The organism is Pseudomonas sp. WT-JTC, assembly GCF_056711565.1.
In genome coordinates this window covers 807,059-864,729 of record NZ_CM160042.1, presented here as the reverse complement: position 1 = coordinate 864,729, position 57,671 = coordinate 807,059, and the positions used below count along the sequence as shown (strand labels likewise).

The 57,671-nt window shown below is 58.8% G+C and carries 48 protein-coding genes, 3 tRNA genes and 2 pseudogenes (2 of these 53 running past the window's edge); 16 read left to right on the top strand and 37 right to left on the bottom strand.

Annotated elements, in window-relative coordinates:
• From AC06G5_RS03775 to AC06G5_RS03755, 5 genes are all read left to right on the top strand, one after another.
• Positions 1-1,249: the 3' portion of an ABC transporter substrate-binding protein gene (locus AC06G5_RS03775; RefSeq protein WP_480458997.1), read on the top strand. 347 nt of this gene lie to the left of the window's left edge; only the last 1,249 of its 1,596 coding nucleotides appear in the window; its start codon lies beyond the left edge, outside the window; its stop codon occupies positions 1,247-1,249.
• A 73-nt stretch (positions 1,250-1,322) separates the two neighbouring features.
• The gene (locus AC06G5_RS03770) at positions 1,323-2,333 is read left to right on the top strand and encodes an ABC transporter permease subunit (protein WP_413426910.1); all 1,011 of its coding nucleotides are present in this window, start codon (positions 1,323-1,325) and stop codon (positions 2,331-2,333) included.
• A 10-nt stretch (positions 2,334-2,343) separates the two neighbouring features.
• Positions 2,344-3,255, top strand: a complete 912-nt coding sequence (locus AC06G5_RS03765) for an ABC transporter permease subunit (protein WP_008018749.1) — start codon at positions 2,344-2,346, stop codon at positions 3,253-3,255.
• A 10-nt stretch (positions 3,256-3,265) separates the two neighbouring features.
• Positions 3,266-4,234, top strand: a complete 969-nt coding sequence (locus tag AC06G5_RS03760) for an ABC transporter ATP-binding protein (RefSeq protein ID WP_413426913.1) — start codon at positions 3,266-3,268, stop codon at positions 4,232-4,234.
• On the top strand, positions 4,234-5,214 hold the full coding sequence (locus AC06G5_RS03755; RefSeq protein WP_008018751.1) for a peptide ABC transporter ATP-binding protein: 981 nt from the start codon (positions 4,234-4,236) through the stop codon (positions 5,212-5,214). The genes AC06G5_RS03760 and AC06G5_RS03755 overlap by 1 nt, the downstream gene beginning before the upstream one ends.
• A 120-nt stretch (positions 5,215-5,334) precedes the next feature.
• On the opposite strand, the gene AC06G5_RS03750 is transcribed toward AC06G5_RS03755, so the two are convergent.
• From AC06G5_RS03750 to AC06G5_RS03740, 3 genes are all read right to left on the bottom strand, one after another.
• A complete protein-coding gene (locus AC06G5_RS03750) occupies positions 5,335-5,595 on the bottom strand; it encodes a hypothetical protein (protein WP_413426915.1) in 261 nt (86 codons plus the stop codon).
• 155 nt (positions 5,596-5,750) lie between these two features.
• The gene (locus AC06G5_RS03745; RefSeq protein WP_480458996.1) at positions 5,751-6,998 is read right to left on the bottom strand and encodes an MFS transporter; all 1,248 of its coding nucleotides are present in this window, start codon (positions 6,996-6,998) and stop codon (positions 5,751-5,753) included.
• A 205-nt stretch (positions 6,999-7,203) separates the two neighbouring features.
• Positions 7,204-8,787, bottom strand: a complete 1,584-nt coding sequence (locus AC06G5_RS03740; RefSeq protein ID WP_008018754.1) for a peptide chain release factor 3 — start codon at positions 8,785-8,787, stop codon at positions 7,204-7,206.
• A 410-nt stretch (positions 8,788-9,197) separates the two neighbouring features.
• On the opposite strand from AC06G5_RS03740, the pseudogene AC06G5_RS03735 reads away from it, so the two are divergent.
• The 3 genes and pseudogenes from AC06G5_RS03735 to AC06G5_RS03725 form a co-directional block, all read left to right on the top strand.
• A pseudogene (locus tag AC06G5_RS03735) lies at positions 9,198-9,472 on the top strand (CBS domain-containing protein); the annotation flags it as partial.
• Positions 9,473-9,698: 226 nt separating this feature from the next.
• Positions 9,699-10,076 (top strand): hypothetical protein, encoded by a 378-nt coding sequence (locus AC06G5_RS03730; RefSeq protein WP_413426919.1) that lies wholly within the window; start codon positions 9,699-9,701, stop codon positions 10,074-10,076.
• Positions 10,077-10,921: 845 nt separating this feature from the next.
• Positions 10,922-12,085: a type III PLP-dependent enzyme gene (locus tag AC06G5_RS03725; protein WP_007973066.1), complete on the top strand. Its 1,164-nt coding sequence runs from the start codon at positions 10,922-10,924 to the stop codon at positions 12,083-12,085.
• A 116-nt stretch (positions 12,086-12,201) separates the two neighbouring features.
• On the opposite strand, the gene AC06G5_RS03720 is transcribed toward AC06G5_RS03725, so the two are convergent.
• Entirely contained in the window at positions 12,202-12,903 is a 702-nt protein-coding gene (locus tag AC06G5_RS03720; RefSeq protein WP_413426933.1) for a tetratricopeptide repeat protein, read from the bottom strand.
• A 57-nt stretch (positions 12,904-12,960) separates the two neighbouring features.
• Positions 12,961-13,641, bottom strand: a complete 681-nt coding sequence (locus AC06G5_RS03715; RefSeq protein WP_413426921.1) for a Fe2+-dependent dioxygenase — start codon at positions 13,639-13,641, stop codon at positions 12,961-12,963.
• A gap of 207 nt (positions 13,642-13,848) precedes the next feature.
• Between AC06G5_RS03715 and AC06G5_RS03710 the strand changes: the two genes are divergently transcribed.
• Both AC06G5_RS03710 and AC06G5_RS03705 read left to right on the top strand, forming a co-directional pair.
• Entirely contained in the window at positions 13,849-16,173 is a 2,325-nt protein-coding gene (locus AC06G5_RS03710; protein ID WP_413426923.1) for a TonB-dependent receptor, read from the top strand.
• Positions 16,174-16,428: 255 nt separating this feature from the next.
• Positions 16,429-18,957: a PepSY domain-containing protein gene (locus AC06G5_RS03705; RefSeq protein ID WP_480458995.1), complete on the top strand. Its 2,529-nt coding sequence runs from the start codon at positions 16,429-16,431 to the stop codon at positions 18,955-18,957.
• Positions 18,958-18,996: 39 nt separating this feature from the next.
• On the opposite strand, the gene AC06G5_RS03700 is transcribed toward AC06G5_RS03705, so the two are convergent.
• From AC06G5_RS03700 to ptsP, 6 genes are all read right to left on the bottom strand, one after another.
• Positions 18,997-19,902, bottom strand: a complete 906-nt coding sequence (locus tag AC06G5_RS03700; protein ID WP_413421567.1) for a hypothetical protein — start codon at positions 19,900-19,902, stop codon at positions 18,997-18,999.
• A 105-nt stretch (positions 19,903-20,007) separates the two neighbouring features.
• Positions 20,008-22,254 carry an alpha-xenorhabdolysin family binary toxin subunit A gene (locus AC06G5_RS03695; RefSeq protein ID WP_413703596.1) on the bottom strand — a complete coding sequence of 749 codons (2,247 nt, stop codon included), beginning with the start codon at positions 22,252-22,254 and terminating at the stop codon, positions 20,008-20,010.
• A gap of 284 nt (positions 22,255-22,538) precedes the next feature.
• Complete coding sequence (locus tag AC06G5_RS03690; RefSeq protein ID WP_480458994.1) at positions 22,539-24,128, bottom strand: alkaline phosphatase D family protein; 1,590 nt, start codon at positions 24,126-24,128, stop codon at positions 22,539-22,541.
• Positions 24,129-24,305: 177 nt separating this feature from the next.
• Positions 24,306-26,045 (bottom strand): PTS fructose-like transporter subunit IIB, encoded by a 1,740-nt coding sequence (locus AC06G5_RS03685; RefSeq protein WP_480458993.1) that lies wholly within the window; start codon positions 26,043-26,045, stop codon positions 24,306-24,308.
• 11 nt (positions 26,046-26,056) lie between these two features.
• The gene (gene pfkB, locus AC06G5_RS03680; protein ID WP_413421575.1) at positions 26,057-26,998 is read right to left on the bottom strand and encodes a 1-phosphofructokinase; all 942 of its coding nucleotides are present in this window, start codon (positions 26,996-26,998) and stop codon (positions 26,057-26,059) included.
• Positions 26,998-29,859, bottom strand: a complete 2,862-nt coding sequence (ptsP, locus tag AC06G5_RS03675) for a phosphoenolpyruvate--protein phosphotransferase (protein WP_413421577.1) — start codon at positions 29,857-29,859, stop codon at positions 26,998-27,000. Before ptsP ends, pfkB begins: the two co-directional genes overlap by 1 nt.
• A gap of 290 nt (positions 29,860-30,149) precedes the next feature.
• Between ptsP and cra the strand changes: the two genes are divergently transcribed.
• Both cra and AC06G5_RS03665 read left to right on the top strand, forming a co-directional pair.
• Entirely contained in the window at positions 30,150-31,145 is a 996-nt protein-coding gene (gene cra / locus AC06G5_RS03670; RefSeq protein WP_413421579.1) for a catabolite repressor/activator, read from the top strand.
• A 3-nt stretch (positions 31,146-31,148) separates the two neighbouring features.
• Entirely contained in the window at positions 31,149-31,925 is a 777-nt protein-coding gene (locus tag AC06G5_RS03665) for a TatD family hydrolase (protein WP_413703598.1), read from the top strand.
• On the opposite strand, the gene AC06G5_RS03660 is transcribed toward AC06G5_RS03665, so the two are convergent.
• The 4 genes from AC06G5_RS03660 to ampD form a co-directional block, all read right to left on the bottom strand.
• Complete coding sequence (locus AC06G5_RS03660) at positions 31,926-32,315, bottom strand: hypothetical protein (protein WP_413421583.1); 390 nt, start codon at positions 32,313-32,315, stop codon at positions 31,926-31,928.
• A 258-nt stretch (positions 32,316-32,573) separates the two neighbouring features.
• Positions 32,574-33,278 (bottom strand): methyl-accepting chemotaxis protein, encoded by a 705-nt coding sequence (locus tag AC06G5_RS03655; protein ID WP_480459853.1) that lies wholly within the window; start codon positions 33,276-33,278, stop codon positions 32,574-32,576.
• Positions 33,279-34,795: 1,517 nt separating this feature from the next.
• Positions 34,796-35,632: a regulatory signaling modulator protein AmpE gene (gene ampE, locus AC06G5_RS03650; protein WP_413421585.1), complete on the bottom strand. Its 837-nt coding sequence runs from the start codon at positions 35,630-35,632 to the stop codon at positions 34,796-34,798.
• Complete coding sequence (gene ampD / locus AC06G5_RS03645; protein ID WP_413421587.1) at positions 35,629-36,189, bottom strand: 1,6-anhydro-N-acetylmuramyl-L-alanine amidase AmpD; 561 nt, start codon at positions 36,187-36,189, stop codon at positions 35,629-35,631. The genes ampE and ampD overlap by 4 nt, the downstream gene beginning before the upstream one ends.
• A 252-nt stretch (positions 36,190-36,441) precedes the next feature.
• On the opposite strand from ampD, the gene nadC reads away from it, so the two are divergent.
• Positions 36,442-37,290: a carboxylating nicotinate-nucleotide diphosphorylase gene (gene nadC, locus AC06G5_RS03640; RefSeq protein WP_413703599.1), complete on the top strand. Its 849-nt coding sequence runs from the start codon at positions 36,442-36,444 to the stop codon at positions 37,288-37,290.
• 130 nt (positions 37,291-37,420) lie between these two features.
• Here the strand turns inward: nadC and AC06G5_RS03635 are convergent, their stop codons facing one another.
• A complete protein-coding gene (locus tag AC06G5_RS03635) occupies positions 37,421-37,726 on the bottom strand; it encodes a DUF6388 family protein (RefSeq protein WP_413703600.1) in 306 nt (101 codons plus the stop codon).
• Between the two features lie 302 nt (positions 37,727-38,028).
• On the opposite strand from AC06G5_RS03635, the gene AC06G5_RS03630 reads away from it, so the two are divergent.
• Both AC06G5_RS03630 and AC06G5_RS03625 read left to right on the top strand, forming a co-directional pair.
• Positions 38,029-38,535, top strand: coding sequence for a hypothetical protein (locus tag AC06G5_RS03630; RefSeq protein WP_413703601.1), 507 nt, complete (start codon positions 38,029-38,031; stop codon positions 38,533-38,535).
• A 613-nt stretch (positions 38,536-39,148) separates the two neighbouring features.
• On the top strand, positions 39,149-39,916 hold the full coding sequence (locus AC06G5_RS03625) for a sterol desaturase family protein (protein WP_480458992.1): 768 nt from the start codon (positions 39,149-39,151) through the stop codon (positions 39,914-39,916).
• Between the two features lie 338 nt (positions 39,917-40,254).
• Here the strand turns inward: AC06G5_RS03625 and AC06G5_RS03620 are convergent.
• The 19 genes and pseudogenes from AC06G5_RS03620 to rlmE all read right to left on the bottom strand — a co-directional run.
• A pseudogene (locus AC06G5_RS03620) lies at positions 40,255-40,491 on the bottom strand (integrase); the annotation flags it as partial.
• Positions 40,460-40,678: a hypothetical protein gene (locus AC06G5_RS03615; protein WP_413421743.1), complete on the bottom strand. Its 219-nt coding sequence runs from the start codon at positions 40,676-40,678 to the stop codon at positions 40,460-40,462. The gene AC06G5_RS03615 and the pseudogene AC06G5_RS03620, both read right to left, overlap by 32 nt.
• Positions 40,653-40,853: an Arm DNA-binding domain-containing protein gene (locus tag AC06G5_RS03610; RefSeq protein WP_413421597.1), complete on the bottom strand. Its 201-nt coding sequence runs from the start codon at positions 40,851-40,853 to the stop codon at positions 40,653-40,655. Before AC06G5_RS03610 ends, AC06G5_RS03615 begins: the two co-directional genes overlap by 26 nt.
• Positions 40,854-41,035: 182 nt before the next feature.
• A tRNA-Thr gene (locus AC06G5_RS03605) sits at positions 41,036-41,111 on the bottom strand.
• Positions 41,112-41,251: 140 nt separating this feature from the next.
• Entirely contained in the window at positions 41,252-43,357 is a 2,106-nt protein-coding gene (gene pnp / locus AC06G5_RS03600; protein ID WP_008018779.1) for a polyribonucleotide nucleotidyltransferase, read from the bottom strand.
• A 209-nt stretch (positions 43,358-43,566) separates the two neighbouring features.
• On the bottom strand, positions 43,567-43,836 hold the full coding sequence (gene rpsO / locus AC06G5_RS03595; protein ID WP_011332409.1) for a 30S ribosomal protein S15: 270 nt from the start codon (positions 43,834-43,836) through the stop codon (positions 43,567-43,569).
• Between the two features lie 142 nt (positions 43,837-43,978).
• Positions 43,979-44,896 (bottom strand): tRNA pseudouridine(55) synthase TruB, encoded by a 918-nt coding sequence (gene truB / locus AC06G5_RS03590; protein WP_008018780.1) that lies wholly within the window; start codon positions 44,894-44,896, stop codon positions 43,979-43,981.
• 3 nt (positions 44,897-44,899) lie between these two features.
• Entirely contained in the window at positions 44,900-45,301 is a 402-nt protein-coding gene (gene rbfA, locus AC06G5_RS03585) for a 30S ribosome-binding factor RbfA (RefSeq protein ID WP_007973108.1), read from the bottom strand.
• 159 nt (positions 45,302-45,460) lie between these two features.
• Positions 45,461-47,986 carry a translation initiation factor IF-2 gene (gene infB, locus AC06G5_RS03580; protein ID WP_413421600.1) on the bottom strand — a complete coding sequence of 842 codons (2,526 nt, stop codon included), beginning with the start codon at positions 47,984-47,986 and terminating at the stop codon, positions 45,461-45,463.
• Between the two features lie 27 nt (positions 47,987-48,013).
• The gene (nusA, locus tag AC06G5_RS03575; RefSeq protein WP_007988680.1) at positions 48,014-49,495 is read right to left on the bottom strand and encodes a transcription termination factor NusA; all 1,482 of its coding nucleotides are present in this window, start codon (positions 49,493-49,495) and stop codon (positions 48,014-48,016) included.
• Positions 49,496-49,554: 59 nt separating this feature from the next.
• Positions 49,555-50,013: a ribosome maturation factor RimP gene (gene rimP / locus AC06G5_RS03570; RefSeq protein ID WP_007973115.1), complete on the bottom strand. Its 459-nt coding sequence runs from the start codon at positions 50,011-50,013 to the stop codon at positions 49,555-49,557.
• A gap of 138 nt (positions 50,014-50,151) precedes the next feature.
• Positions 50,152-50,228: transfer RNA gene (locus tag AC06G5_RS03565), tRNA-Met, on the bottom strand.
• 97 nt (positions 50,229-50,325) lie between these two features.
• Positions 50,326-50,411, bottom strand: a tRNA-Leu gene (locus AC06G5_RS03560).
• Between the two features lie 22 nt (positions 50,412-50,433).
• A complete protein-coding gene (secG, locus tag AC06G5_RS03555; RefSeq protein WP_057398830.1) occupies positions 50,434-50,817 on the bottom strand; it encodes a preprotein translocase subunit SecG in 384 nt (127 codons plus the stop codon).
• Between the two features lie 4 nt (positions 50,818-50,821).
• On the bottom strand, positions 50,822-51,577 hold the full coding sequence (gene tpiA / locus AC06G5_RS03550; RefSeq protein ID WP_008018782.1) for a triose-phosphate isomerase: 756 nt from the start codon (positions 51,575-51,577) through the stop codon (positions 50,822-50,824).
• A gap of 66 nt (positions 51,578-51,643) precedes the next feature.
• Positions 51,644-52,981, bottom strand: a complete 1,338-nt coding sequence (gene glmM / locus AC06G5_RS03545; protein ID WP_413703602.1) for a phosphoglucosamine mutase — start codon at positions 52,979-52,981, stop codon at positions 51,644-51,646.
• A gap of 16 nt (positions 52,982-52,997) precedes the next feature.
• Entirely contained in the window at positions 52,998-53,849 is an 852-nt protein-coding gene (folP, locus tag AC06G5_RS03540) for a dihydropteroate synthase (RefSeq protein ID WP_413421605.1), read from the bottom strand.
• An 8-nt stretch (positions 53,850-53,857) separates the two neighbouring features.
• On the bottom strand, positions 53,858-55,768 hold the full coding sequence (gene ftsH / locus AC06G5_RS03535; RefSeq protein ID WP_033047686.1) for an ATP-dependent zinc metalloprotease FtsH: 1,911 nt from the start codon (positions 55,766-55,768) through the stop codon (positions 53,858-53,860).
• A 199-nt stretch (positions 55,769-55,967) separates the two neighbouring features.
• The gene (gene rlmE / locus AC06G5_RS03530) at positions 55,968-56,600 is read right to left on the bottom strand and encodes a 23S rRNA (uridine(2552)-2'-O)-methyltransferase RlmE (protein WP_413421608.1); all 633 of its coding nucleotides are present in this window, start codon (positions 56,598-56,600) and stop codon (positions 55,968-55,970) included.
• A 105-nt stretch (positions 56,601-56,705) separates the two neighbouring features.
• On the opposite strand from rlmE, the gene AC06G5_RS03525 reads away from it, so the two are divergent.
• Entirely contained in the window at positions 56,706-57,014 is a 309-nt protein-coding gene (locus AC06G5_RS03525) for a YhbY family RNA-binding protein (protein WP_007942889.1), read from the top strand.
• A 9-nt stretch (positions 57,015-57,023) separates the two neighbouring features.
• Here the strand turns inward: AC06G5_RS03525 and AC06G5_RS03520 are convergent, their stop codons facing one another.
• Both AC06G5_RS03520 and greA read right to left on the bottom strand, forming a co-directional pair.
• Positions 57,024-57,428, bottom strand: coding sequence for an MFS transporter (locus AC06G5_RS03520; RefSeq protein ID WP_480458991.1), 405 nt, complete (start codon positions 57,426-57,428; stop codon positions 57,024-57,026).
• 28 nt (positions 57,429-57,456) lie between these two features.
• Positions 57,457-57,671, bottom strand: the 3' portion of a protein-coding gene (greA, locus tag AC06G5_RS03515) for a transcription elongation factor GreA (protein ID WP_413421737.1). The gene runs 262 nt beyond the window's last position; only the last 215 of its 477 coding nucleotides appear in the window; its start codon lies beyond the right edge, outside the window; the stop codon is at positions 57,457-57,459.

Below are 57,671 nucleotides of genomic sequence, written 5' to 3'. Positions count from 1 at the left end.
CTTCCAGCGTCAGCTGGACCCAAACCACCCATGGCACAAGCTGTCGAGCGTAGGCTTCCCGTACTTTGAGAGCATGGGCTTCAAGGAACTGCTGAAAAACGTCGAGAAAGTCGACGACAACACGGTCAAGTTCACCCTGACCCGTCGCGAAGCGCCGTTCCTGGCCGACATCGCCATGGCGTTTTCTTCGATCTACTCCGCCGAATACGCCGACCAGTTGCTCAAGGCCGGCAAGACCGGCGATCTGAACAACAAGCCGGTCGGCACCGGTCCGTTCGTCTTCCAGCGCTACAACAAGGATGCCCAGGTTCGTTTCAAGGCCAACCCGGACTACTTCCGTGGCAAGGCACCGGCTGACTCATTGATCTTCGCCATCGCCACCGACAACAACGTGCGCCTGCAGAAGCTCAAGGCCAACGAATGTCAGGTCGCGCTGTACCCGAAACCGGACGACATCCCGAGCATCAGGAAAGACACCAAGCTCAAAGTCGACGAGCTGAACGCGATGACCGTTGCGTACATCGCCATCAACACCACGCACAAATACCTGAGCGACGTGCGTGTGCGTAAAGCCATCGACATCGCCTTCGACAAGGAAGCGGCCGTCAACGCGCTGTTCGGCAAAGGCAATGCGACCGCGGCGGTCAACCCGTTCCCGGACACTCTGCTGGGCTACAACCACGACCTGAAGAACCCGCCCCGCGACCTGGACAAGGCCCGCGCCCTGCTCAAGGAAGCCGGCGTACCGGAAGGCACGGTATTCACCCTGTTCACCCGTAACGGCGGTGGCGCCACCAACCCGAACCCGATGCTCGGCGCGCAGATGATGCAGGCCGACCTGGCCAAGATCGGGATCAAGATCGACATTCGCGTGATGGAATGGGGCGAAATGCTCAAACGCGCGAAAAACGGCGAGCACGACATGGTTTCCGCCGGATGGGCGGGCGATAACGGCGATCCGGATAACTTCCTGACGCCTATGCTCAGTTGTGAAGCGGCCAGGAACGGCGAAAACTATGCACGCTGGTGCAATGACAAGTTCCAGGCGCTGATCGACAAGGCCCGGGAAAAAACCGATCCGGCCGAACGTGCAGCACTGTACGAACAGGCCCAGGTTATTTTCAACCAGGACCAGCCATGGATCAGCCTGGCGCACACTAGAATGTTTACTGCAATGCGCAACAACGTAGAGGGCTACCACATTAGCCCACTCACCACGAATAACTTCGCCACCACCCAGGTGAAGTAGATAAGAAAACTCCCGGCATGCCTGACCCAGGCATGCCGGGCACGCCTAACCGGCTGATGAGGTACACCTTACGATGTTTAGTTTTATTGCCCGCCGACTGGGGTTACTGATCCCCACGTTTTTCGGCATCACCTTGCTGACATTCGCGTTGATTCGCATGATCCCAGGCGACCCCGTGGAAGTCATGATGGGCGAACGCAGAGTCGACCCGGAAATGCACGCTCAGGCAATGGAACGCCTAGGTCTGAACAAACCCCTGTATGCCCAGTACCTGGATTACATCGGCAAACTGGCCCACGGCGACCTCGGTGAATCCCTGCGAACCCGTGAAAGCGTCTGGAGCGAGTTCAGCTCTCTATTTCCCGCGACCCTGGAACTGGCCACGGCCGCCATGTTGTTCGCCGGCATCCTGGGCCTTCTGGCCGGGGTGATCGCGGCACTCAAGCGAGGGTCCCTGTTCGACCATGGGGTAATGGGGGTCTCCCTGGCGGGATACTCGATGCCGATCTTCTGGTGGGGCCTGATCCTGATCATGTTCTTCTCGGTGAGTCTGGGCTGGACCCCGGTGTCCGGGCGGATCGACCTGCTTTACGACATCGAGCCACGCACAGGCTTCATGCTGATCGATACGCTGCTGGCCGATGACGTCAGCGCGTTCCTCGATGCCCTGCACCACCTGATCCTGCCGGCCATCGTGCTCGGCACCATCCCGCTGGCGGTGATCGCGCGGATGACCCGTTCTTCGATGCTCGAAGTGCTGCGTGAAGACTACATTCGCACCGCCAAGGCCAAGGGCCTGTCGCCGTCGCGCGTGGTGTTCGTACACGGTCTGCGTAACGCGCTGATTCCGGTACTGACAGTGGTCGGCCTGCAAGTCGGCACCCTGCTGGCCGGTGCGGTCCTGACCGAAACCATCTTCTCGTGGCCCGGCATCGGCAAATGGCTGATCGAAGCCATTGGCGCCAGAGACTATCCCGTCGTGCAAAACGGCATCCTGTTAATCGCCTGCCTGGTGATTCTGGTCAACTTCGTAGTGGACATCCTCTACGGCTTTGCCAACCCACGCATCCGTCATCAGCGCTGAGATCATGACCATGACCACTCCAATTCCATCGGTAGCAGTCGATCAAAGCCTGCTGTACCCATCGCCATACAAAGAATTCTGGCAAGCATTCTCCAAGAACAAAGGTGCCGTCGCCGGCCTGATGTTCATGCTGCTGGTGATTTTCTGCGCCATTTTCGCGCCGTGGGTTGCACCCCACAACCCGAGCGAGCAATACCGTGACTTCCTGCTGACCCCGCCAGCCTGGCTGGAAGGTGGGCAGATCCAGTTCCTGCTCGGCACCGACGAACTGGGTCGCGACCTGCTGTCGCGCCTGATCACTGGCTCGCGCCTGTCCTTGATGATCGGCTTGTCGTCGGTTGTCATGTCGCTGATCCCGGGGATCCTGCTGGGTCTGTTCGCCGGGTTCTTCCCGCGCGTGGTCGGCCCGACCATCATGCGTCTGATGGACATCATGCTGGCCCTGCCGTCCCTGCTGCTGGCCGTGGCGATCGTCGCCATCCTCGGCCCAGGCCTGATCAACACCGTGATCGCCATCGCCGTGGTGTCCCTGCCGTCCTACGTTCGCCTGACCCGTGCTGCGGTAATGGGTGAGCTGAACCGCGACTACGTGACCGCCGCGCGCCTGGCCGGTGCCGGCCTGCCACGCCTGATGTTCGTCACCGTGCTGCCGAACTGCATGGCGCCGCTGATCGTCCAGGCCACCCTGAGCTTCTCTTCGGCGATCCTCGATGCCGCCGCACTGGGCTTCCTCGGCCTTGGCGTACAACCGCCAACCCCTGAGTGGGGCACCATGCTGGCTTCGGCCCGCGACTACATCGAACGCGCCTGGTGGGTGGTGAGCCTGCCTGGTTTGACCATTTTGCTCAGCGTGCTGGCAATCAACTTGATGGGTGACGGCCTGCGCGATGCGCTGGACCCGAAACTCAAGAACGCCGCCTGAGGAGATTCCCATGTCACTGTTAGAAATCAAGAATCTCAACGTTCGCTTCGGCGACAAAAACGCCACGCCAGTCGTCGATGGCCTCGACCTGAAAGTGGACAAGGGCGAAGTGCTGGCCATCGTTGGCGAGTCCGGTTCCGGCAAATCCGTGACCATGATGGCGCTGATGGGGCTGATCGAGCATCCAGGCATCGTCACCGCCGACTCGCTGATCTTTGACGGCAAGGACATGCTCAAGCTCAACAATCGCCAGCGTCGGCAGATCGTCGGTAAAGACCTGTCCATGGTCTTCCAGGATCCGATGACCGCGCTGAACCCGAGCTACACCGTCGGTTTCCAGATCGAAGAAGTACTGCGCCTGCACCTGAAAATGTCCGGCAAGGCTGCCCGCAAGCGCGCCATCGAACTGCTGGAAAAAGTTGAAATCCCGGGTGCCGCCAGCCGTATGGACGCCTACCCGCATCAACTGTCCGGTGGTATGAGCCAGCGTGTCGCGATTGCCATGGCGATTGCCGGCGAGCCGAAACTGCTGATCGCCGACGAACCGACCACTGCCCTCGACGTGACGATTCAGGCGCAGATCATGGATCTGCTGCTGGCGTTGCAGAAAGAGCAGAACATGGGCCTGGTACTGATCACCCACGACCTCGCCGTCGTGGCCGAAACCGCCCAGCGCGTATGCGTGATGTACGCCGGCCAGGCGGTCGAGGTCGGTCAGGTGCCGCAACTGTTCGACATTCCGGCACACCCGTACAGCGAAGCGCTGCTCAAGGCGATTCCGGAACACAGCCTGGGTGCCTCGCGCCTGTCGACCCTGCCAGGCATCGTTCCCGGTCGCTACGACCGTCCGCAGGGTTGCCTGCTGTCGCCACGCTGCCCGTACGTGAAAGACAACTGCCGTCAACAACGTCCGGCCCTTGACCAGAAAAGCAACAGCCTCGCTCGCTGCTTCTACCCGCTGAACCAGGAGGTGGCGTAATGGCCGTCGTTCTTACCGCCCGCGACCTGACCCGTCACTACGAGGTGTCCCGAGGCCTGTTCAAGGGTCACGCCACCGTTCGCGCCCTCAACGGCGTATCGTTCGAACTGGAAGCCGGCAAGACCCTCGCCGTCGTAGGCGAGTCGGGCTGCGGCAAATCCACCCTGGCCCGTGCCCTGACCCTGATCGAAGAGCCGTCCTCCGGCTCCTTGAAAATTGCCGGGCAGGAAGTCGCCGGTGCCGACAAGGCCCAGCGCAAACAACTGCGCAAAGACGTGCAGATGGTGTTCCAGAGCCCTTACGCCTCGTTGAACCCACGGCAGAAAGTCGGTGATCAGCTTGCAGAGCCATTATTGATCAACACCAACCTGAGTGCCGCGGAACGCCGTGAGAAAGTCCAGGCGATGATGAAGCAGGTGGGCTTGCGTCCCGAGCACTACCAGCGCTATCCGCACATGTTCTCCGGTGGTCAGCGCCAGCGCATCGCCCTGGCCCGCGCAATGATGCTGCAACCGAAAGTGCTGGTGGCGGACGAGCCGACATCGGCACTGGACGTGTCGATTCAGGCACAGGTGCTCAACCTGTTCATGGATCTGCAGCAAGAGTTCAACACCGCCTACGTGTTCATTTCCCACAACCTGGCGGTGGTGCAGCACGTTGCCGATGACGTGATGGTGATGTACCTCGGGCGCCCGGTCGAAATGGGTCCGAAGAACGACATCTACGAACGTCCCCTGCACCCTTACACCCAGGCACTGCTGTCGGCCACGCCGACGATTCACCCGGACCCGAACAAGCCGAAAATCAAGATCGTCGGCGAGTTGCCCAACCCGCTGAACCCGCCGTCCGGCTGCGCCTTCCACAAGCGCTGCCCGTACGCCACCGAGCGTTGCAGCACTGAAGAGCCGGCCCTGCGCCTGCTCGACAGGCGCCAGGTAGCTTGCCACTACGCCGAGCAGTTCCTCGACGGCGCGGCATAAAAAACGGCAGGAGCGAGCTTGCTCGCTACTGCCGGGATTCACGAATTAACCCAACCCCTTCCACTTCGATTGCGCATCAGTCGAGGTAGAAGGGGTTTTCTTTTGCCTGCCATTCAGCAATCAAGTCTGGCTGTCGCCTTCTTCTTCATCATCGGAGTCCGGCTCGTCAGTGGTCGAGTCATCGCCATTGTCAGCCCCACCCTGCCCCTGATCGCCCGGCTCGGACTCGGACTTGGCGAGCATCAATCCGCTATGTCCCACCTGCCCGCTGAATGCCTGAGTATCGTGATTCTCACATTCGGCCCAGGCCGTTGCGGTGCCAAGGGACAGCATCACCATCACTTTCAACAGCAGTAAAACGCGTAGCAACCTGTTCTTCATGATCGATTCCATCCTCTATCAGGTGACCCCAAGTGCCTGGCTTGCGCTCTGTGAAATCTAGTTCCGATCAGCCGGGTTCACCAGACAGGACACCAATGAGCGGCCGGAAATGCCGTGGATGGAAAGACTGGTTTCGAATAAGCCCAATTACCGGATCAACTAAGCGAATCTGCTTTGCGCGTTTGCCCGGAAAGCGCGTCCGGCTCTTGCGAACGGGTAGCCTGATAAATCAGCGGTATGGACATCAGCGCCAGCGTCGCACCAAGCAGCCACACACTGTGCCCGCCAAAGTGGCCATATAGCTGACCGCCAAGCACCGGCGACAACAGTGCGCTCGCGCTCCAGCTCATAAAGAAAAGGCCAAAGTACTGCCCGCTTTTTCCGCTTTGCGCGTGCTGCATGACCAACATATTCAGTGGCGGCATGAACAGCGCCTCGCCCAGCGTCCAGATCACCGTCGACAGGCAGGCATAAAACAGCCCAGCCCCCAATGGCAACATACCGAGCCCGCAGGCCAGCAACAGACTGCCGGCCACCAGTTGCCGACGCATCCCCCAGCGTTCGCCCCAGTGCGACAACGGAATCTGCAACGACACCACCAGCAGCGCATTGAGCCCGAACTGCCAGCCGATCGCCTCGGTGCTCAAGCGGTAGTAATCACGCAGATAGTTGCCCAGCGTGCTGTAAACCGTGTCGAACGCCATACCGAGCAGAACCGTCGCCGCCAGCAACCAGAGGAATGGTTTGTCGCGATAGGGCTGGCTTGAGCTTGAGGCGGTATCGGGTTTCTCGTCAGGGATCGGCACCGGTCGACGCCACGTCGTATGGACAAACCACAGCAAGGCCAGCAACGTCATCGCCGCGCTGCCGAAGAAAACCCAACGGAAATCGGTCTGCGCCAAAACGCCGCCCGTCACCCCGGCAGCGGCCATCCCGAGGTTGCGAGCCACCCGGCTCAAGGCCTGTGCCCGGGAACGCTGCGCAACGTCGCAATACTCCATGATCAGCCGTTGATGCAGCGTGCGGATCGCCCCATCGACTGCCCCGCTGAGCAAGAGCAACCCGGCCAGCAGCGGCACCTGCGTGACCACTCCCAGCAAGATCAGCACCCACATCGAAACGAAGAACAGCGCCGCGGTCAGCCGCGCCGTGGGCACATGATCGCTGAGCAACCCGCCGAGCATCGAACCGACCAGCAGACCGGCACCGTAGGCCGACAGCAGCCAGCCGACGGTTTCAATCGCCAGCCCCAGCTCCTGACGCAGGTACAGCGCCATGAACAGCTTGACCATGCTACTTAGCCGATTGATGAACAACAGCGCCGCGAGCACCCAGGCCATCACGCAGAAATAGCCATCCAGCCGCAGCAGATAGATCAGCCGACGTGTTATTCCCTTGATCATCAAAAGGCCACTGTTTGCGAAATGTTCTTTGGACACTAAACGCCAACGACAGGCTTGTCGCGGGCCAAACTCCCCATGGGTCAAAAGCAGAGGCAAGCTACAAGCGCGCAGGAAAAGACCTACGCAATCACCTTGACCACCCTTTCAACCCACAAAAAAAACCCACTGCTTTCACAGTGGGCTTTGCGGTGTCGCCATTCAGCGCTTAGTGATGCTCACGGGTCGCGCGGAATTTCACGTCCGGCCAGCGCTCTTCCATCAACGCCAGGTTGACCCGCGTCGGCGCGAGGTAGGTCAGGTGACCGCCGCCGTCCAATGCCAGGTTTTCCACAGCCTTGTTGGAGAATTCCTCAAGCTTCTTCTTGTCGCTGCATTCGATCCAGCGCGCGGAATAAACGGTGATCGGCTCGTAGGAGCACTCGACCTTGTATTCCTCTTTCAGGCGGCTGGCGACCACATCGAACTGCAGCACACCGACGGCGCCGAGGATGATGTCGTTGCTGCGCTCAGGGAAGAACACCTGGGTCGCGCCTTCTTCGGCCAATTGCTGCAGGCCCTGGCGCAGTTGCTTGGATTTCAGCGGATCACGCAGGCGTACGCGACGGAACAGTTCCGGGGCGAAGTGCGGGATGCCGGTGAAGCCCAGGACTTCGCCTTCGCTGAAGGTGTCGCCGATCTGGATGGTGCCGTGGTTGTGCAGGCCGATGATGTCGCCAGCGAAGGCTTCTTCAAGTTGCTCACGCTCGGAGGAGAAGAAGGTCAACGCGTCGCCGATGCGCACGTCCTTGCCAGTGCGCACGTGGCGCATCTTCATGCCTTTTTCGTACTTGCCGGAGCAAATGCGCATGAAGGCGATACGGTCGCGGTGTTTCGGGTCCATGTTCGCCTGGATCTTGAAGATGAAGCCCGAGAACTTCTCTTCCACCGGCTCCACGGTGCGTTCGTTGGCGACACGCGCCAGCGGGCGCGGCGCCCAATCGACGACAGCGTCAAGAACGTGGTCGACACCGAAGTTGCCCAGTGCCGTACCGAAGAACACCGGAGTCAGTTGACCGTCGAGGAACTCCTGCTGGTTGAATTCGTGGCAAGCGCCTTGAACCAGTTCCAGCTGTTCGAGGAAACGCTCGTACTCGTCACCCAGGTGCGCGCGCGCCTCGTCGGAGTCGAGTTTCTCGATGATTTTGGTTTCGGTGCGTTCGTGACCGTGACCGGCGGTGTAGACGATGATGTAGTCGTCAGCCAGGTGGTACACGCCCTTGAAGTCGCGGTAGCAACCGATCGGCCAGGTGATCGGCGCAGCCTTGATCTTGAGGACGGCTTCGATTTCGTCGAGCAGTTCGATCGGGTCGCGGATATCACGGTCGAGTTTGTTGATGAAGCTGACGATCGGCGTGTCACGCAGACGGCAGACGTCCATCAGCGCGATGGTACGAGGCTCGACGCCTTTACCGCCGTCGAGCACCATCAAGGCCGAGTCCACCGCGGTCAGGGTGCGGTAGGTGTCTTCGGAGAAGTCTTCGTGGCCCGGGGTGTCGAGCAGGTTGATCATGTGTTCGCGATACGGGAACTGCATGACCGACGTGGTAATGGAAATACCCCGCTGTTTCTCCATCTCCATCCAGTCGGATGTCGCATGGCGGTCGGATTTACGGGATTTCACCGTGCCTGCCACCGCAATCGCCTTGCCCATCAGCAGGAGCTTTTCGGTGATCGTGGTTTTACCGGCATCGGGGTGGGAAATAATGGCGAAAGTGCGGCGTTTCGCGACTTCGGCGGCCTGGTTGGTCATGGGAAATCGCCTGGCAGGTGATTCAAAAAAGGGCGCAGATTATAGCCCAAGTTGATCGAAGAACCGAACCGTTGAGCACATTAAGGGTGGCCAAATGCTGCCCCGGATGGGAACCTTTTTAAAGCACAGAGACGTCCACTCCCCGTAACGACCACTCGTCGGGGGCCTGAAACACCTGCAATTCAGCCTGACGCGGCTGTGCTCATGGCTCGATAAGTCGTACGGATTCGCCTGTAGGAGCGAGCTCGCTCGCGATGGACGTCAACGATAACGCTGGGTATCTGAATGCAAGCGTTGTCTGGACGTTTTTCGTCGGAACGCCGCCCGGAGCAAGCTCGCTCCTACAGTAGAGCGAGCTCGGCATGAGCTGCTTCTCGCGAACGTCGTTATCCCGGTAATCCGTGAAGAACCAAAACAACGCCCTGGGTTACGTAAGCCGCCGCGACCTGCATCGTCAGACCGGCACTTGCGCGAGCTCAACGCCACGGCGGCCTACGACGAGCATTTGCGCATCCTGTTGTCGCGCATGTACGAGTTCAATCGTGCGTGGTTGCCGGTGATGGATGCCGAGCGGGTATTTTTGGGCGAGGTGACGCAGGAGTCGATAGCGGCTTACTTGAGTTCCGGCCGCTCCCGCGGAGCCAAGACCAGTATTGTTTCACCGGCTGAAGTGGCACTCACTTAACAGATCATCTTCCATAATCCATTGCGCTTGATCCATCACCACCCCAAGAGGAAAAACGGGGATAGGGTCAAGCGCTGGCGCTATGTAAATTTGCAGCCATTAACAAATTGAGCATTTAAGACTGTCAAAAGTGATAGGTCCGCTATTGCCTGGAAAAAGCTCTACTGAATCGGGAGCAAATCTACACGCTCTCAAAAATAAACTTACCAGGTTATAGAGGTCACCCATGAACATTAACAATTCGACATCACCTGCCACACCAACACCAGAGGCCGACTCCCTGGCGCCGAAGGTAATGGCTGGCCCACCCACACAAATCATCATAGGAGGTCTGGCAGACCCGCAACTTGTCAAAAAAGGGGGTAACTTCAAATTGGTGGTCGCGGCAAAACTCGTCGATACAAACGGCAGGGAAATTACAGGCGTTACCTCCGTGTGGACGACAACTACAGCTGGCGCCACTATCAATCGAGGTCCAGGGGATATGAACGGGACCTTCACGTTAAACAATGTGCAACTCAACACCATTATTCAATTTACCGTTACCACACAGCAGTACCCAGCCATCCGCAAGAGCGTAAGCCTTAGGCTTAACGTCTATTGATCGGCGACCGATCCCGTAATTCGTCGGTCGAACAGTGTCACCCTGATCGACCTTGTTCCTGTTCGGGAGCGCAGCAGCCGTAAATCAGCGAATACGCTCCTTGCGAGAAACTGCATCACTTGATTTCGGGGCGCTCGCGAGGAATGAAGACCAATATCGTCTCGCCGGCCGAGGCGCTGGCCTGATCGATTGGAAGCTGATTCCGATTGGTTAAGGTGCAAAACCTGTGTGCGAGCCTGCTCGCGATAGCTAAATGTCGGTCGACGACGATGTTGGCCGTGAAATTGTCATCGCGAGCAAGCTCACTCCCACAGGTTTCGTGTGATTTTTCGGCGATTCACACACCGGAAAAAAATATCAACAGTGAGTCTTGAAAAAGCTCTACAGCAACGCCCCGTCTTATAGCCAAAATCCCTACCAGCCTCTCTTCTGGACGCCAACGTCGCCTATATTGACGCCATCGTACTTTTCCAGAACTTGGCACACAAAAGCGTCGAACGTGCAGGTATTTTTAACACTTGAAAATTATCGGGGAACATCTGCCCGTCATCTCGGTCGGCTACAAAGAGTGATGTCCGTAACGCACGTCAGAAGAGTGCAAAAACGCGACATTTTTAGTTGATCTCAGGCCCCTCACGCCCTAAAGTTCGCGCCGAACGTCCATGCTGGAAACGATCCATCCGGCTCAAGTACTGACGACGAGACAGCAAGGCCAAGGGCTGCGACCCATGGCCTTTTTGCTTTCGGCGACATGCCTTGGGAAGTAGGCGAACCAAAGTGGGGATACGGAGGACGTTCATTTGCACCCATTGTTTTTTCGAGTTTGCCCATAGGAGCTCCCAAGTATGTCGATCCAGGTCGAAGACTATTTCGCGCGCGAAACCTTTCAGAAAATGAAGGCGTTCGCCGACAAGCAGGAAACCCCGTTCGTGGTGATCGACACCGCGATGATTGCCCAGGCCTATGACGACCTGCGCGCCGGTTTCGAATTCGCCAAGGTCTACTACGCGGTCAAGGCCAACCCGGCTGTCGAGATCATCGACCTGCTCAAAGAGAAAGGCTCGAGCTTCGACATCGCCTCGATCTACGAGTTGGACAAAGTGCTGAGCCGTGGCGTCAGCGCCGACCACATCAGCTACGGCAACACCATCAAGAAATCCAAGGACATTCGCTACTTCTACGAGAAGGGCGTGCGTCTGTTCGCCACCGACTCCGAAGCCGACCTGCGCAACATCGCCAAGGCGGCACCGGGTTCAAAAGTCTACGTACGCATCCTGACCGAAGGCTCGACCACTGCCGACTGGCCACTGTCGCGCAAATTCGGCTGCCAGACCGACATGGCCATGGACCTGCTGATCCTCGCCCGCGACCTGGGCCTGGTGCCTTATGGCATTTCGTTCCACGTCGGCTCGCAGCAGCGCGACATCAGCGTCTGGGACGCGGCCATCGCCAAGGTCAAAGTGATCTTCGAACGCCTGAAGGAAGAAGACGGCATTCACCTGAAGCTGATCAACATGGGCGGCGGCTTCCCGGCCAACTACATCACCCGCACCAACAGCCTGGAAACCTACGCCGAGGAAATCATCCGCTTCCTGAAAGAAGACTTCGGTGATGACTTGCCGGAAATCATCCTGGAACCTGGCCGTTCGTTGATCGCAAACGCTGGCATCCTGGTCAGCGAAGTAGTACTGGTCGCGCGTAAATCCCGTACCGCGGTAGAGCGCTGGGTGTACACGGATGTGGGCAAGTTCTCCGGCCTGATCGAAACCATGGACGAAGCCATCAAGTTCCCGATCTGGACCGAGAAAAAGGGCGAGATGGAAGAAGTGGTCATCGCCGGCCCGACCTGCGACAGCGCCGACATCATGTACGAAAACTACAAGTACGGCCTGCCATTGAACCTGGCCATCGGTGATCGCCTGTACTGGCTGTCGACCGGTGCGTATACCACCAGCTACAGCGCTGTCGAGTTCAATGGCTTCCCGCCGCTGAAGTCGTTCTACGTGTAACCCCACCCTGTAGGAGCAGCCGGTCGACGCTCGATTGCTCGCGATGAACCTGAGGATAACGCGCACATCCTGTATGAACGCGTCATCGTTAACGACCATCGCGAGCAAGCTCGCTCCTACAAGGTTTCGAGCTGTTTGGTACGTTGTTTGTAATCCACAGCCATCGCCTGAATCTGTGGATCATTGGCGGCTGACAATGCCTTATAAGCCACTCGCAGAAAATTCAGGTTGCCACCGGCCAACGCCTTGCGCAACCAGACCAACGCATCCTCGATATTCCCCTCGTCGGTCAAGACCGCTGCAAAGCTGAACTGCCCGCGAAAATCCCCGCTCTCGGCCGAACGTCGATACCAGTTACGAGCCGCCGCCGGATCCGCGGGACAGACCCGCCCTTCTTCCAGGTACCGCCCCAGCAGATTCATCGATTTTGCATGGCCCAACTCAGCCGCACGGCGATAGAGACTCAGTGCCTGAAGCTGATCCTCAACCACCCCGCGCCCGGTCGCCAGCAGATTGGCGTAGTTGTACATCGCCCAATCCAGCCCTGCAGTGGCGGCAATTCGGTAATGCCTGGCCGCTAGCGATGCATCGGCAGCACAGCCCCAACCATGCTCATGACAACGGCCGAGCATGTTGCGCGCCATGAGGTGCCCCTGGTGCGCTGCGATGCCGAACCAGCGCAGCGCCAGCGACCGGTCCTGCGCGATCCCCTGCCCGTCCAGCAGGATCTGCCCGAGCAAGGCCTGGGCCTCGACCTCTCCTTCACGTGCGGCGATCAGGATGGCCTGTGCCGCACGGGCCGGGCTTTCGTCGAGCATCGCGCGCAGGCGCTCACCATCGAGCACTTCCTCGCGGCGTAAACGAAAGTCCGCCACTTATACCTCGACCCAGCGACGCAACAGGTTGTGATAAGTGCCGGTCAGGCGGATCAGCGACGGATGATCCGGCATGTCGCGGGTCAGTTGCTGGATGGCCCCGTCCATCTCGAACAACAGGGCGCGCTGGCTGTCTTCGCGCACCAGGCTTTGGGTCCAGAAAAACGAGGCGAGTCGCGTTCCGCGTGTCACCGCGTTGACCTTGTGCAGGCTGGTGCCGGGGTACAGCACCATGTCGCCGGCAGGCAGCTTCACTCGCTGGGTGCCGAAGGTGTCCTGGATTTCCAGCTCGCCGCCGTCGTAATCCTCGGGCTCGCTGAAGAACAGCGTGGCGGACAAATCCGTGCGCACCCGCTCAATGCTGCCTTTGGGCTGACGCACCGCGTTGTCGATATGGAAGTCGAAACTGCCACCGGCGGTGTAACAGTTCACCAACGGAGGAAAGACTTTGTGCGGCAGTGCAGCCGACATGAACAGCGGGTTTTTCCACAGCCGCTCCAGCATCGCTGCGCCGATCTCCTTGGCCAGCGGATGCCCTTCGGGCAGCTGCAAGTTGTGCTTGGCCTTGGCCGACTGGTAGCCGGCAGTGATCTTGCCATCAGCCCAATCGGCTTGTTCCAGAGCTTCGCGGATGCGCTGCACCTCGTCTTTTTCGAACAGGCCGGGAATGTGCAGCAGCATGGCAAAGGCACCTGAAAACAAAGGGGCGCCAATGGTATTGATTCTTATTGCCCTTGTAAAACACATCTGACGAATGAGTCAGCAAAAACCGTAAGGTTAAATTGTAAAGAATGTAAATTCAGTGCGAATAGTAATGTTTCGCAATTGTTACGAATACTTGTTTACCCTATATTCCGCGACCTCAAATCCTTGGGGAGGGGAATCCAGATGTCACGTCAACAACCACAAGTACCGGTCAGTTCACCACGTTTGCTCGCATCGGCCATCGGCATGGCGATTACCGCCGGCTCCGCGGGCCACATGGTTTTCGCGGCGGAAAAAAGCGCCGAAAAAACACCGGACAATGTGATTTCGCTGGGCGCCACCGCCATCACCGGCCAAGCCCATGACGAGACGACCTACAACGTCGAGAAAGCCTCCTCGCCAAAGTACACCGCACCGCTGATCGACACACCGCGCTCGGTGACCGTAGTTCCGCAACAAGTCTTGAAAGACACCGGCTCGCTCAACTTGCAGGATGCGCTGCGCACCGTTCCAGGCATCACCTTCGGCGCCGGTGAAGGTGGCAACCCGCAGGGCGACCGCCCGTTCATCCGCGGCTTCGACGCCCAGGGCGACACCTACCTGGACGGCGTGCGCGATACCGGTTCCCAGAGCCGCGAGATCTTCGCCGTTGAATCGATCGAAGTCAGCAAAGGCCCGAACTCCGCGATCGGCGGCCGTGGCGCTGCTGGCGGCAGCATCAACCTGGTCAGCAAGAAAGCACACCTGGGCAACTCTCTCGACGGTGGCTTCACCTGGGGCTCCGACCAGACCCAGCGCTACACCTTCGACGGCAACTACCAGTTCACCGACACCGCCGCTGGCCGTCTGAACCTGTTGAGCCACGAGAGCAACGTCGCCGGGCGTGACAGTGTCAACTACGACCGTTGGGGTGTTGCACCGTCCCTGGCCTTCGGCCTCGGCACCGACACCCGCGTCAACCTCGACTACTACCATCTCGAAAGCAACGACCTGCCGGACTCGGGTATTCCGTACAGCATCCCGGCCGCAGGCTCGGCTGCCCGTACCAAGGCCAATCCCGACAAGCCGAATGACGGCGGCGACAGCAGCAACTTCTATGGCCTGGACAACCGCGACTTCCGCAAGACCCGCACCGACACGGCGACCTTCGCCATCGAGCACGACCTGAGCGACTCGCTGACCATCAAGAACACCCTGCGTCACGGTACCAGCATGCAGGATTACATCCTGACCCAGCCGGACGACAGTAAAGGCAACGTCAACAACGGCAGCGTCTGGCGCCGCGCGAACACCCGCGTGAGCAATACCGAGACCACCACCAACCAGACCGACCTGTTTGGTGATGTCTACATCGCCGGGTTCAAGAACAGCTTCTCCACCGGTGTCGAATACACCCACGAGGAAGGCGAAAAGTCCTCGTACAACGTCAACACGGACACTACTCCGGGAACGGCAGCGGTGACCACCAACTGCTCGCCGGCACTGATCGGCGCGCCAAGCGGCTATAACTGCACCTCGCTGTCCAACCCGAATCCGAATGATCCGTGGAGCGGCGCCATCTCGCGCAACTATGCCGGTACCGACACCAAGGCCAACACCTATGCGCTGTATGTGTTCGACACCCTGGAGTTGTCCGAGCAGTGGCTGGTGAACATGGGCCTGCGTTACGACCATTTCGATACCGAATACAAAACCTTCAACGGTTCCAGCGTGACCACGTCCAAGGGCGATGACACCAGCGAATTCGTCACCGGTCAGTTCGGCGTGGTGTACAAACCAGCGGAAAACGGCAGCATCTATGCCTCCTACGCGACGTCTGCCACTCCGCCGGGCAACACCTTGGGCGAAGGTTCGGAAGGCAACCCGTTGGGTGGCACGCCGGATCGCAACGGCAACCTGCTCAAAAGCGACATGGAGCCGGAAACCACCAAGAACTACGAAATCGGTACCAAGTGGGATCTGCTGAACGATCGTTTGTCCCTGACCGCCGACATCTTCCGCACCGAGAAAGAAAACGCTCGTGTGCAAACCAACACCACCACCTTTGAAAACGTCGGTAAAACCCGCGTTCAAGGTATCGAACTGTCGGCCAGCGGCAAACTCACCGACAAATGGCAAGTGTTCGCCGGTTACGCCTACATGGACAGCGAGCAAATCGATGGTGGCGACCTGCCGGCAAACAAGATCAACAACGGCAACCAACTGCCTAACACGCCGAAAAACAGCGCCAGCCTGTGGACGACCTATCAGGTCACGCCGAAGCTGACCATCGGTGGCGGTGCGTTCTATGTCGATGACGTGTTCGGCAACGTCGCCAACACCACCATGGTTGATTCCTACGTTCGTTACGACGCGATGGCGGCCTACAAGCTGAGCAAGAACGTCGACCTGCAACTGAACGTGCAGAACCTGACCGACGAAACCTACTACGACAAGGCGTTCTCGACTCACTTCGCCAACCAGGCGGCCGGTCGTACCGCATTGCTGAGCACCAACTTCCACTTCTGATGGAAACGTGACCAACAACCTTCTGTAGGAGCGAGCTTGCTCGCGAGAAACTCGAGAACGGCGCGGTGAATCAGGTTTACCGCGTCATCGTTGACGACCATCGCGAGCGAGCTCGCTCCTACATTGTTGGCATTGGGCCCGGCCTCGTTCATTCACATGAACGGGGCCTTTGTGCGTAAAAAAGAATGCTTCTCGACAACCCCACGGCATAATGCGCGCCGTGATGAATCAATTTGAACGAACAAGGCGAGCGACGTGTTGAAGAAAACCCTGTTCCAGTTGCACTGGTTTTTCGGCATCAGCGCCGGGCTCGTCCTGGCCCTGATGGGCATCACCGGGGCGACTGTGTCGTTCCAGGATGAAATCCTGAACGCACTCAACCCGTCCGTGTTGCAGGTCGAAAAACAGCTCGCCGGTGTGCTGCCGCCTGCCGAACTGGTGGAGCGAATCGAAACCGCGTCGGGCAAAAAAGTCTCGATGCTCACCGTGGAAACCGACAGCGGCAACGCCGCCAAAGTGTGGTTCACCCCGCCACCGGGTGAACGCCGTGGCGAGATGCGCTACTTCGATCCGTACACGGGAGAGTTCCTGGGCGACGCCACCGGTCAGGACTTCTTCGGCCTGATGCTGCAACTGCACCGTTTCCTCGCCATGGGCGACACGGGTCGGCAGATCACCGGTGCATGCACGCTGATCCTGGTGTTCTTCTGCCTGTCCGGCCTGTACCTGCGCTGGCCTCGCCAGTGGAAAAGCTGGCGCGCCTGGCTGACCCTGGACTGGAAGAAAAAGGGCCGCAGCTTCAACTGGGACCTGCATTCGGTGGCCGGTACCTGGTGCCTGGTGTTTTACCTCCTGGCGGCGCTGACCGGGCTGTCCTGGTCCTACGAGTGGTACAACAAGGGCCTGACCCGGTTGCTCTCCGATGCACCGCAGAACGAGCGCGTGCGTGGCGGACGTGGCCCGGCGCCGGCAGGTCCGGCGCCGACAGCCGATTACGCGGCCATGTGGAGCAGCATCTACAGCGCGGCCGGCCCGCAACTCAGTTCCTATAACGTACGCATGCCGCCAGTGGCCGGCCAACCAGCGACCGTTTACTTCCTGTTGAAAACCTCGCCCCACGACCGTGCGCTGAACCAGATCACCCTCGATCCGGCCAGCGGCGTGGTCAAACGGGTTGACCGCTACAGCGACAAGAGTCTCAAGGCGCAACTGCTGACCAGCATTTATGCGCTGCACGTCGGCAGTTACTTCGGCATCGTCGGGCGCATCATCCTGACTCTCACCGCGCTGACCATGCCGCTGTTCTTCGTCACCGGCTGGTTGCTGTACCTGGATCGTCGCCGCAAGAAACGCCAGATCAAGGATGCTCGCCAAGGCCTTGTACAACCGGGCAACGATGCATCTGCCTGGCTGATCGGTTTCGCCAGCCAGAGCGGGTTTGCCGAGCAACTGGCCTGGCAGACCGCCGGGCAATTGCAGGCCGCAGGCTTACCCGTGAAGGTGCAGCCGCTGGCGGACGTCAGCGAGCAGGACTTGCAGGGCTCGAACAACGCTCTGTTCGTCGTCAGTACCTTCGGTGACGGTGAAGCGCCGGACAGCGCCAGGGGCTTCGAACGCAAGGTACTGGGTCGCACGCCGAGCCTGGAACGCCTGAACTACGCGGTCCTCGGCCTCGGCGACCGGCAGTATCAACACTTCTGCGGATTCGCCAAGCGCCTGCACACCTGGCTCGGCGAACACGGCGGCAAGACCTTGTTCGCCCCGGTGGAAGTCGACGGCGGCGATCCTTACGCCTTGCGCCACTGGCAACAGCAACTGGGGCTGCTGACCGGCCACGCGCCCGTCGACGCCTGGCAAGCACCCAGCTACGACAACTGGACCCTGGCCCGTCGTGAACTGCTGAACCCGGACAGCAGCGGATCCCCTGTGTACTTGCTGGGCCTCAGCGCGCCAAGCACCAGCAGTTGGCTGGCCGGTGATCTGGTGGAAGTGCTGCCGCGCAATTGCCCGTGGGTCATCGAGCATTTCCTCGATGGTCTGGGGATTCACGGTGAGACCAAGGTGCAGCTCAACGGCCTGGAGGAAACCCTCGAACAGGCCCTGGCCAGCCGCCAATTGCCGGAGAACCGCGCCCATCTGGTCGGCCTGCACGCGCAGGCGCTGGCAGAGGCCCTGGTGCCGCTGGCCATGCGCGAGTACTCCATTGCGTCGATCCCGGCCGATGGCATGCTCGAACTGATCGTGCGCCAGGAAGTGCATGCCGATGGCAACCTCGGCGTCGGCTCCGGCTGGTTGACCGAACACGCACCCGTGGGCAGTTCCATCAGCCTGCGCGTGCGACGCAACAGTGGTTTCCATCTGCCGGCCCGACCGGTGCCGATGATCCTGCTGGGTAATGGCACTGGGCTGGCCGGGTTGCGCAGCCTGCTCAAGGCGCGGATTGCCGAGGGTCAGCAACGTCACTGGCTGCTGTTTGGCGAGCGCAATCGCGAGCACGACTACCTGTGCAGAACGGAGCTGGAGGAGTGGCTGATCAATGGTGATCTGGAGCGCCTCGACCTGGCGTTTTCCCGCGACCAGGCAGAGAAGGTTTACGTGCAGGATCGGCTGCGAGAGTCCGCTGAAGAGTTGAAAAAGTGGCTGGCCGAGGGTGCGGTGATTTTTATTTGCGGCAGCTTGCAGGGCATGGCAAGCGGAGTGGATCAGGTGCTCAAGGAAGTCCTCGGAGCAGCACAGGTAGAAAAGCTGATCGAACAAAACCGATATCGGCGCGACGTCTACTGACATGCAGCCGGATCTCGTCCGGCTGGATCCACGCTTTGCTCATGAATCTTCTACAGCATATTTACCCTTGTAACGTATGAAGTCTGACCAGTCCTGCAACCTGTCCATTCGCAGTTGCAGTGGGGTCAGCAGGCTGGCCACCAGATTCAGCGTCAGTAGCAGAGTCGAATACGTTGACGAAGCCGTGATCAGGGCAAGCCTGTCAATCATCACGCTCAACAACTGCTCAATCCTGTTCAGGAAATGGCCAAAGTTGAAAAGTGCGGAACAAGCGCGAGCGTAGACCTGGGTCAACCGATACAACTCCAGTGTTAGCGGTTCAGGGTCTCCTCGGTAGGGTGTCCTGAAATCGAAGGGGGAAGTCCCGGAACCTGAAGGAGGCTTTTCTGGCGAAAAGCCATAGGTTTCTATCTTCTGCTTTCTTGCCGCAAGGATCCGGAAGAACATTGGGTGGACCTCTCGCTCCATTGAGTTGACATTGAAACTGTACCGTTCAATGTTTTTCAGGGCGACGCTGCACTGCTCAACGAGAAAGGACATGACTCCGGAAACCTTGTACATGCTACAGACCACAAGGTTCGGCGCATGGAAATCGAACAGATCGCATCCCAGCGTATCAACAGCCACCCGTCGGTAGCGGGGCACGTTCGGCCTTGCCTCAAGAAATACCTGCCGAAGGTTGTGGACCTGATTGACGCAGAGGAGCACTTGCGTGCGTATACCCTTCACGTCGTCCTCGTCCACCAAGGACCAAAATCTGGTGCGATTGCTCTCAGCCTCTTCGCTCAAGCCCTGTGCATAGGCGCCCAACACCTTTGAGGTTGCCGGGGTGGAGTGCATGATGAAATCCTTGTGAAGCACCTCGCTCAAAAATAATTCGTAGGCGCGTAACGAAATAAAGTCATCTTCCTGAAAAAATATGAAATCCCTGTTCTCTTCGTTCATACCCGCCTCCTGCAGATAGTCACTCCCATGCTAAACAACCATTGAAAAGCCGTGCATCGAGAGACTCGACGCACGACCGATCAAGCACGGTATGAAAAACAATACTTATAAATACGAAAGCTGATTCAGGTAATCGACAAAACCATTGGCGCTAACGATGAAGTCTGAAACCTGCTTGTTCAAAGGGGAGGAAGAATCAGACTTCATCGAGCTCAAGAAACGGGCCACTGTCTCATCGATCTCCGCGAACGCCGCCACGTAGAGTTTGCGTTGCTCATGCATCTGAGAAAAAACCTCAATCAGCTTGATCTTGTCCGCAGTGATCCGCACGGCGAGTCCCTCAGCCATAATTTGCGCCTGCACTTCCAGGGTCTTGTCTCGAAGTACCTGGTTCTGCTTTACCATCAAGACAAAGGAAACATCCCTTACTGCGCCCTGCAGATCCTGTTTCACTTTTTCGATCGCCGCCAGCACCAGATCAATCTGAGATGGCTTGGCACCAAGTTTTTTGACCGCCTCGACATTCAGCTCGACATTCTTTGCAACACCGGAAATGCCGAGTTTATTGAGCTCCTCTACGGCCTCGTTGATGACTCCACGCTTTTTTTCAAGATCTGTCAGGCTGGAATTCAAACGCTCCAGCACCGCATCATGTGCTGACACGTCAGCCATCAGCGAGGTTTTGAATCCCTGCATGGCCGTCTCGTCATAACCGACATTGAACCGTTTCAGGCTCTCTCCCAAGGAGATGGACATCTCGCTGACGGCCGTCTGTGCCTCCCGCAAAAGCGTCGTCTGCTCGTCATGAATTTCGTCGATTTCATCGGCGCCCTCCCTCAACTCTTCATCGAGCGACAGCAACTGTTGTAGCGTGCTCTTAAGTGAAAGCTCGGTTTTCAGTGCCTTCTCTTGAGCCTCCCTGGAACCATTCGCGACGTTAACCGGTAACGCCTGAAATTTTTCACTCAAGTCCGGAAGATAATCCGTTTTCATGAACAGCAGCTTTGCTTCCACCGCACGGTTACGCAGTTCCGAACTGCTGCCCTGAAGGTTTTGGACTTTCACTGCAGGATAACTATCGCTTTGCATCAGAGACCTCATTGGTTTTCTTCCTTGAACACCGTATTCCAGCATGTATTGCTGTTCCGCCTCGTGGAACAATTCAACAAGCGCATCGGCGCTTTTTTCGATTTTTACCCAAGGCGCCGCCACCAAACGAAACTGAGTGATGAATGCCTGCAAACGGACGCCGTCTTCGATCTTCAATACCGCTTTTTCGGAGCTCTCGATGTAGGCATGGAGCACATTCCAGGTATGCACCACGTTGTTTGTCGCCACTTCAGCATCCAGAGCAACGGTCTGCATATTCTGCATGTCACCCCTGATCCGTGCGATCGATCCCAGGACCTTGGACTTGCTCTCGAGGCTCTTGATGGCCGCTTCCTGAGCACGGCTGAGATCATTGCGTCGAGATCGGACCCCTTCAGCTTCAACACCGGTATAGATGGCAACGCCCAAACCTATAATCGAGAAACTGCTGGCCGAGGAAAGCGACTTTTGAACCAGCGCTTTGTACTCTTTATGCAACTCATCAATCTGATTGGCACGCTCCTTGATCTCGTCATTCAAAATCTCGATGTCTGATGCGAATGTATTATTCTCGAGTGCCAGCGACAGTAACTTGATAGTTGGAATGACATCGTTAGTCAGTTGCCGACTAAAATGATCGAGATCGGATTTTATTTGAGCGGCAGTGCGCAGATGCTCCTTGACCTGCTCGAAGATCTGATCCAGCACATCCCCCAGATCCGGGATGGTGTCCGCTTCCAACGCAAGATCCGGGAACGGCTTGCCTTCTTTCACTTCCCACTCGCGCAATTCCGCATAGTTGGTAATCTTGTGTGTGCCCAGCGCCTTCGCCGCCTTGACGTCAGCGAAAATTTCCTCGACCGAAGTAAGGTATACACCCATGCTCGAACCGAACAGTTTCAAATGGGTCCCCGTCAGCATGATCCGCGAGCGCAGGGGCGACCATAGACTGGCGTGGGCATTAACCTTGGTAAAAGACATGAGAAAGTCTTTTTTTGTGAAACCCATGCCCCCTTCTTCGTCGCCAAAGTTCAGGTAAGTCGCAAGCGCTCGCTCATTGGTGGGAAGTGCCAGCCCGGTGGCTTCGTATTTTCGCAGGGAAATGATTTGGTCTTTGGTCAGTATCAAGCCGTTGGCGCGAGTGACTTCATTCGCAGCCCCAGTCGACAAAGACACCAGTGACTGGGGAACAGCAACTGCAAGAGTTGCAACTTCATCGTAGTTTTTGCCTTCCAGACTTTTTTCCCACAATGCAGCGGACATAGCGATTCCTTTCTAAAATTTTCAACTTGTCACCAAACCATTCAACTTAATTAGTTTGGCCATCCGCCCTGTGGCGTTGAAAAAAAGTAAGCCGCCCACCTATATTGATCAAGTGACCAAATATATGAAAATGTGATAATTACAACCCCAGGAGAAAACTTCAGCAGAATATTAAACCAAGCGACTCGCGGGGGCCGCTAAAACTGCCAGTCAACACATACACCCAATGCTCTGCCGTTTGCACTCACGTCCAATAAAAGAAAAGAATGCAGTAACTTCCAGCATCAGGTTTTTTCTCGAAAGTTATTTTCCAGGCAACGAGCAACTGCAGGATCACAGGGAGCCAGTTTTTGCTCGAATACCGCCACGCCATCCAGATCGCGCAACACCACACTCATCTCCCCGCTCTGCCCGTCGATATTCACCTCGCCAAAAAACTGAAACCCGGCAAACGGCGAGACGTTCTGCGTCGGCGGTGCCTTCTGAAACACCACGTGCGGGCCAAAGGTCTTGTCCAGTGGATTGGGCCCAAAACTCCCGGCATTCAACGGCCCCGCGACAAACTCCCAGAACGGTTCGAAATCCTGAAACGCCGCGCGCTCAGGGTGGTAGTGATGCGCGGCGCAGTAATGCACGTCCGCGGTAAGGAAGACGAAATTGTGAACCTGTCGCGCCCGCAGAAAGCCGAGCAATTCGGCGATTTCCAGTTCACGTCCCTGGGCCGGGCCGGGATCACCGTTGGCCACCGCTTCCCACCGCGTGACACCTGGGCTGACTTCGCCGTCGGGTACGCCGAGGCCGAAAGGCATGTCGGCGGCGATCACTTTCCATTGCGCGTTCGAGGCCTGCATTTCGCGCTTGAGCCAGTCCAGTTGCTCACGACCGAGGAACGGCTTGGCCTCGCCCAGATTGTCATCATTGGCCCCGCGATAACTGCGCATGTCCAGCACGAACACATCGAGCAGCGGCCCGTAACCGAGCTTGCGATAGATCCGCCCGCCGCCATCGGCGCTCTGCAGGCGCATCGGCGCGTATTCGAGCCAGGCCTGGCGTGCGCGATCCACCAGGCTGTGGATATCCTTGCTCTGGTAGCGCGCATCCAGCTGCTTGCCGGGCGACCAGTTGTTCACCACTTCGTGGTCGTCCCACTGCCAGATCTGCGGCACTTCGGCGTTGAAACGGCGGATATTTTCATCCATCAGGTTGTAGCGGTAATTGCCGCGGTACTCATCGAGGGTCTCGGCGACTTTGCTCTTGGCCTCGGTGGTGATGTTGCGCCATACCCGGCCACCTTCCGTGGTGAGCTGCGCCGGGATCGGGCTGTCGGCGTAAATGGTGTCGCCGCTGTGGATAAAGAAATCCGGCAGACGTCGACGCATCGCCTCGTAGATGCGCATGCCGCCAATGTCCGGGTTGATGCCGAAGCCCTGGCCGACGGTGTCGCCGCTCCAGACAAAACGCAGGTCGCGCCGGGTCTGCGGCACGCTGCGCAAGTGACCGAACCAGGGTTCGCTGGCAACGCCACTCTGGGCGTCTTCAAACTGCACTCGATAGAAAATCGCCTGGCCGGCAGGCAGCCCGGTGAGTTCGACCCGGGCAGTGAAATCGCTGCGCGCATCGGCCAGGGGCGAGACGAATCGCCGCGGGTTGGGAAACAGGCTGCGGGTGTCCCACTCCACCACCATCCGTGCGGGACGATCGCAGCGGCTCCAGACGATCGCCCGGTCGCCCAGCAGGTCACCGGACTGCACGCCGTCGGTGAGCTGCGGCCGGTCCTTGACCGAAGCGATCACCGCCGGCGCCAGCCCTGGCAACAGCAATCCGGCGCCGACCGCTTGCATGACACGACGGCGCCCCAGGTTGAAATCGCTCATGGTGTTCTCCTTGAAAAAGGAAAAACTTAAGCATGGCTGGATGAAGCCGGCATGACATCCCCACCTTATAGGAGCGAGCCCGCTCGCGAAAAACCAATAGGCGCCGCTGGGCATCTGGTTTGACGCGTTATCGTTCGCGACCATCGCGAGCGAGCTCGCTCCTACAGGGGACAGGTGTCAGGCGGTGACGGGTTCTACCGCCAACTCCACCACCTCTGGTCGTTTCACCAGCGCATACGCCACCGCCGTCAACAGGCTCCCCGCCACAATCGCCAGCAGATAAAGCAGCGCATGATTGATCGCATTCGGGATCGCCAGCACAAACAACCCTCCATGGGGCGCCATCAATTTGCAGCCGAAATACATCGACAACGCACCGGTCAGCGCACCACCGGCGATGCTCGCCGGAATCACCCGCAACGGATCTTTCGCGGCAAACGGAATCGCCCCTTCGGAGATGAAGCACAGCCCCAGCACCAGCGCCGCCTTGCCGGCTTCGCGCTCAGTCTGCGCAAACTTGCGCCGCGCAATGAACGTGGCGATACCCAGGCCAATCGGCGGCACCATGCCCGCGGCCATGGTCGCCGCCATCGGCGCGTAACTCTGCGACGCCAGCAACCCGACCGAGAACGCATAGGCCGCCTTGTTGATCGGCCCGCCGAGGTCGACGCACATCATGCCGCCCAGCAACACACCCAGCAGAATCGCGTTGGTGGTGCCCATGCTGTCGAGAAAATGCGTGAGCCCGGAAAGCATCCCGGCCACCGGTTTGCCGACCACGTAGATCATCACCAGACCAGTGAACAGGCTCGCCAGCAACGGGATGATCAGGATCGGCTTCAGCGCCTCGAGGCTTTGCGGCAAACGCGCATAACGGTTGATCGCCTTGGCCGCATAGCCGGCGAGGAAACCGGCAATGATCCCGCCGATGAAACCGGCGCCCAGGGTGCTCGCCAGCAGACCGCCGATCATCCCCGGCGCGAGGCCCGGGCGGTCGGCGATGGAATAGGCGATATAGCCTGCCAGCAGCGGCACCATCAGCTTGAATGCGCTGTCGCCACCGATCTGCATCAACGCCGCCGCCAGAGTGCCCTGCTCCTTGAAGGCGGTGATGCCGAACACGAACGACAAGGCGATCATCAGGCCGCCGGCCACCACCATCGGCAACATGAACGACACGCCAGTCAGCAGGTGTTTGTAGATACCCGTCTTTTCCTGTCTGGCCGTTGTTTTGGCAGCGTTCCCAGCGCTTTCCTGCTGGCCTTCGGCCAAGGCCTTTTTCAAGGTCGCTTCCGCTTGCTTGAGGGCAATACCGGTGCCACAGCGATAGATTTTCTTGCCGGCGAAACGCTCGGTGGCGACTTCGATATCGGCCGCCAGCAGCACCACATCGGCCTCGGCAATCGCTTGCGCGCTCAATGGATTGCGCGCGCCGACCGAGCCCTGGGTTTCCACCTGCAGGTCATAGCCCAGGCGCTTGGCCGCTTGCTGCAAGGCCTCGGCGGCCATGAACGTGTGGGCTACGCCCGTCGGGCACGCGGTGACGGCCACCAGCCGCGGTGTGTCCCGGGCAACCGCCACAGGTTCGACGACGGCTTGTTCAGCGACGTAAACCTTAGCCTCCTGCGCACCACGCCGCAGTACGGCTTCCACGTCTTGCAGGGCTTGGGCCGGAGTGCTCTGGAACAGGCGCTTGCCGACAAACCGCGACATATCCACGGGTGCACTGGTCACCAGCAGCACCCACTCGGCCGCGTCGAGGGTGGCCGCCGACAGTTGCTTTTCAGGATGCGCGGCATCGGCGATTTCGACACTGGTGCTCCAGCCCTGGCGCTGGGCCGCGGCATCGAGCAACCGGGCACACAGCACACTGGTGACCATGCCGTTCGGGCAGGCCGTAACGATGGCTAACTTCATGACAAACCCTCTTATTGTTCTGTCAGGGGACGCACGCGCACACCCTGTTCAAGCTGCGCCAGTTGCGCTGCATCGCCAATGCCGAAACCGATCTGGGTCACTGCCATCGCGGCAATCGCCGTGGCGGTGCGCAAGGTTTGCTCCGGCGTATCGGCACTGAGCAAACCGTGGAGCATCCCCGCCAGCAACGAATCACCCGCGCCCACCGTGCTGGCGACGCTGACCCTGGGTGGCGTGGCATGCAGTGCCGAGCCAACGCTGAACCAGTTCACGCCTTCGGCACCATGGGAAATCACCACATGCTCGATGCCCTGGGCGTGCAAGCGATCCGCCGCTTCGGCCTGGGCACGGACCGACACGACCTCGCAGTCCAGCACCTCGGCCAGCTCGTCGGTGTTGGGTTTGATCAGCCACGGCCCCGCTTTCAGCGCTGCACGCAACGCCTCGCCGCTGGTATCGAGGGCGACGTTCAGGCCCAGGTTCTTCAAGCGCACAATCAACGCCTGCAACCACTGTGCGCTGATGCCCAACGGCAAACTGCCAGCAACCACCACCGCATCGTGCCCCGGTGCGATCTGCTCCAGTCGATCCAGCAAGGCCTGCTGCGCCACCTCGCTGACCTGCGGTCCCGGCCCATTGATGTCAGTGATGCGGCCGTCGCTTTCCGCCAGCTTGATGTTGCTGCGGGTCTCGCCCGGCACGCGGATGAAGGCATCGACAAAACCGCGCCTGGCGAACAGCGTTTCAAACGCTTGCAGATTGTCCTCGCCGAGAAAGCCACTGACGGTCACCTGATGCCCGAGGTCCGCCAGCACTTGCGCCACGTTGACGCCTTTGCCGGCAGCGTGGGTGTGCATCACATCGCTGCGGTTGACCTGGCCGGCTTCAAGGCGCGGCAACTGGACGGTCAGGTCCAGCGCAGGGTTGAGGGTCAGGGTGAGAATCCGGGCCATTACAGGGCCTCCACTAGTGCACGCACTTCATTGGCGCTGCCCACGGCCAGGGCCTGTCGGGCAAGGGTTTGAGTCTGAGTGAAGCCCAGTTCGCGAATTCGCGCCTTGACCTCGGCAATGCTGCGCGCCCCGACGCTGAGTTCGTCCACGCCGAGGCCGACCAGTACCGGCACCGCCAGTGGGTCGGCCGCCAGCTCACCGCACACACCGACCCATTTACCGTGAGCATGGGCCGCGCGCACGGTGATGTCGATCAGTTGCAGCACCGCCGGATGCAAGCCGTCGGCCTGGGCCGAAAGCGTCGGATGGCCACGGTCGATGGCCAGGGTGTATTGGGTCAGGTCGTTGGTGCCGACGCTGAAGAAGTCGACCTCCTTGGCCAGCACCGGCGCCAGCAATGCCGCCGACGGCACTTCGATCATGATCCCCAGTTGCAGGTCGGCAACCGGAATTTCCAGACGCAGGCGTTCGGTCATGTCACGGGCCTGGCGCCACTCGTCAACGCTGCCCACCATCGGGAACATGATCCGCAGCGGCCGGTTGTCGGCCGCCCGCAGCAAGGCGCGCAATTGCGCTTCCATGATCTGCGGACGCTGCAAGGTCAGGCGGATACCGCGCACGCCGAGAAACGGGTTTTCTTCCTTCGCGATCGGCCAGTACGGCAGCGGTTTGTCGCCGCCGACATCAAGGGTGCGCACCACCAGCGGCCGCCCCGCCAGACCGTCGAGAACGCGACGGTACTCGGTTTCCTGGGTTGCCTCGTCGGGCGCTTGCGGGTGGGCCATGAAGATCAGTTCGGTGCGCAACAGACCAACGCCTTCGGCGCCCTGCTCCACCGCGCCCGCCACGCCGGCGCTTTCACCGAGGTTGGCGAACACTTCGACGGCGTGGCCATCGCTGGTCAATGCCGGCTGGTGACGCTGCTCGGCGGCTGCCTTCAAGCGCTGCTCACGGGTATCGCGTTCGGCCGTGGCGCGCTGCAAGGTCGCTGCGTCAGCGTCCACATGCAGACGACCACGCTGGCCATCGAGCAACAACGGCGTACCCGGTGCCAGCAGCAACACGCCGGGGCCGGCGCCGACCAGTGCCGGGATGCCCAGCGCCCGGGCAACAATCGCACTGTGCGCCGTAGCGCCACCCCGGGCGGTGAGAATCCCCGCCACGCGAGCCGGATCGAGACGCGCGACGTCGGAAGGTCCGACCTCGTCCATCACCAGAATGTACGGTTGATCCGGTTCGTTCGGGGTTTCGATGCCACTGAGCTGCATCAACACCCGACGCCCGATGTCGCGCAAGTCGGCCGCGCGCTCGGCGAGCAAGGCATCCTGCAAGGCTTCCTGCTGTCGGGCCGCCGCTTCAATCACAGCCATCCATGCCGCCTCGGCGCTTTCGCCCTGCTTGAGGCGCGTATCGACTTCATCAGTCAGTTCCGGGTCGTCGAGCATCTCTTGGTGGGTGATGAAGATTTCGCGAATGGCTTTGCTTTTGCTGCGCTCGATCAAACCCTGGATGTCACGGCGTACCTGCGCCAGGCTGTGCTGCAGACGTTCACGCTCGATGGCGGCGGACTCACCGCGCAACGGGTAGTCGATGGTTTGCAGCACATGAATATGGGCCGGCCCGATGGCGATCCCCGGCGCGGCGGCAATCGCCTGGACCACGCTGCCCGACATCGGGGCGAGGACTACTTCGACCATTTCGGCAACGACCTCGCGCACCTGGCTTACCGGTGGCAGCGGCTCGACTTCCTCACCGAGCCCTTCTTCGATGGCGGCCAACAAGGCCGGCAACACATCGGCGGCGATGACTGGCTCGGCGATGAACTCCAGGACCTGTCCCCGACGGGCGCCGAGGCTGAGCAACTTGCTCAAGCTCTTTACCGACACCGCGCTGTCGTGGCCATCGACGATCCGCACGCGGATGTCTCCTTCAAAACTCTTTGCCAGTTGCGCGAGGATTTTCGCCGGCCGCGCATGCAAACCGTGGGCATTGGCCAATGCAATTCGCGCGCTGGGCCAGTCGGCGGGCACTTCACCACCGAGCACTTCGAGGACTTTGCGACTGCTGGTGGCGCGCCCCAACTCATGACCACGCCCTTCGATCAGCAACGCGCAAAGGCGTTCGAGCAAGGCTTGATGGGCCTCACCGAGGCTGGCCAGGCAAAACAGGCCATTGAGCGGCTGGCCGAGATAGCGCAGCGGTTTGTCCGGGGTAACGAAGGCCAGGCCGGGGCGCTTCACCGTTTGCTCGCTGTGCAGCCACCACAGGCCATCGCCCAACGGCAGCGCTTCAACCTGTTGCAGTACGGCGGAGAAACCGTTGCTCACGCAGTCGGCCTGGCGCAACAAACGTGCGCCGCGCCAGACCAGCTCTTCGAAATCTTCGGCTGCTACACCGAGGCCGATCATCTGCGCATCCAGCGCCAGCTCCTGTGGCGCGCCTTGCAGCAACTTCAGCAATGCCTCGGCGGAACCTGCGCGACGCAAGGCCTGGCCCAGATCAGTCTCGCCGAGAGCGCGAGTCAACAATTGCAACAGGCGCAGATGCTCATCGGATTTGGCGGCGATACCGATCGCCAGGTAAACGATATGACCGTCGCCCCAGTCCACACCGTCAGGGAACTGCATCAGGCGCACACCGGTGGTGAACACCAGTTCGCGGGTTTCGGGCGTACCGTGGGGGATGGCAATACCTTGACCGAGAAAGGTCGAGCCCTGGGCCTCCCGCGCCTGCAATCCGGTGAGATACCCCTCGGCAACCAGACCGTCGGCAACCAGATGCCGGGCCAGCAATTGCAGCGCTGCGGATTTATCCACGGCCGACTGGCCCATGGAAATCTGCTCTACAGTGAGCTCGAGCATGCTTTCTCCTTTTTGGCGACTTGGGGCGCCAGGTATTGTTTTGAATAAGCCAGCCTTGGCGCCTGGTCGTCACTTTTGGCGGTTTCACGGCAGAACCGACCAAAGGCGCCTATAACGTAGAAAATACGCTTGCTGAAACGTTTAATCTAGATTGAATGGCACGTTACTCGATAATGTCCCATCCTTGAAGCTCAACTTGTCGGATGCGTTGCGACAATGGTCACCTGCCTTAATCGGTTAGGATTGACGAAAATGTCGAGGCAATCTCGAAAAAACAAGGAAACAGCGGGTTGAAACTCAGTGATATCGCCCAGTTGGCCGGTGTGTCCGTCACCACCGCCAGCTATGTCATCAATGGCAAGGCCGAACAACAGCGCATCAGCAGCGCCACTGTCGAACGCGTGCGTGCGGTCGTCGAACAACATGGCTTCACGCCCAACCCACAGGCCGCCGGTTTGCGCAGCCGACACACGCGCACATTGGGATTCATTCTGCCGGATCTGGAAAACCCCAGTTACGCGCGAATCGCCAAGTTGCTGGAGCAAGGCGCGCGAGCCCGGGGTTATCAGTTGCTGATCGCCAGTTCCGACGATGCACCGGACAGCGAACGGCAATTGCTGCAACTGTTCCGCGCCCGGCGTTGCGACGCACTGATCGTTGCCAGCTGCCTGCCGGCCGGCGACGACAGCTATCGCCAATTGCAGGCCAAGGGCATCCCGATCATCGCCATCGACCGGGTCATGGAGCCCGAGCATTTCTGTTCGGTGATCAGCGACGACCGCGAGGCCAGCCTGCAACTGACCCGCAGCCTGCTGGAGCCGCTGCCCAGGCAGATCGCGCTGATCGGCGCCCGCCCGGAGCTGAGCATCAGCCGGGAGCGTGCCGCTGGCTTCAAAGAGGCTCTCGCCGGGTTCAACGGTGAGGTGCTGATCGAAGAAGGTGAGTCCTTCAGCCGCGAGTGCGGTAAACAATTGATGGAAGAGTTGCTGCAGCGTCTGGGCCATTTACCCGATGCCCTGGTGACCACATCCTACGTGCTGCTGCAGGGCGTGTTCGATGCGCTGCACGACTTCCCGCTGAAAAACCGTCCGCTGCGCCTCGGCACGTTCGGCGACACCCAGTTGCTGGACTTCCTGCCACTACCGGTCAACGCCATGGCCCAGCAACATCAACTGATCGCCGACAAGGCCCTCGCGCTGGCCGTGGCCGCCATCGAGCAGTCGGATTACCGGCCCGGCGTACAAGCCATCGCGCGGACGTTCAAGCAGCGTATTCGCCAGGATTGAACCGTGGAGCTGATCGACACCCACACCCATCTGGATTTTCCGGACTTCGACGCCGACCGCCAGGCGCTGCTGGCCGACAGCCGCGCCCTCGGGGTACGGCGGATCGTGGTGCTGGGGGTTTATCAGGCCAATTGGCAGCGGGTCTGGGAGCTGGTGCAGAGCGACCCCGACCTGCACGCCGCGTTCGGGTTGCACCCGGTGTATCTGGACGATCATCGACCGCAACACCTGAGCGAACTCGGTGACTGGCTGACACGCCTGGCTGGCCATCGGCAACTGTGTGCGGTGGGCGAGATCGGCCTGGATTACTTCATCGAAACCCTGGATCGCGACCGTCAGCAGGCGTTGTTCGAGGCGCAATTGCAACTGGCGGCGGATTTCGATCTGCCGGCATTGATCCATGTACGGCGTAGCCATGCGGCGGTGATTGCCACGCTCAAACGGTTTCGCCTGAAACGGGCCGGCATCATCCACGCCTTCGCCGGCAGCCAGGAAGAGGCTCGCGAATACATCAAGCTCGGTTTCAAGCTTGGCCTTGGCGGCGCCCCGACCTGGCCCCAGGCCCTGCGCATGCACCGCGTGCTGGCGCAGTTACCGCTGGACTCGGTGGTGCTTGAAACCGACTCGCCGGACATGGCACCCGCCATGTTCCCCGGCCAGCGCAACAGCCCGGCACACTTGCCGGCGATCTGCGCGGCACTGGCGCAATGGATGGCAATCAGCCCGGAACAACTGGCGGCTGCCAGCACCGCCAACAGCTGCGAAGTGTTCGGCTGGTAATCAGTCGGCGTGAGCCCTGGCGGCCTCCAGGATCAGCGTCAGGTGCTGGCGCCTGCGGAAGTAACGCACCACCGCGAAATACACGAATATGGCAATCAGCGAAGCATTCAGCTGCTCGATGACGCTGAGCATACCCAGCCACTCCATCACCAACGCCACCAGCAAGGCGGTGCAGACCATCATCCGCAGGCTGGCGCGCAACAGCGAAAAAGAGTCGAGCGACTTGAAGCGCCTGATCTGTTCCGGGCAACGTAACTGAAGGTGTTTCTGGCAGTGGGCACAGGCAAACGCTTCATTGATAGCGATGGCATTGAGTTGCCAGGGTTGAAGCCGCAATGTGCGCTGACAATGCGCACAGCGCCCCTGGACTCCTGTTGTCGCAACAGACATAACCGGTTTCCTCCTTGCGCTAAGCGGCGTAGATCTTCCTTGATTGAAATCCAAAAACCAGCGCACGGAGAGAATCAGGATGACTCCCACCAGGAAAGGGAAAAAGTATTACAAAACATTCTGACAGTACACCAAACCTGTGGAAGCGGGCTTGGTCCGGGCGGCGTTCCGACGAAGATGGCGGCACACTCAGCATCAATGTGACTGAACGATCGCTTTCGCGGGCAAGCCCGCTCCCACAGGGTCCCGAGGAGAATTTCAGACCCGGAATGCACTGATCAACTGTTTCAACTCGACGACCTGAGCCGACAACGCCCGGCTGGCATCTTCGGTCTGGTGTGCGCCTTCAGCGGTGCGCTCGCCGGCGCGATTGATCTCGACGATGTTCTGGTCGATGTCGTGGGCCACGGCAGTTTGCTGCTCCACCGCGGCGGCAATCTGCTGGTTCTGGTCGACGATCATGCCGACCGCTCCCAGAATGTTTTCCAGCGCCTGCTGGACCTTCTCCGATTGCCCCACCGTGCCGTTGGCCATTTCATGGCTGGTGCCCATGGCCTTGACCGCCGCGCCGACACCGCCATGGAGCTTGGCGATCATCTGCTCGATTTCTTCGGTCGATTGCTGGGTCCGTTTGGCCAGGGTCCGGACTTCATCGGCCACCACGGCGAAACCACGGCCCTGCTCACCAGCCCGAGCCGCCTCGATGGCGGCATTGAGCGCCAGCAGGTTGGTCTGTTCGGCGATGCTCTTGATCACTTCGAGCACGCGGCTGATGGACTGGCTGTCGCTGGCCAGTTGATTGATCACCAGCACCGATTGATCGATCTCGCTGGCCAGCGCGGCAATGCTGCCTTGCTGCGACTCCACCAGACCGCGACCGCTGATGGTCTCATCGTTGACACTGTGGGCACTGCTCACCGCCGCCGCGGCGCTGCGCGCCACTTCCTGGGACGTGGCCGACATCTGGTTCATGGCCGTGGCCACCTGTTCGATCTGCGTGCGCTGCCCGGCAACGGCCTGGTTGCTTTGCGCGGAAACGTTTTCCACTTGCCCGGCCTGACGCTCGACTTCGCTGACGGTCTGCCCCACCCGCTCGATCAGGTCATGGATTTTTTTCACCGTACCGTTGAACACCTCGCCCAACTCCCCCAGCTCATCGCGGCTGTGGGCGCTGAAGGTCACGGTCATGTCCCCCGCCGCCACCTTGTCCATCACCGCCCCCAGGCGCTTGAGCGTGGTGCGGGTCGAGGCATAGAAAGCGCCGTAGAGATAGAAGATCAACACGAACACGACCGATAACGCCACCGCCTGCAAGACCATGTGCGTGCGGTTCTGTTCCAGGCGTTGCTGCAACTGCGGGCCCAGATACTTCAGGGTCGCTTCGTTGAGTTGGTAAGTCTGGTCCATCAGGGCGCTGACTTGATCGTAAAAACCCTGCCACGGCGCATCGAGGGTGTCGGCCATGACCACTTGTTCTTCGAACAGCTCGCTGGCTTTCTTCAAGGATGCCCGGCTGCTATCGGCCTGAGCGGCCAAGGTATCGCGTGCGGCTCTGCTGGAACCCAGGGCATCCTGCAACTTCAAGCCATACTCGGCCTGGAGCTTTTCAATCTGCGCCAGCAATTCATCGAAACGGGTGCTCGAAGCCGAGTTGATGAACCCCTGCCCCAACGAATAAGAGCCCATTGCCCGACCTTCACCCAGAATCTGGGTGACGCGTGGCGTGACGAGGGTGACGAGTTCGCTCAACTGGCGCATGTCGCTCTGGTTGTCGCGACTCAAGCCCGCCTGGCTGGTGATGAGCTGGCTGAAAACCTGCGCGCTCCCCACCAGCTTGCCAATCAAGGCGCTTTTGCTTTGAAGGGAGGTTTCCGTTTGCTGGGCCTTGAATGCGGCGACCATTTCATCGCGCTTGCCATCAAACACCGCGACCTGCTCCGGATCGCTGGTCATCGCCGTCAGCCCTTGCAAGCGAGTCAGAATACTCTGCTCAAGGGCGCTGATTTTCGATTCGACATTGCCGGCCTTGCCGGATTGGCCGAGGCTGACATTGATCTGTACCAGGTTGTTCAGGGTTTCCAGATCGCGCCGTAACGTCAGGCTGCTGCCCAACAGGTCGAGACTTTGCAGTTCGATGCGCGTGCCCTGGAATTCGCGGTAGGAGTCACGCACCAGATAGAAGTTGGTCACCAGCATCGGCACCAGGAACAGTACGCTGATCAGGCTGAACTTCATGCCGAAGCTCAGGCGATTCATCAGTGCGACAGCGGGATAGAGCAAGCTCTTCACTGGATGTCTCCCTTCAGTTTTTTATTTTTTTTATTGGCAGGCGCAGACCGGGAGCAGATAGCCACTATTCGGCGCTATCTCTGTATAACTTAAATCGGCAGGAGGTTTTGTAACTTAAGGTTAACGACAGGGCGATGCACTTCGGACAAGTGATCACCCTGTTGCGAGGGGAGACTGCTCTGACTACAGCGCTATGACAGGACCGTCCACAGCGCAAACCCGGCATACCAGAGCACCGCAGCACGCAGCAGCAGTTCCCAGATACGGTCCAGGTTGTTGATACCTTCTGCGCCAGCCACCGGTGCCGGAATTTCACCGGCCACCAGCCCGATTTTCTCGATCAATTGCGCGGCGCTGATGTTCCAGTTCAGCAGCTCATGCAACATGACCCGACTGACCGCGACAAAATTGCCGACCAACGCCAGGCTCGCCGCCAGCAGACGCACCGGCACCCAGTCGAAGGCATGACGCAGTTGCCCGGCGCGTTCGACCACCGCAGGACTTTTCCCGTGCTCTTCGGCCAGCGCCAGCAGCCGATAGCTCAGCGCCGCGACCGGCCCCAGCAGGAAGTACCAGAAAATCACCGCGAAAAAGCTGTGGTACGCCTCCCACAGCAAATGCCCTTCGACCTGTTCAAGCAGTTGCTCGCCACTGTCCGCGCAGATATCCAGGTCGCGCTTGGCGACATGGGCCGCGGCTTGCAGGTCCTCCCGACGCCAGGCATCGCGGAACGGCCCGAGGTCGCCCAGCAGATCACCGCGCCCCAGGCTGTAGATCACCACCAGCAAATGGATCGGCAACGCCAGCAAGCCGTAGGCCACCGGCTCGATGATGACCAGCAGCAAACCCAGCAACGCCACCGGCAACAAGACCATCACCGACAACACCAGCCATGGCCGGTCCGAAAGTCGCGGGCTGGCCTCAAGCCTGTTCAGCTTGTGTGTCCATCCACTATCGCGCTGAACGCGATGGCGCAAGGCCGAAAACTTCTCGATCCACACTGCCAACAGCAACACCAGAAAACTCATCGTCCTTCCTCTTTTGCCAGTGCGGCCCGATAGCGTGCCCAGTCGAACGCCGGCCCCGGATCGGTTTTGCGCCCAGGGGCAATGTCGCTATGCCCGCAGATGCGTTGTGCGGTAATGCCCGTGAAGGCGCTTTGCAGCTGCCGGGTCAGGGCCGTCAACGTCTCATATTGGGCATCGGTGAACGGCAGATCATCCGTACCTTCCAGTTCGATGCCTACGGAAAAATCGTTACAGGTTTCCCGCCCCTCGAAACACGAGACGCCGGCGTGCCAGGCGCGCTCAAGACAAGAGACAAACTGAGTGACGGTGCCGTCACGTTCAATCAGAAAGTGCGCAGATACTCGCAGGTCGGCGATCCCTGCAAAGTAGGGATGTTCCGTGACATCCAGACGATTCTGGAAAAATTCCTGCACCTTGCCGGTCTGAAATTGCGCGGGCGGCAGACTGATGTTGTGGATCACCAGCAGGGAAATCTCGCCCTCGGGGCGCGCATTGAAGTTGGGTGAAGGGCATAAACGCACACCCTGACACCAACCGCTCGCGGGGTCCAACTGCATACCGACTCCTTCAACGTCGACTGTGTTGGCACAGTATGCCGCGATAATCCATCGCGGCGCGATCACTTGCCGCGTTTAAGGCGCTTGAGGTTGCCGATCTGAAACAGGCGCTTGTTCGGAATCGACGGCCAACGCCGACAACGCCAGGGTTTCGACCAAATGCAGGCACCAGCGCCAACGTAACGCGCTGATGCCTTGGGTTGGTCGCTGACATGGCCCTATAATCGAGCCACTTTGTTTGTGGAGTCCGTTATGCCGAATCTACGTCTCGCCGATCTGACCGCCGAAATCGAAGCCAACGTGCGCCGTGCGTTGCGTGAAGACATCGGCAGCGGCGACATCACCGCGCAGTTGATCCCGGCCGAACGCCTGGCCAAAGCCACCATCATTACCCGCGACGCAGCCGTCATCAGCGGCACCGCCTGGGTCGATGCGGTGTTTCGGCAGCTCGATCCGCGAGTGGCGGTGCACTGGCAAGTTGCCGACGGCGAACGGGTGACGCCCAATCAGGTGCTGTTCCACCTCGAAGGCCCTGCGCGCTCACTGCTGACCGGCGAACGCAGCGCCCTGAACTTCCTGCAATTGCTCTCCGGCGTAACGACCCGCGCGCAATACCTGGCAGACTTCGTGGCCGAGACTCAGGTCAAGCTGCTCGACACCCGCAAAACGCTGCCGGGGCTGCGCCTGGCGCAAAAGTACGCAGTGACCTGCGGCGGTTGCCACAACCACCGCATCGGCCTGTATGACGCCTTCCTGATCAAGGAAAACCACATCGCCGCCAGCGGCGGCATCGCGCAGGCGATTGCCGCCGCGCACAAGATCGCCCCGGGCAAACCGGTCGAGATTGAAGTGGAAAGCCTGGATGAACTGAAAGAAGCGCTGGCAGCCGGTGCCGACATCATCATGCTCGACGAACTGAGCCTGGACGACATGCGCGAAGCCGTGCGCCTGAATGCCGGCAAAGCCAAACTGGAGGCCAGCGGCGGGATCAACGAAAGTACGTTGCTGCCGATTGCACAGACCGGAGTGGATTACATTTCGATCGGTGCAATGACCAAGGATGTGAAGGCGGTCGATCTGTCGATGCGCCTGAGTCTCTGATCACACGTATGTGAGTTGCCAAACTGCAGGAGCGAGCTTGCTCGCGATGGTCGTTAACGATGACGCGTGTTTCCTGGATGCACGCGGCGTTCTTTAGTCCATCGCGAGCAAGCTCGCTCCTGCATGAGTGTCAAACCACCAGATTGTTCATCTCGCAGTACTCTTCCCACTCGACGCCCAGCACTTCGGCCGCTTCTTTATGCAGCTTCAGGCGCTCAACCTCGTACTCTTCCGGGGTGGTGGTGTACTTGAGCGTCAACTCCCACGGCTGCAAGCCCTGGGCTTCCGCCTCATCCTCGAACGCCCATTGAATCTGGTCTTTCTGATCATCGGGACTCAAGTCCTTGATCTCGTCCATCAGTTCGGGAGCATCCAGCACGTACTTCTTCAGCGCTTCTTCGTGTCGGGCTTGCTGGGTCATCTCTTTAACGGTCATGTTGTTCTCGCTGATCTGGGGAATGGAAGATGGATCTGGATCATCAAGGATCTCTCTGACGCAGAAGAACCGCTTGTAGTCCGGTCTGTCTGGCCTTCAGAACCATTCGGGATCATCTGAAAACTGCTGGGCGAAGCTCATGCAGGCTCCGAATATAGGATGTTTGTCGGACGATTTACACGACTCTTTACATCTCCCTGCAAAAAGTTGTGCACACGATGTGTTGATGGCGACTGGAACATAAATTCATATTCAGAGTCATAGCAATGTGCCATGTCGGCACTTCACAAGGAACCTCAGTGATGCACAGCTTTTCGAAGTTTTCGTCTGTTCTGTCCGCAACGGTGATGACAACCTTGCTGGGGGCCCTGGCGCTGCCGGGAACCGCACTGGCCAGTGTTGAATTGAGTAGCGGCTACACGTCCTCTGGCGACAGGTTCACGGTCATTCACAATGAATACGGCAAAGAGGTACTCATCAGAAGCGAATACAGCGTCGACGATCTGAAAGAAATGCAGGAGACGATCAACAATCAGACCCGGCAGATCGAAGAGCTCAAGCGCAGCAGCGGTTCCAGCTCAAGCTCCAGCAGCAAGGAAATCGACGAACTCAAGCGCACGGTGGCCGAACAGGAGCGCGACATCAACAACCTCGGCAAGCAGGTTGAAGAACTCAAACGCAATAGCGGCTCCAGCTCCAGTTCAAACAGCAGTGAGATTTCCAGCCTGAAGCGGGAAGTCAGCGATCAGGACCGCGAACTCGATAACCTCAAGCGTACCGTCGAGGACTTGAGCAGAAAGGTGAAATAACCGAGGGGATCTGGTCGAGACAGGGGTCGAACATACTATCTAAAGACCACTTAATTGCTGGACCTCAATATTATTAAGCTCGCCATGTATACCTAAACGTATACCTAAAACGGGAAGTACCCTTATTTTTCCGCCTCCAGTCGGTCGCCAATGCCGACGCCCTCCCCCGTTTTGCCGTCGCCGGGTGGCGATTGTGACCATCATTGCTCTCCCCGTTTAGGGATGGTGGTTAGGAATGCACGTTTTGAAGAGATGGAAAAATAGTTTGGCCGCAGCGGCCGATACTGCGAACGCTCAAACTTTTGACGCCGCACCTCCCGGCACTTCCTCATGCTCGCCCAAGACGGCTATTTTCCAAAAAACCATGAATTTATGGTTGAAACGGACAGGGGCCGGTCTTTGAGGCGAAGGCTCCAGGGTTTTAATCTACCCTTCCAGTCGATGAAGCGTCGCGGCGGCTTGTTGTGGAGTGGTCATGGGCTACTATCATAAAAAATCGCCGAAGCGGATGGTTGATGTGGTGACTAAGGACAAGAAGCGGCCAGGTCGATAATACAAAAAAATACCAAACACCGCTGTTCGTAAGACACTACGTTGAGAAGAGCAGATCAATATGGACATTAAAGCCACCTTACTCGGTACCCTCCCGCTGTTGGCCATCTTCGTGATCGCCCTTCTCATCGAGCGCATCAATCCAGCCCAGGTGCAACCATTAAGGTCGGTTGGCTTTAATCTGGTCTACACGCTGTTGTACGCCTTGGCGCAGGCCGCAATTGTTCCGTTTGTCTCCGCTGCCACCGTTGTCGCCGTCAATGCTGCAGGTGGTGGTTGGATCGATCTGCCGAGCACTGGTTGGGGGCTACTGTTCGGCTTTCTGCTTTATGCTTTCACGCTCGACTTCATGGAGTACCTATTCCATCGTGCGCAGCATCGGTTTCCGGTGATGTGGGCCATGCATTCGTTCCACCACAGCGATACGGCGCTAAACGCAACCACTACCAGCCGGCATCATTGGGCTGAATACGGGATTAAGATGCTGACGATCTACATGCTGACCGGGGTGATCTTCAAAGCAAATTCCGCCATCGTCGGCCTATACGCGGCCATCAGCTTCTACAACGTGTTCTCCCACATGAATATCCGAATTGGCTTCGGCCGCATGTCGTTCGCTCTGAACTCGCCGCAATATCAACGCATTCACCACTCGGCACTGCCTGAGCACTACGACTGCAATTTCGCAGGGCTGTTTCCGATCTTCGACGTGCTGTTCGGCACCTACCGTCAGCCGCGCGCGGGGGAGTTTCCACCCACCGGACTCGACAACAAGAAACCGCCGTCCGGCCTGATCGATGCGATCATCTGGCCCGCCCGGACGAAGTAACACGGATCAGGTACAGGCGAACACGACGGCGCACGGTTCGCGGACGTCCTTAAGGCTGATATCTGGATAGACGCCCATCAATACTTTGTAAAAGTATCCGCCATCCACTGGAGTATCCAAGGCTCGACCTGTTCGCCCCTGTAAACCCGGCTAATGAAGCGATCGAGCATCGAAAAATCAAAAAAAGCATGGTCCTCTTTCGACGAAGTCCTATCCCTTACCCGAGCGAAAAGCTCGTCCAGATCATCGTTTGCAGAAGGGTCCCATGCCAAGACAAGCTTCCGAGGATCATCCTCGTCAGGCACAGCCTTCCAGCGATCAGTCCCTGACTCAGCCATTTACACCCCCCGCGCCATCACAATGCCCTCTTCAATGTCCTGATGTGCAAAATCATAGGGCGTGATGTGCTTTTCCCGGTTGGCGTCCAAGTACTCAGCCCACCACGTCATCATCAGTCGGCGCTCTTCCAAGTGCTCAGCCTTGTGGATACAGGCCGCGCGCACGCCGTTGCACTCTTGGTGGCTCATTTGCCGTTCAATCGCGTCACGCGACCATAGGCCGGACTCGACCAGAGAAAAGATCGACCTCAATCTCTTTCAGCACCCTGACCGCGTGGTACTTCGACCATTTGCCGGCCATGCTGGCGTGCCATTCCCGGGCCACCGTCTCAAAGGTATGCCCCGCTTCACTGGCCGCCTCGATCTTTGCTTGCTTAGCGCTCTCGATGGGGTCTTGGTTATGTGCCAGCAACTCGACGTGCACGGGCGGCTTTCAGATTGAGGGCCGGGTAGTTGCCGAACGTAGCCAGACCGGGCTTACCGCTTGGCTTTTTATACTTGAAGCGCCAGACCTTGGTGCCGGTAGCCTTTACAAGCAAAAAAGCCCTTGCCCGTCGAACAGGGTGTAGTCCTTTGTGCGGGGCTTGGCGGCCTCGCACTTGGGGTCGGTAAGGGGGGGACGGTGCGCGCCATAGGTATACGCCTCGATATCGAACCGATATATACCTAAATCTTGGGGCTGTACAGGAACATACGAGGATATTCAGACACAAAAAAACCGGCTATAAGGCCGGTTTCTCTAGGTTTCAGGTGTTTACGGGAACCTCTGAAATCATACTATTGGTGCCCGAGACAGGAATCGAACCTGCGACCTTCGCGTTACGAGTGCGCTGCTCTACCGGCTGAGCTACACGGGCTGTGGGCTAAACCTAGCACTGAGTTTCGGCTCCGGCAACGTTGCCAATCATCTCTGTGATCTACAAACAAAAAAATGCCCCACCGTTTTCACGGCGGGGCATTTTTTTACAACGTTGAAGCAGTCAGGCGTGGAGCGTGATTAAACGCCCGAAGCCTTGGCCGCTGCCACGTCCTTGATGGACAGTTTGATACGGCCGCGGTTGTCCACGTCCAGTACCAGCACTTCCACTTCCTGGCCTTCTTTCAGGATGTCGGTCACTTTCTCAACGCGAGCATCGCTCAGCATGGAGATGTGAACCAGACCGTCCTTGCCCGGCAGGATGTTGACGAATGCGCCGAAGTCGACGATGCGCTCAACCTTGCCCACGTAGATCTTGCCGATTTCGGCTTCAGCGGTGATACCCAGAACGCGCTGACGTGCTGCTTCAGCCGCTTCCTTGGTTTCGCCGAAGATCTTGATCGAACCGTCGTCTTCGATGTCGATCGAAGCCTTGGTCTCTTCGCAGATCGCACGAATGGTCGCGCCGCCTTTACCGATGACATCACGGATCTTGTCGGTGTCGATCTTCATCGCGATCATGGTCGGAGCGTTGGCCGACAGTTCGGTACGCGACTGGCCAATGATCTGGTTCATCTGGCCGAGGATGTTCAGGCGCGCTTCCAGGGCTTGGCCCAGAGCGATTTCCATGATCTCTTCGGTGATGCCCTTGATCTTGATGTCCATCTGCAGCGCGGTGACGCCTTTGGCGGTACCGGCTACCTTGAAGTCCATGTCGCCCAGGTGGTCTTCGTCACCCAGGATGTCGGTCAGGACGGCGAATTTCTCACCTTCTTTAACCAGACCCATGGCGATACCGGCAACCGGCGCCTTCATCGGCACACCGGCGTCCATCAGGGCCAGGGAAGCACCGCAAACGGAAGCCATCGAGCTCGAACCGTTGGATTCGGTGATTTCCGACACGACACGGATGGTGTACGGGAACACGTCAGCGGCAGGCAGCATGGCCTGAACCGAACGACGGGCCAGACGGCCGTGACCGATTTCGCGACGACCAGCGCCACCCATGCGACCACACTCGCCCACCGAGAACGGAGGGAAGTTGTAGTGCAGCATGAACGGGTCTTTTTTCTCGCCTTCCAGGGTGTCCAGCAGCTGTGCGTCACGGGCGGTGCCCAGCGTCGCGACTACCAGAGCCTGGGTTTCGCCACGGGTGAACAGGGCCGAACCGTGGGTTTTTGGCAGAACGCCGACTTCGATGTTCAGCGGACGCACGGTGCGAGTGTCGCGACCGTCGATACGTGGCTTGCCGTTTACGATGTTTTCGCGAACGGTGCGGTATTCGATTTCGCCGAAAGCCGCTTTGACGTCGGCAGCGGAAGGCTGGCCTTCTTCACCGGACAGTTTGGCAACGACCTGATCCTTCAACTCGCCCAGGCGAGCGTAACGGTCGGCCTTGACGGTGATGGTGTAAGCCTGGGAGATCGCTTCGCCGAACTCGGCACGGATGGCGCCCAGCAGTTCGGTGGCTTCGGCTTGTGGAGCCCAGGTCCAGGTTGGCTTGGCAGCTTCGGCAGCCAGCTCCTTGACGGCCTGGATCACGGCCTGGAACTCGTCGTGGGCGAACAGTACGGCGCCCAGCATCTGGTCTTCGGTCAGCTCTTTGGCTTCCGATTCAACCATCAGAACGGCTTCCGAAGTACCGGCGACGACCATGTCCAGGCTCGAAGCAGCCAGTTGCTCGTAAGTCGGGTTCAGCAGGTAGCCGGTGCTTTCGTGGAACGCAACGCGTGCAGCGCCGATCGGGCCATCGAACGGAATGCCGGAGATGGCCAGGGCAGCCGAGGTACCGATCATCGCAGCGATGTCCGGATCGGTCTTCTTGCTGGTGGAAACGACGGTGCAGACAACCTGCACTTCGTTCATGAAGCCTTCTGGGAACAGCGGACGGATCGGACGGTCGATCAGTCGGGAAGTCAGGGTTTCTTTCTCGGAAGGACGGCCTTCGCGCTTGAAGAAACCGCCAGGGATCTTGCCGGCAGCGTAAGTCTTTTCCTGGTAGTGAACAGACAGAGGGAAGAAGCCCTTGCCTGGATCGGCTTGCTTGGCACCGACTACGGTCACCAATACGCTGACGTCGTCGTCAACGGTGACCAATACTGCGCCGGAGGCCTGACGGGCGATACGGCCAGTCTCGAGGGTAACGGTCGACTGACCGAACTGGAATTTTTTAATTACCGGGTTCACGGTGTCCTACCTTCTTTGTGGCTCTTGGGGGAACTGGTTTCTTGCGAAATTCTTGGGCAACGCCGGGAATCGGCCCGACCGGTTGTCCGGAGTACACTCACACAGGTAAAGCAGGTATCCAGATAAAACTTGAGGCTGGAAGCCTGCCATGCGCTGGCGGGAAACCCGCTGACGCACGACAGACAACCAACCTCTAGCGCAATCGCTTATTAGCGACGCAGACCCAGGCGAGCGATCAGAGCGCTGTAACGGCTCACGTCCTTGCCTTTCAGGTAGTCCAGCAGCTTACGACGCTGGTTAACCATGCGGATCAGACCACGACGGGAGTGGTGGTCTTTACCGTTGGCCTTGAAGTGACCTTGCAGTTTGTTGATGTTGGCGGTCAGCAGTGCAACTTGCACTTCTGGCGAACCAGTGTCACCAACGGCTTGCTGGTAGTCAGCAACGATTTGAGCTTTTTCTTGAACGTCGAGAGCCATGAGGCAATCCTTTTATCAGGAAACTGTTTCAGAAAAACAGTTTCAACAGGCCAGGGACAAATCCCTGTATCTATAAATGAGTAGTGACCGCGCCTGTTAACAGCCACACTCGCCGACCTGCTGTTACACAGGCCGGTTCCGGTCATTCTGACCGAATCAGTCGACGCGGCGCGATACGCCCGTCTTCGCTCACTTCACCGATACCGATGAAGCGACCATTGTGATCCTGTACCCGCACCATGCCGAACTTCGGAGCATCCGGGGCACGTACCGGCTGGCCGTTGAGCCAGTAGAACGCGCTCGCTTCCGAGAACTGCAACAGTGGCCAATCCAGCAGGCCGCTGTCCGATGGCATCAGGAAGCGATCGACCGCTTCGTTGCCGCCTTCGGCATGTACCGCTTCCAGCTCTTCCAGAGTAACCGTCTGCGCCAGGGTGAATGGCCCGGCCTGGGTACGTCGCAGTTCTGCAACGTAAGCGCCACAACCGAGTTGCTCACCGATATCCTCCACCAGGGTACGGATATAGGTGCCTTTGCTGCAATCCACCGCCAGCCGCGCAGTATCACCTTCGAAGGCCAGCAATTCCAAGCGCGTAATAGTAACAGAACGCGGTTCGCGCTCCACTACTTCGCCTGCACGAGCCAGCTTGTACAGCGGCTGGCCATCACGCTTGAGTGCCGAGTACATCGGCGGTATCTGACTGATTTGCCCACGAAATTTCGGCAGTACAGCCTCGATGTCGGCGCGACCAACGGTCACCGGGCGCTCCTGCAGAACTTCACCTTCGGCATCCGCCGTGGTGGTCGTCTTGCCCAGCTGCGCCAGGGTTTCATAACCCTTGTCGGAATCGAGCAGGTATTGCGAGAACTTGGTCGCCTCGCCGAAGCACAACGGCAAAACGCCGGAGGCCAGGGGATCGAGACTGCCGGTATGACCTGCCTTTTCGGCGTTCAGCAACCAGCGAACCTTCTGCAAGGCCGCGTTGGAGGTAAACCCCAGCGGCTTGTCGAGCAGGATAATGCCGCTGACGTTACGACGGATACGTTTGACCTGAGCCACCGATTACTCCTTGGTGTCTTCGGCTTCTGCCGCAACCGGATGCTGATTGTCTTCAGCCACTGCGCGTTCGATCAATGCCGACAGATGCGCACCACGCACGACGCTTTCGTCGTAGTGGAAGTGCAGCTGTGGAACGCTGCGCAGCTTCATCTCGCGAGCCAGCTGCATGCGCAGGAAACCGGCGGCAGAGTTCAGCACCTTGATGCTTTGTGCGATTTCTTCGGCGCTGTCCTGACCCATCACGGTGATGAAGATCTTGGCGTGACCGACGTCACGGCTGACTTCCACTGCGGTAATGGTGACCAGGCCGACGCGCGGGTCTTTGACTTCACGACGGATCAGTTGTGCCAGCTCGCGCTGCATCTGATCGCCGATACGTTGGGTACGGCTGTATTCTTTTGCCATGTATTGTTACCTGTTACTGCCCCACGGTGAAACCCGTGAGGTCTGAAAGCGGCAAACGCCCGGCCTGACAAAAGCCAGACCGGGCGTTGCGTTTAGAGTCCTGGTGACGAGCTGCGCACTTGCATGCGGCTACCCGTCACGGCTCTTGAAGTGCGCGAATTAGAGGCTGCGAGCAACCTGCACCTTCTCGAAGACTTCGATCTTGTCACCGACCTTGACGTCGTTGTAGCTCTTCACGCCGATACCGCATTCCATGCCGGCACGTACTTCGGAAGCGTCATCCTTGAAGCGGCGCAGGGATTCCAGCTCGCCTTCGAAGATAACGATGTCTTCACGCAGTACACGGATTGGACGGTTACGGTGAACGACACCTTCGATAACCATGCAACCGGCGATCGCGCCAAACTTCGGCGAACGGAACACGTCACGCACTTCGGCGATACCCAGGATGTTCTCGCGAACATCGCTGCCGAGCATACCGGTCAGGGCTTTCTTGACGTCTTCGATGATGTCGTAGATCACGTTGTAGTAACGCATGTCCAGACCTTCCTGCTCGACGATCTTGCGCGCGCCGGCATCGGCACGCACGTTGAAGCCGAACAGTACAGCGTTGGAGGCCAGTGCCAGGTTGGCGTCGGATTCGGTGATACCACCGACACCGCCACCGACCACACGCACTTGCACTTCGTCGTTACCCAGGCCATTCAAGGCGCCGTTCAACGCTTCCAGCGAACCACGGACGTCGGATTTGAGGACGATGTTGAGCGTCTTCTTCTCTTCCTGACCCATGCTTTCGAAGATGTTTTCCAGCTTGCCGGCGTGAGCGCGAGCCAGTTTGACTTCGCGGAACTTGCCTTGACGGAACAGAGCCACTTCACGGGCTTTCTTCTCGTCGGCAACCACGCTCATCTCGTCGCCAGCGTCCGGAGTACCGTCCAGGCCGAGGATCTCGACAGGGATGGCCGGACCGGCTTCCTTGATTGGCTTGCCGTTCTCGTCGAGCATGGCGCGAACGCGGCCATAGTTCGAACCGACCAGGACCATGTCGCCCTGACGCAGGGTACCGTCCTGAACCAGAACGGTAGCCACCGGGCCGCGGCCCTTGTCCAGACGGGACTCGACCACGACACCACGACCAGGAGCCGACGGAGTTGCAGTCAGTTCCAGGACCTCGGCTTGCAGCAGTACCGCTTCGAGCAACTCGTCGACGCCAGTACCCATTTTCGCCGAAACCGGTACGAATGGCGTGTCACCACCCCACTCTTCCGACGTCACGCCGTGTACCGACAGTTCGCTACGGATGCGATCGAGGTCAGCACCTGGCTTGTCGATCTTGTTCACAGCGACAACCAGCGGAACGCCAGCAGCCTGAGCGTGCTGAACAGCTTCGATGGTTTGCGGCATTACGCCGTCGTCCGCTGCAACCACCAGGATCACGATGTCGGTCGCCTTGGCACCACGGGCACGCATCGCGGTAAACGCGGCGTGACCTGGGGTGTCGAGGAACGTCACCATGCCACGGTCGGTTTCAACGTGGTACGCACCGATGTGCTGGGTGATACCACCGGCTTCGCCAGCAGCAACCTTGGCACGACGGATGTAGTCGAGCAGGGAAGTCTTACCGTGGTCAACGTGGCCCATTACGGTCACGACCGGCGCACGGGAAACCGCTTCACCTTCAAACTTCAGGGACTCGGCCAGGGAATCTTCCAGGGCGGTGTCGCTGACCAGGGTCACTTTGTGGCCCAGCTCTTCGGCAACCAGCTGGGCAGTTTCCTGATCCAGTACCTGGTTGATGGTCGCCGGGGTACCCAGTTTGAACATGAACTTGATGATTTCAGCAGCCTTGACCGACATCTGCTGAGCGAGATCGCCAACAGTGATGGTCTCGCCGATCTTCACTTCGCGCACGACAGGGCCGGTTGGGCTCTGGAAACCGTGGGCGTTGCGTTTCTTCAGCTTGGCCTTGCCGCGACCACCACGACGGAAGCCATCGCTTTCTTCGTCGGTAGTACGTGGGGCAACACGTGGAGCAGGCGCCTTTTCCTTGACCGAAGCACGATGCGGAGCGTTTTTGCGCTCGCCATCGCCGCCACCGCGACGATTGTTGTCGTCGGCACGTGGCTTGTCCGGACGACGCTGTTCGTCGCGCTTGCGAGTGTCCGCCGCAGGAGCCGGGGCAGCCGCAACGACCGGAGCGCTTTCGCGCACAGGCTCGGCAACCGCAACAGGCGCTGCAACAGCTTCAACAGGAGCGGTCGGCGCAGCAGCAGGCTGGCGACGCGCTTCTTCTTCGGCGCGACGCTTGGCTTCTTCTTCAGCCTTCTGACGTGCAGCATTTTCTACTGCGCGACGTTCATCCAGTTCACGCTTGCGCTCGGCTTCGATTTCTTCCGGGCTGCGCTGTACGAAGACTTTCTTCTTGCGTACTTCAACGCTGATGCTTTTGCTGCCAGCAACACGCAGGGTGCTGGTGGTTTTACGCTGCAGCGTAATCTTGCGTGGTTCTTCCACTTTCGCCTTGTGGCTGCTTTTCAAGTGAGTCAGCAAAGATTGCTTCTCACTGTCAGTCACATGTTCTTCGGCGGCGGTGTGCGGCAGACCTGCCTCACGCATCTGCTGCAACAGGCGCTCTACCGGTGTTTTGACCTCATCGGCCAGTTGTTTCACCGTGACTTGCGTCATGCACTTCTCTCCTCAGGCCGCGCCTAATTACTCGAACCAGTGGGCTCGGGCGGCCATGATCAACTTGCCGGCACGATCATCGTCAATGCCGTCGATGTCGAGCAGGTCGTCAATAGACTGCTCGGCCAGGTCTTCGCGGGTAATTACGCCGCGCACCGCCAGTTCCATCGCCAAATCCTTGTCCATACCCTCAAGCGAGAGCAGGTCTTCGGCCGGATGGGCGTCTGCCAGCTTTTCCTCAGTAGCGATGGCTTTGGTCAACAAGCGATCCTTGGCACGAGCGCGAAGCTCGTTGACGATTTCCTCGTCAAAGCCGTCGATGTTGAGCATTTCTTCCAACGGTACGTAGGCAATCTCTTCCAGGCTGGTGAAGCCTTCATCAACCAGCACCTGAGCCAGTTCTTCGTCGACTTCCAGCTCGTCGATGAAGTTGCGCAGGATGTCGCCGGTTTCTGCTTGCTGCTTAGCCTGGATGTCCGATTCGGTCATCACGTTCAGGGTCCAGCCAGTCAACTGGCTGGCCAGACGCACGTTCTGACCACCGCGACCGATGGCCTGAGCCAGATTGTCTGCGCCAACGGCGATGTCCATTGCGTGGGCATCTTCGTCAACGATAATTGCCGCAACCTCAGCCGGGGACATGGCGTTGATCACGAACTGAGCCGGGTTGTCGTCCCACAGAACGATGTCAACACGCTCACCGCCCAACTCACCCGACACTGCCTGGACGCGCGAACCGCGCATACCGATGCAAGCGCCTTGCGGGTCGATGCGTTTGTCTTTGGAGCGAACGGCGATCTTGGCGCGCGAACCCGGATCACGGGACGCAGCCATCACTTCGATCAGGCCTTCGGCAATTTCCGGCACTTCGATGCGGAACAACTCGATCAGCATTTCCGGCGCGGTACGCGACAGGATCAGCTGCGGGCCGCGGTTCTCGGTGCGGATTTCCTTGAGCAGCGCACGCAGACGCACGCCAACCCGGAAAGTTTCGCGAGAAATGATGTCTTCACGGGCCAGCAACGCTTCAGCGTTGTTGCCCAGATCAACGATCACGTTGTCGCGGGTGACTTTTTTCACGGTGCCGGAGATGATTTCACCCAGGCGCTCGCGGTAAGCGTCAACAACCTGAGCGCGCTCGGCTTCGCGAACTTTCTGCACGATGACTTGCTTGGCAGTCTGTGCAGCAATGCGGCCGAACTCGATGGACTCGATTTTCTCTTCGACGACGTCACCGACCTTGGCGCCAGGGTGCGTTTCGGCAACCTTGCTCGGCCAGGTTTCGATGGCCGGATCGTCCAGGTCTGCTTCTTCGACGACCGTCCAGCGACGGAATGTCTCGTATGCACCCGTGTGGCGATTGATTTCCACACGCAGATCAACTTCGTCTTCGAAACGCTTTTTGGTAGCAGTGGCCAGGGCCAGCTCCAGCGCTTCAAAAATAACGTTTGCCGGTACACCCTTTTCGTTGGATACCGACTCAACAACCAGCAGTACTTCTTTGCTCATCGTACGCCTCGCCTTTCGCAAGCCATTGGATCCGCGGGATCCGCAGTATCTGGCACGCCTCAGTCAAAACTGGGAATAATGTTGGCCTTGTCGATCATATCGATCGGCAACAGGAACTCATGGTCTTCTACCTGCACCACGACATCCTGCTCTTCTACGCCGCGCAGAAGGCCCTGAAAGTTGCGTCGTCCTTCAAAAGGCGAGCGCAACTTGATCTTCACTTGTTCACCGGCAAATTTTGCAAACTGCTCAAGAGTGAACAGCGGGCGTTCCATGCCAGGCGAGGAAACTTCAAGGGTGTATTCAACGGAGATTGGATCTTCAACATCCAGAACACCGCTGATCTGACGGCTGACGATGGCGCAATCGTCCACCAGCACGCCGCCTTCTTTATCGATATAAACGCGCAACATTGAGTGGCGACCCTGGGCCGAAAACTCAATACCCCAGCATTCATAGCCTAGGGCCACGACCACCGGGGCCAGCAAGGCCTGCAACTCTTCTAGCTTGCTCGACACCTGAACCCCCTAGTGCATGTATGTGCATGCTATGCAAAATAAAAAAATGGGCTAAACGCCCATCCTTGAAACGCCGTTGAACAGCGGCGTAGAAAGTGTCCAGCTAACAAAAAGCCCCTTAAAAGGGGCTCCTTAAACTGGTTGCGGGGGCCGGATTTGAACCGACGACCTTCGGGTTATGAGCCCGACGAGCTACCAGACTGCTCCACCCCGCGACAAAGCTGGGGCGGAAGTATACGACCGATCCCCTACAGGGTCAATGTAACCTTCCACCTGCAAGAAAGCCCGCAACAGCGGGCTCTCCTGACTAATTGGTACCGAGAAGGGGACTCGAACCCCTACACCCTATGGGCACAACCACCTCAAGGTTGCGTGTCTACCAATTCCACCACCTCGGCAATACTACGTTTGAAACCCTTCTTACTTCTGCTCTTGAGCTGGAGGCACGTCAGTCGCTGGAGTAGCCGACTTTTGCTCTTGAAGCACCGGGACATCATCAGAAGCCGGTTGTTGCTTTGGAACTTCCAGTACCGCTGGATTTGGCAGACCTGCTTGAGTCAGCTGGTGAGCCTTCTCTTTAGCAAAGTAACCTAACCCCAAGCTGGTCATGAAAAAACCTGCGGCAAGTATAGCAGTAAACTTACTAAGAAAGGTAGAGGAACCTTGGCTTCCGAACACAGTATTTGATGCACCTGCTCCGAAAGACGCGCCAGCGTCCGCACCTTTACCCTGCTGCAGCAAAACCAGAGCTACTACGCCCAATGCACCCAGCAGATGAAAAACGACTACGACTGTTTCCAGCATTTTTTCAGTTTCCCGCGGCGCGACAAATCGCACCGAACTCATCTGCATTCAGGGAAGCCCCACCAATGAGACCCCCATCGATATCCGGCATGCCGAACAGTTCGACCGCATTGGCCGCCTTCACGCTGCCGCCGTATAGAAGCCGCACACCTTGTGCGACCTCAGAATTCTCTGCCGCCAACTGGGCGCGAATGGCTGCATGCACATCCTGCGCCTGTTGTGGCGTTGCAGTCAGTCCGGTGCCAATGGCCCAGACCGGCTCGTAAGCGATCACTGCCTTGGCAAAGGCACCGACACCCAGCTCCTCTATGATACTGCCCAGCTGACGCGAGACAACCTCAAGAGTCTTTCCGGCTTCACGCTGCTCAAGGGTTTCCCCTATGCACAACACCGGAATCAAGCCACATGCCTGTGCCGCTGCGAACTTGCGGATCAGCATTCCGTCCTGCTCGCCCATGATCTGGCGGCGCTCGGAGTGCCCGACAAGCACCAGGGAACAACCTGCATCCACCAACTGACTCGGTGCAACTTCACCGGTCAACGCACCTTGTCCGGATTCCACCGCAGAGTTCTGCGCGCCGACCGAAATCGACTTTCCTTCCAGGCCATCAATCACTTGATTGATATGCAGGCAAGGCGGGAATACCGCGACATCAACACTGCCCGGCAAGGCCAGGTCACGAAGGCCGTTGATCAGCTCAGCGACGCTGGCGCGGGTACCGTGCATCTTCCAGTTACCAGCTACCATAGGGCGACGCATGCTGTACCTCGTCGGTCAAAGTGGGCGCAGATGTTACCCAACACAATCATGGCTGGCAAGCCGAATTCAGGCAGAAACTTCAGTAACCAGTTTTGCCAGCTCTTCTGCATAGCCACGAACCTGCGCTTCGTCTTCGCCCTCGACCATCACACGCACCAGCGGCTCAGTCCCGGACTTGCGCAACAGCACACGCCCCCGACCTGCCATGGCCTTGGTCACACGCTCGCTGGCTTCCTTGACCGACGGATGATCGAGAGGGCTTGCGCCGCCACCGAAACGCACATTGATCAGCACCTGAGGGCACTTGCGCAGCGCCTGCCGGGTCTGCGCCAGGCCTTCCTCACGCGTGCTCAACGCAATCAACACCTGCAGCGCGGCAATGATTGCATCACCGGTGGTGGTGTGGCTGAAGCACACGATGTGCCCGGAGTTTTCACCACCCACGATCCAGTTGCGCTCCAACAGCTCGGCAATGACATAGCGGTCACCGACATTGGCACGCACGAATGGAATACCCAGATCGGCCAGGGCCAGCTCCAGCCCCAGGTTACTCATCAGGGTTCCGACCACGCCGCCCTGCAGCTTGCCGCGCTCATGCAGGTCACGGGCAATGATGAACAGCAATTCGTCGCCATCCACCACTGCACCCGTGTGATCGACCATCTGAACGCGGTCACCATCACCATCAAACGCGATACCCAGATCAGCCTGCTCAGCCACGACGGCAGCCTGCAGCTGCCCCATATGGGTCGAGCCGCAATTGTCGTTGATGTTCAATCCATTCGGCTGCGCCGACAGCACAACGACTTCGGCGCCCAACTCGCGGAACACACTCGGCGCCACTTTGTAAGTCGCACCGTGAGCGCAATCGATCACGATTTTCAGGCCGGTGAAACTGGTGCCGGTCGGCACGCTGCTCTTGCAGAATTCGATATAGCGTCCTGACGCGTCGTTGATTCGCGACACCTTGCCGATCTTGCTCGATTCCACAACGGTCATTGGCGTATCGAGCAATTCTTCAATCATCAGCTCGACTTCATCCGGAAGCTTGGTGCCTTTGCCGGAGAAGAACTTGATGCCATTGTCATCATGCGGATTGTGCGACGCACTGATCACGATGCCAGCCTCGGCATGGAAGGTGCGCGTCAGGTAGGCAATCGCCGGGGTCGGCATCGGACCAAGGAGCATTACATCGGCACCTGCGGAGGTAAGCCCCGCCTCAAGCGCAGACTCGAACATGTAGCCGGAGATCCGGGTGTCCTTGCCTACCAGGACCTTGCAGGCGCCCATCTTGCGGAACGCCATACCTGCAGCCCAGCCGAGCTTGAGCATGAAATCAGGAGTAATCGGGTATTCCCCGACACGCCCACGAATACCATCGGTGCCAAAATATTTTTTGCTCATAAGTGCTCCATCATTCTTATTCGGCTGATTCCACTGCGGCAATCATCCGCACCACATCCATTGTTTCGGCTACATCATGGACGCGCAATATACGCGCACCTTTCGCCGTAGCCAGCGCCGCGAGCGCCAAACCACCGTACAGCCGGTCTCCCACCTGACGATTCAACGCCTGACCAATCATGCTCTTTCGTGAAACCCCGACCAACAGGGGCCGCCCCAAGGCATGCAGGGCTTCCATATGTTTGAACAAACTCAGATTGTGCTGCAAGGTTTTGGCGAAGCCAAAGCCGGGGTCAAGAATGATCCGCTCGGCTGCAATACCCGCCAATGAACACTGGACCATGCGCTCGGCGAGAAACTCACCGACTTCCCTTGTAACGTCCTGATACTGTGGATTGTCCTGCATATCGCCCGGCTCTCCCAGCATATGCATCAGGCAAACCGGTAGCCCGGTGGCCGCTGCAGCATCCAGCGCACCATCGCGACGCAACGAACGCACGTCATTGATCAACCCGGCACCCAGGCGCGCAGTTTCACGCATGACGGCTGGCGTGGAGGTGTCGACCGAGATGATGACGTCAAGCTCGCGACTGATGCGCTCGACAATGGGCGCTACGCGTTCCAGCTCCTCCAGCGGCGATACCGCCCTGGCACCGGGGCGGGTGGATTCGCCGCCGACATCGATCAGCGTCGCGCCGGCCGCCACCATGGCCTCGGCATGGCGCATGGCCGCGTCGAGCTGGCTGTATTGGCCACCATCGGAGAAAGAATCAGGAGTGACATTGAGAATACCCATGACATGCGTCTGGGCCAAATCAAGAACCCGGTTGCCGCAAGGCAACCGGGTCGAGGACTGAACAGAAGTCATTTCAAACCTTATACGTCAGCAGCAGGACCGCCGATCGGTGTTTCCGGACGCTCATCCTGCACCACCGGAGGGGTGCCGGAAGTACCCGTGCCACCCGACCAGTCGCGTGGCTCGCGAGGTGTACGACCCGCCATGATGTCGTCGATCTGCTCGGCATCGATCGTTTCGTACTTCATCAAGGCATCGGCCATCGCATCGAGCTTGTCACGGTTGTCCGTGAGAATCTGCTTCGCCGTGCCATAGCACTGATCGATGATGCTGCGCACTTCGGAGTCGATCAGCTTGGCTGTCTCACCAGAGAAGCTTGCATTCTGACCGCCACCGCCGCGACCAAGGAACACTTCACCCTCTTCTTCGGCGTACATCAGCGGGCCGAGCTTTTCCGAAAGACCCCACTTGGTCACCATGTTCCGCGCAATCTGGCTGGCGCGCATGATGTCGTTGGAAGCACCGGTGGTCACGCCATCGAAGCCCAGGGTCATTTCTTCAGCGATACGACCGCCGTACAGCGAGCAGATCTGGCTGATCAATGCACGCTTGGACAGGCTGTAACGATCCTCTTCCGGCAGGAACATGGTTACACCCAGCGCACGACCGCGCGGGATGATCGACACCTTGTACACCGGATCGTGCTCAGGCACGACACGACCCACAATGGCGTGGCCCGCTTCGTGATAAGCCGTGTTCTGTTTTTCCTTCTCGGACATGACCATGGATTTGCGCTCGGCACCCATCATGATCTTGTCTTTCGCCAGTTCGAATTCCTTCATCTCGACGATGCGCTTGCCGGCACGGGCAGCGAACAACGATGCCTCATTGACCAGGTTGGCCAGGTCGGCACCGGAGAAGCCTGGAGTACCACGAGCGATCACGGCCGGAGCAACGTCGTCGCCCATCGGCACCTTGCGCATGTGAACCTTGAGAATCTGTTCGCGACCGCGGATGTCTGGCAGACCGACCACAACCTGACGGTCGAAACGGCCTGGACGCAGCAACGCAGGGTCCAGTACATCTGGACGGTTGGTCGCAGCAATCACGATGATGCCGTCATTCATTTCGAAGCCGTCCATCTCGACCAGCAACTGGTTGAGAGTCTGTTCGCGCTCGTCGTGACCACCACCCATGCCCGCACCACGATGGCGACCGACCGCATCGATTTCGTCGATGAAGATGATGCATGGAGCGTGTTTCTTGGCCTGTTCGAACATGTCGCGAACACGGCTGGCACCCACACCGACGAACATTTCGACGAAATCGGAGCCGGAAATGGTGAAGAACGGTACCTTGGCTTCGCCAGCGATGGCCTTGGCCAGCAAGGTTTTACCGGTACCCGGAGGACCGACCATCAGCACACCGCGAGGAATGCGGCCACCCAGGCGCTGGAATTTGCCCGGATCGCGCAGGAACTCGACCAGCTCACCAACCTCTTCCTTGGCTTCGTCGCAACCGGCAACGTCAGCCAGGGTCGTTTTCACCTGATCCTCGGAGAGCAGGCGCGCCTTGCTTTTACCGAAGCTCATCGGACCGCCCTTGCCACCCGCACCGCCCTGCATCTGCCGCATGAAGAACATGAACACGGCGATGATCACCAGGATCGGGAAGCTGGCGACCAGAAGCTGGGTCCAGATGCTTTGCTGCTCAGGCTGCTTGCCTTCGACCACGACGTGGTTATCCACCAGGTCGCCGATCAGGCCGTTGTCCTGGATCGCCGGACGAATGGTCTTGAAGCTGTCGCCATCGTTGCGTTTGCCGGTAATCACGTAGCCATCAACCGCCACGCGCTCGACCTTGCCATCCTTGACCTGCTGGATGAAGTCGGAATAGTTGAGGGTCTGCGGCTCGTTAGGGCTGGAGAAGTTGTTCATCACCGTCACCAGGACAGCCGCGATGATCAACCACAGGATCAGATTCTTTGCCATATCGTTCAATTAACTACCCTCTGAAGCAAGCTCCGCTACTGACGCGCGCTTCGCATGATATTCACCGGCCTAACTTACTACATTACCTACGACTTGGCAGGCGCCGTCTGTAACCCTTTGTGAAACACTTCCTACACAATATTCGCTAATTCTGACAAGGCGTAATACAAAAATCCTATCACCCTGATCGAAAACTCACTCAACCCTCACTGCGTCCGCGGAAACCGCGCCCCAGCAGGTACTGCTCGCGAGAACGGTCGCGCGACGAGGTCGGCTTGCGCATCTGCACCTTCTCGAACTGCTGGCGAACGCTCTTGTGGAACTCGTCGAAGCCTTCGCCCTGGAAGATCTTGATCAAAAAATCACCACCGGGCTTGAGCACCCGGGTCGACAGATCCAGTGCCAACTCGCACAGGAACATCGCTCGCGGCATGTCTACGGCCGGTAATCCACTCATATTGGGGGCCATATCGGAAATCACAAGGTCTACTTCCTTATTTCCGACGGCATCGAGGATCCGGGCCAGCACGGCATCCTCGGTAAAGTCCCCTTGAATGAAGGTCACGTCCGGGATGCTGTCCATTTCCAGAATGTCAGAAGCGATCAGTGTGCCCTGCCCGCCAATCAGACGACTGGTCACCTGGGACCACCCACCGGGAGCCGCACCAAGGTCGATTACGCTCATGCCCGGACGGATCAGACGGTCCTTTTCCTGGATCTCCAGCAGTTTGTAGCTGGCGCGGGAACGGTACCCGTCTTTTTGTGCCATTTTGACGAATGGGTCGTTGAAATGTTCTTGCAGCCACTTAAGGCTTGTCTTGGAACGGGCCACGGGATACCTCGGAAATAAAACGGGTCGTGATTAACTGGGCGGTCCCGGACTCGCTCGGGTAAACTGGCCGCCGCTTTTTACAAGATCAGACGCAGGGGTCAGATTATGCCGCTCACTCAAGAGCAGAAGAAACAGTACAAATCCATTGGCCACCATCTGAAACCAGTTTTGATTGTGGCAGACAATGGTTTGACTGAAGGTGTGTTAGCCGAACTCGAACGCGCTTTGGCGGATCACGAGCTGATCAAGATCAAGCTCAACATCCTCGATCGCGAATCGCGCCTGGCGTCCATTGCAGAGCTCTGCAAGGTCGGCAAAGCGGATCTGGTTCAGGTCATCGGCAAGATGGCACTGATCTACCGCAAGAACTTCAGCGTCAACAAGCAGCTGTCGAACGTCCATCGCTTCAAGTGATGGCAAGGGTCAAGGGTGTGCTTCGCGCACCCTGCCACTCCATCCCGGCACCGGTTGCAGCACCAGCACAACTCCGGTAAAGCCCAGAACAAGATAGCTGAACGCCTGCCAACGCACGGCATCCGGCCAGCCAAAACGCACCGCGAAGTACATCGCGCACGCGCACAGCGCCATCAACAGCAGTTGCCCGCGAATATCCCGCCATAGACTGACAAGGCCCTCGGCCTTTATCAGCACCAAAGCCTGAAAAATCAAACACGCCGTAGCGAATCCCACTACCAACGCATTGAGCGTGCCGGCGATTTCGTCGATCAGTAGCGGCGCCAGGCCAATTCGCCCCAGCACCGGCAACAGACCGATTTGCAACAGCCACAAGCCGCCGACCCACAGCATCTGGGTCAGCTGCCAAAGCATGGCGCCCGCACGAAGCGGGCGCCGGCCTTCAGATGTGGCGAACTTCGACAATCTCGTACTCGATAACGCCGCCAGGCGTCTTGACTGCAACCACATCACCCTCTTCCTTGGCAATCAAGGCGCGGGCAATCGGCGAGCCGACAGAGATCTTGCCGAGCTTGATGTCAGCCTCGTCCTCACCAACGATCTGGTAAGTCACGCTTTCATCGGTTTCGACGTTGGCGATTTCGACGGTTGTGCCGA

What these genes read in the sequence shown, in the direction of transcription:
- AC06G5_RS03630 (WP_413703601.1), top strand. Translation starts at nt 38,029, where the DNA reads ATGCACAGCTTTTCGAAGTTTTCGTCTGTTCTGTCCGCAACGGTGATG.
- ftsH (WP_033047686.1), bottom strand. Translation starts at nt 55,768, where the DNA reads ATGGCAAAGAATCTGATCCTGTGGTTGATCATCGCGGCTGTCCTGGTG.
- infB (WP_413421600.1), bottom strand. Translation starts at nt 47,986, where the DNA reads ATGACGCAAGTCACGGTGAAACAACTGGCCGATGAGGTCAAAACACCG.
- rbfA (WP_007973108.1), bottom strand. Translation starts at nt 45,301, where the DNA reads ATGGCAAAAGAATACAGCCGTACCCAACGTATCGGCGATCAGATGCAG.
- folP (WP_413421605.1), bottom strand. Translation starts at nt 53,849, where the DNA reads ATGACTTCTGTTCAGTCCTCGACCCGGTTGCCTTGCGGCAACCGGGTT.
- AC06G5_RS03760 (WP_413426913.1), top strand. Translation starts at nt 3,266, where the DNA reads ATGTCACTGTTAGAAATCAAGAATCTCAACGTTCGCTTCGGCGACAAA.
- glmM (WP_413703602.1), bottom strand. Translation starts at nt 52,981, where the DNA reads ATGAGCAAAAAATATTTTGGCACCGATGGTATTCGTGGGCGTGTCGGG.
- AC06G5_RS03655 (WP_480459853.1), bottom strand. Translation starts at nt 33,278, where the DNA reads ATGTCGGCCACGTCCCAGGAAGTGGCGCGCAGCGCCGCGGCGGCGGTG.
- AC06G5_RS03625 (WP_480458992.1), top strand. Translation starts at nt 39,149, where the DNA reads ATGGACATTAAAGCCACCTTACTCGGTACCCTCCCGCTGTTGGCCATC.
- nadC (WP_413703599.1), top strand. Translation starts at nt 36,442, where the DNA reads ATGCCGAATCTACGTCTCGCCGATCTGACCGCCGAAATCGAAGCCAAC.
- AC06G5_RS03755 (WP_008018751.1), top strand. Translation starts at nt 4,234, where the DNA reads ATGGCCGTCGTTCTTACCGCCCGCGACCTGACCCGTCACTACGAGGTG.
- AC06G5_RS03690 (WP_480458994.1), bottom strand. Translation starts at nt 24,128, where the DNA reads ATGAGCGATTTCAACCTGGGGCGCCGTCGTGTCATGCAAGCGGTCGGC.
- AC06G5_RS03765 (WP_008018749.1), top strand. Translation starts at nt 2,344, where the DNA reads ATGACCACTCCAATTCCATCGGTAGCAGTCGATCAAAGCCTGCTGTAC.
- nusA (WP_007988680.1), bottom strand. Translation starts at nt 49,495, where the DNA reads ATGAGCAAAGAAGTACTGCTGGTTGTTGAGTCGGTATCCAACGAAAAG.
- tpiA (WP_008018782.1), bottom strand. Translation starts at nt 51,577, where the DNA reads ATGCGTCGCCCTATGGTAGCTGGTAACTGGAAGATGCACGGTACCCGC.
- AC06G5_RS03740 (WP_008018754.1), bottom strand. Translation starts at nt 8,787, where the DNA reads ATGACCAACCAGGCCGCCGAAGTCGCGAAACGCCGCACTTTCGCCATT.
- secG (WP_057398830.1), bottom strand. Translation starts at nt 50,817, where the DNA reads ATGCTGGAAACAGTCGTAGTCGTTTTTCATCTGCTGGGTGCATTGGGC.
- AC06G5_RS03745 (WP_480458996.1), bottom strand. Translation starts at nt 6,998, where the DNA reads ATGATCAAGGGAATAACACGTCGGCTGATCTATCTGCTGCGGCTGGAT.
- rpsO (WP_011332409.1), bottom strand. Translation starts at nt 43,836, where the DNA reads ATGGCTCTCGACGTTCAAGAAAAAGCTCAAATCGTTGCTGACTACCAG.
- AC06G5_RS03525 (WP_007942889.1), top strand. Translation starts at nt 56,706, where the DNA reads ATGCCGCTCACTCAAGAGCAGAAGAAACAGTACAAATCCATTGGCCAC.
- AC06G5_RS03750 (WP_413426915.1), bottom strand. Translation starts at nt 5,595, where the DNA reads ATGAAGAACAGGTTGCTACGCGTTTTACTGCTGTTGAAAGTGATGGTG.
- pfkB (WP_413421575.1), bottom strand. Translation starts at nt 26,998, where the DNA reads ATGGCCCGGATTCTCACCCTGACCCTCAACCCTGCGCTGGACCTGACC.
- AC06G5_RS03720 (WP_413426933.1), bottom strand. Translation starts at nt 12,903, where the DNA reads ATGCTCGACGAAAGCCCGGCCCGTGCGGCACAGGCCATCCTGATCGCC.
- ampE (WP_413421585.1), bottom strand. Translation starts at nt 35,632, where the DNA reads ATGAGTTTTCTGGTGTTGCTGTTGGCAGTGTGGATCGAGAAGTTTTCG.
- AC06G5_RS03695 (WP_413703596.1), bottom strand. Translation starts at nt 22,254, where the DNA reads ATGTCCGCTGCATTGTGGGAAAAAAGTCTGGAAGGCAAAAACTACGAT.
- AC06G5_RS03635 (WP_413703600.1), bottom strand. Translation starts at nt 37,726, where the DNA reads ATGACCGTTAAAGAGATGACCCAGCAAGCCCGACACGAAGAAGCGCTG.
- AC06G5_RS03685 (WP_480458993.1), bottom strand. Translation starts at nt 26,045, where the DNA reads ATGAAGTTAGCCATCGTTACGGCCTGCCCGAACGGCATGGTCACCAGT.
- AC06G5_RS03730 (WP_413426919.1), top strand. Translation starts at nt 9,699, where the DNA reads ATGAACATTAACAATTCGACATCACCTGCCACACCAACACCAGAGGCC.
- ampD (WP_413421587.1), bottom strand. Translation starts at nt 36,189, where the DNA reads ATGCAGTTGGACCCCGCGAGCGGTTGGTGTCAGGGTGTGCGTTTATGC.
- AC06G5_RS03520 (WP_480458991.1), bottom strand. Translation starts at nt 57,428, where the DNA reads ATGCTTTGGCAGCTGACCCAGATGCTGTGGGTCGGCGGCTTGTGGCTG.
- AC06G5_RS03660 (WP_413421583.1), bottom strand. Translation starts at nt 32,315, where the DNA reads ATGTCTGTTGCGACAACAGGAGTCCAGGGGCGCTGTGCGCATTGTCAG.
- AC06G5_RS03770 (WP_413426910.1), top strand. Translation starts at nt 1,323, where the DNA reads ATGTTTAGTTTTATTGCCCGCCGACTGGGGTTACTGATCCCCACGTTT.
- AC06G5_RS03725 (WP_007973066.1), top strand. Translation starts at nt 10,922, where the DNA reads ATGTCGATCCAGGTCGAAGACTATTTCGCGCGCGAAACCTTTCAGAAA.
- AC06G5_RS03700 (WP_413421567.1), bottom strand. Translation starts at nt 19,902, where the DNA reads ATGAACGAAGAGAACAGGGATTTCATATTTTTTCAGGAAGATGACTTT.
- ptsP (WP_413421577.1), bottom strand. Translation starts at nt 29,859, where the DNA reads ATGCTCGAGCTCACTGTAGAGCAGATTTCCATGGGCCAGTCGGCCGTG.
- AC06G5_RS03710 (WP_413426923.1), top strand. Translation starts at nt 13,849, where the DNA reads ATGTCACGTCAACAACCACAAGTACCGGTCAGTTCACCACGTTTGCTC.
- AC06G5_RS03715 (WP_413426921.1), bottom strand. Translation starts at nt 13,641, where the DNA reads ATGCTGCTGCACATTCCCGGCCTGTTCGAAAAAGACGAGGTGCAGCGC.